At 50.7% G+C, this 41490-nt stretch carries 30 protein-coding genes and 14 pseudogenes; 26 read left to right on the top strand and 18 right to left on the bottom strand.

The window, feature by feature from the left end; genetic code table 11:
• The first annotated feature begins 268 nt into the window (after positions 1–268).
• Positions 269–616, top strand: a complete 348-nt coding sequence (locus tag LH51_RS19310) for a hypothetical protein (RefSeq protein ID WP_052063718.1) — start codon at positions 269–271, stop codon at positions 614–616.
• Positions 617–627: 11 nt separating this feature from the next.
• Here the strand turns inward: LH51_RS19310 and LH51_RS11615 are convergent, their stop codons facing one another.
• Positions 628–1386: a DeoR/GlpR family DNA-binding transcription regulator gene (locus tag LH51_RS11615; RefSeq protein WP_327124875.1), complete on the bottom strand. Its 759-nt coding sequence runs from the start codon at positions 1384–1386 to the stop codon at positions 628–630.
• 142 nt (positions 1387–1528) lie between these two features.
• Here LH51_RS11615 and LH51_RS11610 point away from each other — a divergent pair.
• From LH51_RS11610 to LH51_RS24785, 9 genes and pseudogenes are all read left to right on the top strand, one after another.
• A pseudogene (locus LH51_RS11610) lies at positions 1529–2507 on the top strand (ABC transporter substrate-binding protein).
• A 6-nt stretch (positions 2508–2513) separates the two neighbouring features.
• Positions 2514–4215, top strand: a pseudogene (locus LH51_RS11605) (ABC transporter permease).
• On the top strand, positions 4203–4676 hold the full coding sequence (locus LH51_RS24305; protein WP_327124873.1) for an ABC transporter ATP-binding protein: 474 nt from the start codon (positions 4203–4205) through the stop codon (positions 4674–4676). Before LH51_RS11605 ends, LH51_RS24305 begins: the two are co-directional and overlap by 13 nt.
• A gap of 50 nt (positions 4677–4726) precedes the next feature.
• Positions 4727–5266: a TOBE domain-containing protein gene (locus LH51_RS24300; RefSeq protein WP_327124871.1), complete on the top strand. Its 540-nt coding sequence runs from the start codon at positions 4727–4729 to the stop codon at positions 5264–5266.
• Positions 5263–6018 carry an MBL fold metallo-hydrolase gene (locus LH51_RS11595; RefSeq protein WP_052063717.1) on the top strand — a complete coding sequence of 252 codons (756 nt, stop codon included), beginning with the start codon at positions 5263–5265 and terminating at the stop codon, positions 6016–6018. The genes LH51_RS24300 and LH51_RS11595 overlap by 4 nt, the downstream gene beginning before the upstream one ends.
• The gene (locus tag LH51_RS19305) at positions 6015–6320 is read left to right on the top strand and encodes a hypothetical protein (RefSeq protein ID WP_052063716.1); all 306 of its coding nucleotides are present in this window, start codon (positions 6015–6017) and stop codon (positions 6318–6320) included. The genes LH51_RS11595 and LH51_RS19305 overlap by 4 nt, the downstream gene beginning before the upstream one ends.
• A gap of 19 nt (positions 6321–6339) precedes the next feature.
• Positions 6340–6912 carry a histidine phosphatase family protein gene (locus LH51_RS11590; protein ID WP_052063715.1) on the top strand — a complete coding sequence of 191 codons (573 nt, stop codon included), beginning with the start codon at positions 6340–6342 and terminating at the stop codon, positions 6910–6912.
• A gap of 7 nt (positions 6913–6919) precedes the next feature.
• Positions 6920–7147, top strand: a pseudogene (locus tag LH51_RS24790) (phosphatase domain-containing protein); the annotation flags it as partial.
• A 68-nt stretch (positions 7148–7215) separates the two neighbouring features.
• On the top strand, positions 7216–7356 hold the full coding sequence (locus tag LH51_RS24785) for a phosphatase domain-containing protein (RefSeq protein WP_442934833.1): 141 nt from the start codon (positions 7216–7218) through the stop codon (positions 7354–7356).
• Positions 7357–7367: 11 nt separating this feature from the next.
• Here LH51_RS24785 and LH51_RS11580 read toward each other — a convergent pair whose 3' ends face one another.
• Positions 7368–7754: a thiol-disulfide oxidoreductase DCC family protein gene (locus LH51_RS11580; protein ID WP_052063714.1), complete on the bottom strand. Its 387-nt coding sequence runs from the start codon at positions 7752–7754 to the stop codon at positions 7368–7370.
• A gap of 169 nt (positions 7755–7923) precedes the next feature.
• On the opposite strand from LH51_RS11580, the pseudogene LH51_RS11575 reads away from it, so the two are divergent.
• From LH51_RS11575 to LH51_RS24290, 6 genes and pseudogenes are all read left to right on the top strand, one after another.
• Positions 7924–9112, top strand: a pseudogene (locus LH51_RS11575) (thiamine pyrophosphate-dependent dehydrogenase E1 component subunit alpha).
• On the top strand, positions 9105–10082 hold the full coding sequence (locus LH51_RS11570) for an alpha-ketoacid dehydrogenase subunit beta (protein ID WP_036522318.1): 978 nt from the start codon (positions 9105–9107) through the stop codon (positions 10080–10082). Before LH51_RS11575 ends, LH51_RS11570 begins: the two are co-directional and overlap by 8 nt.
• Positions 10083–10108: 26 nt before the next feature.
• Entirely contained in the window at positions 10109–10336 is a 228-nt protein-coding gene (locus tag LH51_RS20055; RefSeq protein WP_036522316.1) for a biotin/lipoyl-containing protein, read from the top strand.
• A gap of 160 nt (positions 10337–10496) precedes the next feature.
• Positions 10497–11312, top strand: a complete 816-nt coding sequence (locus LH51_RS11560) for a 2-oxo acid dehydrogenase subunit E2 (protein ID WP_081960788.1) — start codon at positions 10497–10499, stop codon at positions 11310–11312.
• Between the two features lies 1 nt (position 11313).
• Positions 11314–11733, top strand: coding sequence for a hypothetical protein (locus LH51_RS24295; protein ID WP_327124864.1), 420 nt, complete (start codon positions 11314–11316; stop codon positions 11731–11733).
• 259 nt (positions 11734–11992) lie between these two features.
• Positions 11993–13141: a hypothetical protein gene (locus LH51_RS24290; protein WP_327124862.1), complete on the top strand. Its 1149-nt coding sequence runs from the start codon at positions 11993–11995 to the stop codon at positions 13139–13141.
• On the opposite strand, the gene LH51_RS11550 is transcribed toward LH51_RS24290, so the two are convergent.
• From LH51_RS11550 to LH51_RS11510, 9 genes and pseudogenes are all read right to left on the bottom strand, one after another.
• Positions 13128–13940 (bottom strand): alpha/beta fold hydrolase, encoded by an 813-nt coding sequence (locus LH51_RS11550; protein WP_235263689.1) that lies wholly within the window; start codon positions 13938–13940, stop codon positions 13128–13130. The two genes, LH51_RS24290 and LH51_RS11550, sit on opposite strands and share 14 nt — an antisense overlap.
• Positions 13940–14539: a phenylacetic acid degradation protein PaaY gene (gene paaY, locus LH51_RS11545; protein WP_036522313.1), complete on the bottom strand. Its 600-nt coding sequence runs from the start codon at positions 14537–14539 to the stop codon at positions 13940–13942. The genes LH51_RS11550 and paaY overlap by 1 nt, the downstream gene beginning before the upstream one ends.
• A gap of 21 nt (positions 14540–14560) precedes the next feature.
• Positions 14561–15322, bottom strand: a complete 762-nt coding sequence (locus tag LH51_RS11540) for an SDR family oxidoreductase (RefSeq protein WP_036522311.1) — start codon at positions 15320–15322, stop codon at positions 14561–14563.
• A 44-nt stretch (positions 15323–15366) separates the two neighbouring features.
• Positions 15367–17223 (bottom strand): annotated as a pseudogene (locus tag LH51_RS11535) (AMP-binding protein); the annotation flags it as partial.
• 128 nt (positions 17224–17351) lie between these two features.
• Positions 17352–18235 (bottom strand): annotated as a pseudogene (gene mmsB / locus LH51_RS11530) (3-hydroxyisobutyrate dehydrogenase).
• Between the two features lie 45 nt (positions 18236–18280).
• Positions 18281–19384 (bottom strand): enoyl-CoA hydratase/isomerase family protein, encoded by a 1104-nt coding sequence (locus tag LH51_RS11525; protein ID WP_036522309.1) that lies wholly within the window; start codon positions 19382–19384, stop codon positions 18281–18283.
• Between the two features lie 24 nt (positions 19385–19408).
• Entirely contained in the window at positions 19409–20185 is a 777-nt protein-coding gene (locus tag LH51_RS11520; RefSeq protein ID WP_036522307.1) for an enoyl-CoA hydratase, read from the bottom strand.
• A 9-nt stretch (positions 20186–20194) separates the two neighbouring features.
• Entirely contained in the window at positions 20195–21349 is a 1155-nt protein-coding gene (locus LH51_RS11515) for an acyl-CoA dehydrogenase family protein (protein ID WP_036522305.1), read from the bottom strand.
• A gap of 43 nt (positions 21350–21392) precedes the next feature.
• Positions 21393–22850: a CoA-acylating methylmalonate-semialdehyde dehydrogenase gene (locus LH51_RS11510; RefSeq protein ID WP_052063713.1), complete on the bottom strand. Its 1458-nt coding sequence runs from the start codon at positions 22848–22850 to the stop codon at positions 21393–21395.
• A gap of 260 nt (positions 22851–23110) precedes the next feature.
• Here LH51_RS11510 and LH51_RS22695 point away from each other — a divergent pair, with 260 nt between their 5' ends.
• Positions 23111–23479 (top strand): AraC family ligand binding domain-containing protein, encoded by a 369-nt coding sequence (locus LH51_RS22695; protein WP_235263688.1) that lies wholly within the window; start codon positions 23111–23113, stop codon positions 23477–23479.
• Between the two features lie 110 nt (positions 23480–23589).
• Complete coding sequence (locus LH51_RS22690) at positions 23590–24009, top strand: helix-turn-helix domain-containing protein (RefSeq protein ID WP_235263687.1); 420 nt, start codon at positions 23590–23592, stop codon at positions 24007–24009.
• Between the two features lie 10 nt (positions 24010–24019).
• On the opposite strand, the pseudogene LH51_RS11500 reads toward LH51_RS22690, so the two are convergent.
• The 7 genes and pseudogenes from LH51_RS11500 to LH51_RS11470 form a co-directional block, all read right to left on the bottom strand.
• A pseudogene (locus LH51_RS11500) lies at positions 24020–25197 on the bottom strand (acetyl-CoA C-acyltransferase).
• Between the two features lie 47 nt (positions 25198–25244).
• Positions 25245–26238, bottom strand: a pseudogene (locus LH51_RS11495) (branched-chain amino acid ABC transporter permease).
• Positions 26239–26240: 2 nt separating this feature from the next.
• Positions 26241–27127 (bottom strand): annotated as a pseudogene (locus LH51_RS11490) (branched-chain amino acid ABC transporter permease).
• An 83-nt stretch (positions 27128–27210) separates the two neighbouring features.
• Complete coding sequence (locus tag LH51_RS11485; RefSeq protein ID WP_036522302.1) at positions 27211–28422, bottom strand: ABC transporter substrate-binding protein; 1212 nt, start codon at positions 28420–28422, stop codon at positions 27211–27213.
• A 110-nt stretch (positions 28423–28532) separates the two neighbouring features.
• A pseudogene (locus tag LH51_RS11480) lies at positions 28533–29254 on the bottom strand (ABC transporter ATP-binding protein).
• Positions 29254–30027 (bottom strand): ABC transporter ATP-binding protein, encoded by a 774-nt coding sequence (locus LH51_RS11475; protein WP_036522301.1) that lies wholly within the window; start codon positions 30025–30027, stop codon positions 29254–29256. The pseudogene LH51_RS11480 and the gene LH51_RS11475 overlap by 1 nt, the downstream one beginning before the upstream one ends.
• 152 nt (positions 30028–30179) lie before the next feature.
• The gene (locus LH51_RS11470) at positions 30180–31832 is read right to left on the bottom strand and encodes an AMP-binding protein (RefSeq protein ID WP_036522299.1); all 1653 of its coding nucleotides are present in this window, start codon (positions 31830–31832) and stop codon (positions 30180–30182) included.
• Between the two features lie 245 nt (positions 31833–32077).
• Between LH51_RS11470 and LH51_RS11465 the strand changes: the two genes are divergently transcribed.
• From LH51_RS11465 to LH51_RS11430, 8 genes and pseudogenes are all read left to right on the top strand, one after another.
• Positions 32078–32539 carry a MerR family transcriptional regulator gene (locus LH51_RS11465; protein WP_052063712.1) on the top strand — a complete coding sequence of 154 codons (462 nt, stop codon included), beginning with the start codon at positions 32078–32080 and terminating at the stop codon, positions 32537–32539.
• Positions 32540–32561: 22 nt separating this feature from the next.
• Positions 32562–33728: an isovaleryl-CoA dehydrogenase gene (locus LH51_RS11460; RefSeq protein ID WP_036522298.1), complete on the top strand. Its 1167-nt coding sequence runs from the start codon at positions 32562–32564 to the stop codon at positions 33726–33728.
• Positions 33729–33753: 25 nt separating this feature from the next.
• Positions 33754–35359, top strand: a pseudogene (locus LH51_RS11455) (carboxyl transferase domain-containing protein).
• Between the two features lie 12 nt (positions 35360–35371).
• A complete protein-coding gene (locus LH51_RS11450) occupies positions 35372–36223 on the top strand; it encodes an enoyl-CoA hydratase-related protein (protein WP_081960787.1) in 852 nt (283 codons plus the stop codon).
• Between the two features lie 5 nt (positions 36224–36228).
• Positions 36229–38228: pseudogene (locus LH51_RS11445) on the top strand (acetyl/propionyl/methylcrotonyl-CoA carboxylase subunit alpha).
• Positions 38225–39136 (top strand): annotated as a pseudogene (locus LH51_RS11440) (hydroxymethylglutaryl-CoA lyase). The pseudogenes LH51_RS11445 and LH51_RS11440 overlap by 4 nt, the downstream one beginning before the upstream one ends.
• A gap of 90 nt (positions 39137–39226) precedes the next feature.
• Positions 39227–39697 (top strand): peroxidase-related enzyme, encoded by a 471-nt coding sequence (locus LH51_RS11435; RefSeq protein ID WP_235263686.1) that lies wholly within the window; start codon positions 39227–39229, stop codon positions 39695–39697.
• A gap of 58 nt (positions 39698–39755) precedes the next feature.
• Positions 39756–41443 (top strand): annotated as a pseudogene (locus LH51_RS11430) (AMP-binding protein).
• The last annotated feature ends 47 nt before the right edge of the window (positions 41444–41490 follow it).

Here is a 41490-nt window from a genome sequence, read left to right as displayed (position 1 = left end):
ATGAAAAACACTTCCATGCCCCGGTCGTCTCAGCGCCAGCAGTTTTGCTGATCTGGTTCACTACGCACTGGAACGTGCGGACAAGGAATCCATCAACAAGGATCACGAATTTTTTGTCTGGCTTCGAGTCGGCTTAACCCATCCGCTGGTTCAACATGCCGCCCAGGCCTTTATTGATAATATCGAAGCGATATACGCAGGGCGTTTAAACCGCGCCCTGCTGGAAGATGACTCTCCCTGTCATGCTATTGTCAGTACCCTGAAAAAAGTGGCGATACGCCATGTTTTTTCAGTCGACGAAGTAAAAACCCTGGAGCTACAGGGCTACCGTATACTCACCGGGCTGCTTGAGCATTACCGCCCACTGTTACGACTGTCCCGTAGCCAGTTTAAACAACTGCTGGAAGGGAAAACTCAAGGATTACTGCTGGAAGGTTTACTGGTACGACGCCTGCCCAACAAGCATATCAAAGCTTATTACCAGCTGTGTCAGGAGTCGGTCGGTGATGTTGATGTATGGGAAAGCTACTGCCGTTGTCGCTTGCTGCAAGACATGATCAGTGGCATGACCGATCAATACGCGCTGGATGAGTTCAAAACCCTGTCGGTGGTTTGATTTTGCAAACTTCAACAAATCAGCCGAACACCCTCGGCCGATAAATGGTTGCGTAACGCGGGAAGCGGTGGCTGATCCATAACGACAATACTGTAATCCGTCAGATGCCCTGCACTACAGCTCGCTTCAGTATCAAATTTAGAACTGTCCAATAGCAAAATGCGTTGGCGTGCATTCTCCAGCAGTGCTTCGCGGGCCATAACCTCTTCGGTATTGTAATCAAAAAGCTGTCCCAGTCGATTCATACTGCCTACTGACACGATACCTATATCCACCCGAAAGCGTGAAAAAAAGCGCAATGCATCGCCACCCACCACATCCTGATCGCGCTTGCGCACCACACCACCGGCAATGATTAGCTCACAATCCGGGTGGTGACACAGGGGGGTTACAGCATGCAAATTATTAGTCATTACTCTTAAACCCCGTCGCTCCCTAAGCAGAATGGCAAGCTGTTCCACCGTGGTGCCAGTCCCCAAAAACAGACTCTGGTAATCACTAATCAAGGTCAGGCAGTGCTCAGCAATCAGCTGCTTGCCACTGCGATTAACGATCTGACGCTGATCAAATTCAACATTTTCACGGCCAGGGAAAGGTGCCGCACTGCCGTGATGGCGCATCAACAACCCCCGATTCGCCAGAATACGGATATCGTTGCGAAGCGTTTGTACTGACACGCCAAAGCGCTGCGCTAAGGACTCCAAAGACTGCCTCCCCATCTGATTGATCAGGGCAACGATCTGCTGTCGACGTTGGGTGGTGTTCATCATGCTAGTGATCCACTTAAGAATTCGAAAATAAAAGCCATGAAAGCGAAAACGTAACGCCTACAAACGAAAGCTTAATGTCACTTTATTGTCATTTGATGACACTAATCTATGCACTTCAACTGAATTTACCGGAGATGCGCAAATGTCTTACCTGAAACTGCACAGCTGGATTCTCGCTACGACCCTGGCACTGCCTGGCGCAGCCTTCGCTCAGCAAACCCTGACACTCTATACCAGTCAACCCAATACCGATGCCCAAATGACTGTCGACGCCTTTACTCAAGCCAACCCTGATATCAAGGTTGACTGGGTAAGAGATGGCACAACACAGCTTATGACCCGACTAAGAGCCGAACTCAGTGCCGGTGTAACCAAGCCGGATTTATTATTGATTGCCGACAGCGTAACGATGGAATCCCTCAAACGTGAAGATCTGCTACAAGCCTATTTGAGCCCTGAGCGTAGTCATTACGATGCTGAGCTTTACGATGCCGAAGGCTATTACTATGGCACTAAAATGATCACTACCGGGATGGCTTATCATACCCGTGCAGCGCAGCAACCCAGGCGCTGGCAGGATCTGGTGAATGAGCAATACCGCAATCAAGTGGCCATGCCCAGTCCGCTCTATTCGGGTGCCGCACTGATACATCTGGCCGCACTGACCGATCACCCGGATCTGGGTTGGGATTACTATGCCGCACTTAACCAGAATGGCGCATCAGCCAGGGTGGCAATGGTGGCGTGTTAACAGCTATCACCTCCGGCACCAAGCCTACGGTGTCATTGTTGATTTCCTGGCCATACGAGAAGCCGCCAAAGGCTCACCTATCCAGTTTATATTCCCGGAGGAAGGTGTAACGGCTGTGACTGAGCCAGTGGCTATCCTCAAAGACGCCGCCAACCCGGAAGCTGCTCAACGCTTTGTCGACTTCGTCTTGTCCGAAACGGGTCAACTATTGGTGCAGCAACAAGGGTACCTGCCAGCACGTGAGGACATTGCCCCACCTGAAGGCTTCCCGGCGCGTAACGCGATTAAGCTGATCCCTCTGGATGCAGCCAAAGCACTGGATGAAGCGGAAAGCAACAAACAACGTTTCAGCGAACTTTTTGGCGGTTGATTACAGATGTTTCAACGTGCACTTGATGCCAGCAACCAGCAACGCTGGTTGCTGATTGTACTTTTGATCCTGACCAGTATGCTGACGCTGATACCGACATTACGTCTGTTGCTTGAAGCACTGCAGGGCTGGCAACTGGGCAGCGCATCACCAATGATGCAAGTGCTGCAGCAGCCTTCCACCTGGCGAGCGCTAGGGCACAGCCTTTATACCTCAACACTGGGTACGTTGATCGCTCTGGTATTGGGTGGACTGTTTGCCTTCACCCTGACACTGACCAATATTCGTGGCAAAGCCCTGCTGGTATTCTGCTTTATGCTGCCGATGATGATTCCGCCCCAGGTCACAGCGCTCAGTTGGTTGCAATTAACCGGTCCCGGAAGTCCCTTGTTGAATACCCTGGGTATTGCCCCACCTCTGGGTTCTCCGCAGCCACTCTACTCTGCTGAAGGTATTGCGTTGCTGCTGGGTATTCAGCATGCGCCACTGGTGTTTCTGGCACTGCGTACCAGCCTGATTCATCTGCCACGCGACCTGATCGAGGCGGCGCGCATCAGTGGTGCTCGTCAATCCCATATCTGGATCGATATGATCCTGCCCCTCTGTCGTAACGGGTTGATTGCCGGAGCCTCTATTGCGTTTGTTTCTGCGTTGGGAAATTTCGGCATTCCGGCCATGCTGGGCATTCCGGCGTCCTACTATGTCCTGCCCACGCTGATCTATCAGAAGATGTCAGGCTTCGGTACCAGCGTACTACCTGAAATTGCCTCGCTGTCGGTCTTAATCGGCATACTGGCACTGATGGGGTGATGTTACAGCAGCGGATGCTGAAGCACAGTCGTTTCACTTTATTAGGTCACAGTGGACCTGCACAGGATTTTACCCTGGGTCGGTGGCGTTTGCCGTTGGAGCTGTTATTGGGCCTGGTGCTGATATTGATTCTGCTAGCCCCCTTGATTGCTCTGGTGACCAGCTCGGTTGTGCCCGCGCTGGGTGTTCCCCTGACGTTTACCAACCTGAGTTTTTCCGCTTATCAGGAAATGCTGGGGCGTCAGGGTGTAACCCTGCGGGCATTCAGTAACAGCTTGATGCTGGCCGGAGGTGCGGCACTGCTACTGATGCTGCTGGCGACACTGCTGGTCTACCTGATGCAAAGCCTGCCACAGCGAACACGCTCAGCGCTCACCAGCATGATTGAGATTCCCTATGCCCTGCCAGGTGTTGTATTGGCAATCGCTGTATTCTGCTGTTTGCAAGACCCATACCCATCTTGAATCTGAGCCTTTACGGTACGCTGGGCATTATTTTTATCGCTTATCTGGCGCGTTTCCTGTCTGTGAGTCTGAAACCGATAGCCGCCAGTTTCAGCGAACTGGATCCCAGCCTTGAAGAAGCCGCCCGCATTGCCGGTGCCGGTGCCCTGCGTCGTCTGGTGGATATTCTGCTGCCACTGGTTGCGCCAGCTGTTTTTGCTGGCGGACTGCTGGTCTTCCTGACCGCTGTGAATGAGTTGACGGTGTCGGCACTGCTGTGGAGTGCCGGTAAGGAAACCCTCGGCGTACTCATCTTCAATCTTGATCAAAGTGGTGACAGCATTCTGGCATCCGCCATTGCTGTGCTAGTAGTGATGATGGTCGCCGTCATTATGTTACTGCTGAGCCTGCTGGCTCGGCATTTACCCAAGGGAGTCATTCCATGGCAGAACTGATTCTGAATCAGGTGTCCAAATATTATGGCCAGTCAGCGGCTGTAAAACAACTCAGCCTCACCCTGCCTGAAGGTGAATTCATTGCGCTGCTGGGCCCAAGCGGCTGTGGCAAGACCACCACCTTGCGCATGCTGGCCGGTTTTGAGAATCTCTCAGAAGGTCAGATACACCTAAACGGCAACTTCCTCGCACGTCCCGGATGGCAAGTACCCACCGAATCTCGCAACATGGGGATGGTGTTTCAGTCCTATGCCCTTTGGCCACACATGTGTGTGGCCGATAATGTCGGCTATCCCCTGCGGCATCGCGGCATTCGTGGTCAGGATTATCAACAGCGTGTTAAAGAGGCCTTACAGATCGTGCAACTGGAAGCATTGGCCGAACGCATGCCTCAGGATCTCAGTGGTGGTCAACGTCAACGTGTAGCACTGGCACGCTGCCTGGTCACCGACCCGAGGTAGTATTACTGGACGAGCCCCTGGCGAACCTGGACCGTCATCTACGCGCGTCTATGGAAGAAAGTTTCCGTGAATTTCATCAGCGTACCGGCGCAACGCTGGTTTATGTCACGCATGATCAATCGGAGGCTATGTCGCTGGCAGATCATATTGCCGTCATGCAAAAAGGTGAACTGGTGCAATGGGCAACACCCGAAACTCTCTATCAGACACCCAGAACCGAGTGGATTGCAGGCTTTATCGGGCAGGGTAGCATTGTGCATTTATCTGGCATCAAACCTGGAGTGAATTTATCCCAGCATGAACTGATCCAGCTCAGCCAAACAGTTAATCCATCACAGACAACACCGGTACTGATCAGACCCGAACACATATGTCTGCATCTGCCACACTCGATTCAGGGTGATAGTCAATGCGAAAGTCGCTTACACGCCAGAGTAGAACGCTGCGTATTTCGGGGTGAGCGTCATGAAATTCAGATGCGGCTACCTACTGGAGAATCACTCACCGGCTATCACCCACAAGGAGTCGCTGAAGGTAGTGCGATTCAGTTAAGCCTGTTGCAGGGCTGGAGTCTGGAGTCAGTTGCATGAATGTGTGCGTACAGATTCTCAGTGGTTTGGACGCCAAAGCACCGGCAGCAATACGTGTCGATGTAAAGGGCCGCACACTACTACTGGATGCCGGCGGTCCACTGCAAGCCGATGAACCCTGTGATTGGTACCTGGATCAAAGCCCGGATGCCATCCTGATCACCCATGATCATGTCGACCACATAGGTGCGGTTCGCTGGCTGCCAGAAACGATTCCACTTTATTGTACTCCGACCGTAGCACGCAGATTGCCTGCGGGTCGTCGCTGGCAACCACTGCCCAGGCAAGGCACTGTGACCATTGAAGATATCAACATTACCTGCGGACTGGCGGGCCACTCTCTCGATGGTATCTGGCTGCACCTGGATGTAGCTGGGGGTATTTTCTACAGCGGTGATTTCAGTTTTGAATCGCTGCTCTACCCTTTCGACCGACCACCCCAGGCCGCGTTGGCACTGTTAGATGCCTCTTACGGTCTCTACACAGTCAATCAGTCATCCTGTCACGATGCCCTGCAAGCAAAACTGAATCGTGCCAGTTTATTGCCCGTGCCACCTTCCGGTCGTGCACTGGAACTGGCCCTCTGGTGCCAGACACTTGGGCTCTCCTGGACGTTCGATCCCGTTTGTCAGAAATATCATGCCGCGTTACAAGGTTTACCCGCCAAGCTGCTGAAACCTGGTATTCATCAGCAATTGGATCAACTCTCTCCGCTACCCTGGGACACCCCAGAAGATCCAGCCTTGCCTTGATACGTCTGGCGGCCGATGCTGAAGGCACCACAGGTGAAGCTGGCCGACTGATCAGTGATCCGGATTATACCGGGCAGGTGATTTATACCGGTTACACCCCCTCCAAAGCACGTGCCGATATCACCTCAGGTCGAGCTGAGTGGTGCCGCTGGAATGTTCACCCTGGTTTGCAGTCTATCCAGTCACTAGCCGAGACCTTGCAAGCCGAACAGGTCGTACCGTTATTCTGCCCTATCGATGCAACAGGTTGGCAACAAGCCTTAGGACAACGCTTGTGCCTTGATCCCGTCATTCACATTTGAATATCAACTGGATATACCCATGCAACTGATTCAAAAACCCTTTGTTTTTCTACGTCATGGAGAAACGGCCATGAACCAGCAACAACGTATTGGCGGGCGCACCGATACACCTCTCAACAGCATCGGACAACAGGAGGCCGATGCTGCCGCTGTACTACTGGCCGATATCCGCTGGAGTTGCATTGCCGCAAGCCCGCTATTACGCGCCTGGGAAACGGCTCAGCGTGCATCCCTGAAGCAAAATATACAGGCTGTGGATGGCCTGCGTGAACGCGACTGGGGACGACTCGAAGGAGCCTCCTGGTCAGAAGTTCCACCTTACACCGAAACCCCTCCTGAAGGTGAAAGCTGGGCAGACTTCACCCAACGGGTGGTACTGGCTATCAACAATCAGCTCAGTCAGCATGACTGGCCATTGATCGTGGCACACTCAGGCGTTTTCAGAGTGATTCGTGCTCAGGTAACCGGCACCCCGGAAGGAGAGCGGATCGGAAATGCACAACCCATATTAGTACTGCCACCTGATGCAGAGCAACCCAACTGGACCTTTATCCCCCTGACAACCGATACCAAGGAGTATTACTTTGATTAAAGACAGCGTGATCGTGGATGTCGACGGTACCCTTGCCGAGTTCAACCCACAAGAAGTGCACCACTGGGTGCTGGGTGATGAAAAGCATTGGGACCCTTTCTTCGCCCATATGGCAGCAGCGCAACCTATTGAACCGGTTTGTCGTTTGGTCAAGCTACTCAAGCAACAAGGGCAGCAAATCATCATCTGTAGTGGTCGTCCGGACAGCCACCGCCAACATACGCTGGATTGGCTCAGCCAGTATGATATTCCGTTTGATGCCGTATTTCTGCGCGCACAGGGGATGATCAGGAAAAGGATGAAGTGGTCAAATCCAGATTACTGGAACAGATACGCGCCTCAGGTTACAACCCCTGGCTGGTACTGGATGATCGTGACAGTGTGGTCAACCAATGGCGCACACTGGGGCTGACTTGCCTGCAATGTGCACCCGGTGATTTTTAAAGGTTGATGAGCTAGATCCGACACTGGCGTTTACGCACACCGCGAAAGCGCCAGTTAGCCCAGAGGGCATACCCGAGCTTTGCACACTGATAAACCCCGGGGAGTGACAACAACCCGGGTAACAGCCGCCAGCCTGCCGCTTTCCAGTAATACAGGCTGGCATCAAGCCCCACTAAAAAACGCTCACCTGTCCATACATGAATTTGGCGCATCATCTGCAGTTTATCCACACCCTGCCATTCGCTGAACGCTGGATCATTAACATCAACCAATTGCATTTTTTCCGACAGCGGCTGACTAAGGTGGGCAATTTCACGCTGGCATAAACGACAGCCACCATCGTAAAACAGGCGGGGTGTAGTCAGTTGGTCTGAGGTATTCACATGGAGTTTATTCATATCAACACATACGTTGTGCAACCGGCTTCGGAGCTAGACAAATTGAATATTTCTTTACATAGCAAGCCTACAGGACTAAATTTTAACACTGTATAGATGGTGATCCCGTCATACGCCATAGCTACTGACACAATCAGTAGATATAACAATAAAAACAAGAAGGTTTATTATGAGTGATAAACGCGAGACCGATGCACTGATCGTGCATAAACCGGTGTTTTTTGACGCAACCTCCCTGCATATTCCCACACTGCGGATATTGCGTGAAGATGGCACCCTCTACCCCGATGCAACCCTCCCCGACCTGAAGCAAGAGCTTGCTTTAAAATCTACGATACATTTTTGTTTATCCGTGCCCTCGATGAGCGCATGCTGGCCTCACAACGCCAGGGGCGAATCAGTTTTTATATGACCGAAACCGGTGAAGAAGCGGCTGATATAGGTAGCACCGCGGCCCTTGCTGATGACGATATGATCATGGCGCAATACCGTGAACAGGGTGCACTGGCCTTTCGGGGCTTTACCCCGGATCAGTTTATGAATCAGATTTTTTCCAACGAACAGGATCTGGGCAAAGGGCGACAGATGCCCATTCATTATGGCTCCCGTGAGTTGCACTATATGACAGTCTCCTCACCTTTGGGCACCCAGCTCCCCCAGGCAACCGGCTATGCGTTTGCTCTGAAAGCGCAGCAAAAAGCCAACTGTGTGATCTGTTATTTCGGCGAAGGCGCGGCCTCTGAAGGTGACTTTCATGCGGCACTGAATATGGCCGGTGTGTTTAAAGTACCGGTGATATTTTTCTGTCGAAACAATGGTTACGCCATCTCCACACCGGCACATGAGCAGTATGCCGGTGATGGTATCGCACCACGAGGCATAGGCTATGGGCTGAAAACAATTCGTGTCGATGGCAATGATGTGCTGGCCGTATTACAGGCCACCCAGGAAGCTCGCAAACTGGCTGTTGAGCAACACCAACCCGTTCTGATTGAAGCCATGACTTATCGCCTGGGTGCGCATTCCAGTTCAGACGACCCCAGTGGTTATCGAAACAAGTCAGAAGAAGATACCTGGCGGGCAAAATGTCCGGTGCTGCGCTTTAAAAACTGGCTGATACAGCAGGCTGGTGGGATGAAGCCCAGGAGACACAACGCAAGCAACTGCATCGGGATGCCATTATGGCGGCGATGAAAAAGGCGGAAAAAATCCCTGCGCCACCACTGAATGATTTGTTTACCGATGTCTATGACACCCTGCCCTGGCACTTACAGGAGCAGCAGGCTGAACTGATTTCACATATTCGTAAATATCCGCAGGCCTATGCCAAAACAGCAGGGAGGCTCGGTGATGAGTAAAATGAACCTGTTACAGGCGATCAATAATGCCTTGGATATCGCCATGACCACGGATGAGTCCGCGCTGTGTTTTGGTGAGGATGTCGGGCATTTTGGCGGTGTGTTCAGAGCTACCAGCCAGCTACAGGAAAAATTTGGCAAGCAACGCTGCTTTAACACACCGCTGACCGAACAAGGCATTCTCGGCTTTGCCAACGGTATAGCGGCTCAGGGCATGACGGCGATTGCTGAAATTCAGTTTGCCGATTACATTTTTCCGGCATTTGATCAGATCGTTAATGAAACTGCCAAATTCCGCTACCGTTCAGGTAATGAATTTAATGTCGGTGGGCTCACCATCCGCACACCTTATGGCGGTGGAATTAATGGTGCACATTACCACTCGCAATCGCCGGAAGCCTATTTCACCCACACCCCTGGTTTGAAAATTATCGTACCCCGCAATCCTGAGCAGGCCAAGGGCTTACTCCTGGCCGCGATACGTGACCCCAATCCGGTGATCTTTTTTGAACCGAAAAAACTCTACCGTGCCTCTGTAGGTGAAGTGCCGGATGAGGATTACCAACTACCTATAGGTCAGGCCGAGGTGGTTCGCCAAGGCCGTGACATCACCCTGCTGGCCTGGGGTGCGCAGATGGAAGCGATTGAAAAGGCCGCTGACCTGGCTGAGAAAGATGGCATCTCCTGTGAGTTGATTGATTTGCGTACCCTGCTGCCCTGGGACAGAGACGCAGTCGCCAACTCGGTACGCAAAACCGGACGACTGATCATCAACCACGAAGCCCCTAAAACTTCGGGGTTTGGTGCTGAAATCGCTGCCAGTATTCAGGAAGCCTGCTTTTTGCACCTGGAGTCACCGGTGCTGCGCGTTACCGGTCTGGACACCCCTTTCCCTCTGGCGCTGGAAAAGGAATATATGCCCGATCACCTGAAAACCTATGAAGCCATTATAGCCAGCGTAAATTACTAATTTACCGATTCGGTTTGGAGTAACCCATGAAAATAGATTTTATCCTGCCTGATATTGGTGAAGGCATCGTAGAGTGTGAACTGGTTGAGTGGCGTATCAGTGAAGGTGAAAACGTCGCAGAAGATCAGCCAGTTGCGGATGTGATGACAGACAAAGCCCTGGTTGAAATTACCTCAATGTATACTGGTGTGATCAGCAAACTGTATTACCAGCAAGGTGATATTGCCAAAGTGCACCAGCCCTGTTTGAAATAGACGTTGAGGCTGAACCAGGCCAGGAAAATGAAACAGCCGCACAGGAACCCCCACAACAGCCTGACGACATTGAAACCAGGTTGAACAGACAAAGGCGGACGTCAGCGATCTGGCCAACAAGCCTGTTGCCAGTCCCGCTGTCAGGCGCCTGGCCCGCGAAATGGAGCTGGATCTCGGTGCGATTGAGGGTAGCGGCAAAAACGGACGCATTTACAAGGAAGACCTGCTGACACCGACGCAGTCTGGAGCCACCGCCAGTGCTACAAATCAAACACCCACCACCGAAGCCATCAAAGGGATTAAAGCGCTGATGGCCAGACAGATGCAGGACTCTGCCAGCAGCATCCCGCATTTTACCTATGTCGACGAACTGGATGTCACCCAACTGGAGGACGCCAGGCAGGCACTCAAGCCGGCTTTTGAAGCTGAAGGGTTACGCCTGAGTCTGATGCCACTGTTTATCAAGGCACTCTCCCTGGCGCTGCTGCAACATCCCCTGCTCAACAGCCGTGTGAATGATGACTGCAGCGAAATCATCTACCAGACGGACCACAATATCGGCTTTGCTGTGGATACGCCAACGGGTTTATTGGTGCCTAACATCAAAGCGGTACAGCGCTTAAATCTGGTTGAGATCACCCAACAGTTAAATCAACTGATCGATGCGGCCAGGCTGGGTAAGCTCACCTCGCAACAGATGAAAGGTGGCACCATTACTCTGTCAAACATAGGGGTTATGGGCGGAACGGTAGCTACCCCCATTATCAATAAGCCGGAGGTCGCCATAGTGGCATTAGGCAAGATACAAAGACTCCCCCGCTTTGATGCAGAGGACCGTGTTACCGCACGAAAAATCATGCAGATCAGTTGGTCAGGGGATCACCGTATCATTGAGGGTGCCAGCATGGCGCGCTTCTGCAACACCTGGAAAGCGTATCTGGAAAACCCGTTGAGTATGCTGACAGAGCTGCGCTAGCGTGACGCGTCCGTTGCTGCAACAGTTTTATATCAACGAAGAGCAGTCGATCTATCTGATGAGCCATGAAGATGCTCAGAAAATTAAAGACTGGGTACAGCTGTGTATGGATCAACTCGGTTTACTGGGCTTTTCTGATATAGAATTTATCGGCAAGGGCGCGTATGGCTTTGTGTTCGCCGGACGCTCTAATGAACTGACCGATTATGTGTTCAAGTTTTCACGCATCAATTTACCTCAGGCCGTTCAGGACCGGCTCGAAGATGAGGCCTGGATGCAAAGTCAGGTGTTACACCCGGGCATTCCTGCCGTGAGTGAATATACCCGCATTTCAAGGCAGTCCGTGTTAATGATGGAACGTGCACCCGGCATGGATCTTGAAGCTATTCAATTCAGCAAGGGCGTCTCTCTCCCCGTTTAATCATCAAAATCGCCGCACAACTGGTGGATGTGCTGACCACTTTGCGGGCGTTTAAAGTCAATGATCAGCTCGCCCCAATTGTTCACGGAGATATAAAACCCTCCAATATTGTCTTCAACCCGCTGATGAAAGTATCAAACTGATCGACTGGGGCTCGAGTGTTTTTGCGCAACTGGATAGTGACGGACAACCGGCCTCAGCGCCAGGGCTGAGCTTTCTCAGTGAAAATTTACACAGTACCAATGCCCGCTTGGGCGATGTGTATTTTATCGGAGAAGATCAGTTAAATGGCGGGCTAAGCTCGCCGCGCTTTGATGAACAGGGCCTGGCTGGAACACTCTATGCTTTGGCATCCGGTCAGTCCTGCCGCTACGGTTATGATGCCATCCCGGTCACCGCATTGGGGCTGCCGAAAGCCTTTGCGATCACCCTGCAGACCTTATTGGCGGGCAGTGACCAGGACAGACTACAGGCGGGTGACTATCTGATCTCGCAGATGCCCTACATGAAAAAATGGATCATTCCAGAGCTGGCGGTTATCCCGGATAAACCCCTGATTCCCATCTGGGTGTTTCAGGATCAGCAGCACATGGAAACTGTGGTGTATACCTCCCGCAAAAGTTTCCTTCGGGAAGCCAATCTGGACCCGGAGCTGCTGGCTGATGTCGATGATGTCGAGTTGGAGAAGTATTACAAAAACTTTATGCACGGCATGGGACGCACAGAGCGCGCATTTCTCTGTGCGGTCAGCCGTCTGGGCAGATACCCGGTTCTGGGTGGACTGGCAATCCGCTGGGAAGATGATGACATTTTTATCGACTCCAGCCTAAACCTGCATGCGCCCGAGCTGAAGCAACCCTTCATTAGTGCAGTCAATACCATGGTCACGCTGGCACGTGCTATCCACCGTGAGGGTGTGTTCAAATGCTGTTTGTTTGATGCCAAAAACACCCTTCACCTTCAACGCGAAGATGATACCCACGCGTTTATTCCACCGGCAGACATGGCAATTCCGTTTGAGGTGACGCAGGCACCGCTGAATGAGGACAGCAGTCGTAATCACTCCTATTTTGAAGATGGTCAGGACCCGGATGAGCTGTTGCTGCTACCTCAAAGCATCATGCAGGAAATAGCCTTTCTGAATGAAATACGCCATACCGGTCTGATTATTTTTGAAGTCCTGCCAACACATTTAAAAATTCATAACTACTATGTGTTACTTGACCCCGGTAGAGAAGCCGACTTTGCTGCCGCACTGGAGCGCATTGTTAAATCACTCCCGGACATAGACGGCCTGGGTGTCTCGGGTTTTATGAAAATGCCCTACAAAAATACCCGTGAATTTAGCCGACAGGCCCGGGTTGCTGAGCATTTTTATCCCAAAAACCCTAAGACTAAGACTGCATAAAATCAGCGATCAAATCCAGCACCTGTGCAGGCTGTTCCGCATGGGGTAGATGACCACAGTGTTGCATAATCACCTGTTTAGACGGGCCCGCTACACCGGCAGCAATATGCTGGGGAAAGGCAACAGAGCCATACTCGTCACTATCTCCATGAATAACCAGTACGGCCGAGTGAATATGTGGCAGACAGGCATCGATGGTCCAGGAACGAAATGCCGGTGACAACCAGGTTCCGGTCCAGGCATCCAGCACCCAGCGTGCTTTGTCACCATGCCATTTCATCAGCTTGTTAAACGCGGCTGGTTGAGCAAACTGCTGCTGAGCAGCGCGAATTCCTTCCAGGGTACGCTCCTCAACAAACGCCTGGGCGGCCAGGGTAATGGTGGCTTCACAGGCCTCTGCTTTAGAGGCGGCAATCGTCAATGCCATCACCCCGCCAACACTATGGCCGAGCAAGCAAAAGCGGGTGATGCCCATCGCCTGACACAATACCGGAAAAATAAGCTCAGCTTCCTCAATAATAAAATCAGCTGATGGCAAGGCCGTTCGGGCACTCGACTGACCAAAGCCCAAGCGGTCATAGGCGATCACTGGACGCTGAAGGCGTTCGGCTAGTTGCAAGGGAAAATCACGCCACTGAGCAACACTGCCAAGCGAGTCATGTAGCAAAACCAACGGCACAACAGAGCTGGTCTCGGCAGGCCGCCATCGGCGCACAAACACAGACCCTCCCGGCACCGCAACAAAGCGATCGTCAATCAGTGTCTCGTTAATGCGCATAGACAAGACTTTACCATCCATTAAGTCACAGGTTTCTGCTTGGGTTTAAGATCACCGGCATCAATCCGTGGACGATTCGCTTCAATCTGACCCAGAGGTTCACAGAGTTCCAGACTTTCCAGGCAGCGCTCAGTCAGGCGTTGATAAGCTCCCGTTCCTTCCTGCTTCCAGGCAATCTCTTCATCTGATAAGCGGCGCAAAACTTTAGCCGGCGCTCCGACTATCAATGAGGCTTCTTCGCAGCTGAAGTTGGCTTTTACAAAAGCGGTCGCCGCCACGATACAGCGTGCACTGATCACAGCACCATCCATCACCACGGCATTCATGCCGATCAGCGCATCCTCACCGACAATACAGCCATGCAACACCGCCCCATGCCCCACATGGCCATTGGTTTCAATCACCGTGTCCGTGCCAGGAAAGCCGTGCATCACACAGGTATCCTGAAGGTTCGACCCTTGTTTAAGGATGATACGACCAAAATCGCCCCGCAAACTGGCATTGGGGCCGACATAACAGCCTGGGCCCACCTGGACATCACCAATCAGTACAGCTGTCGGGTGAACATAGGCGGTTGGATCCACAACCGGTGTAACACCATCAATACGATAACAAGGCATAATAACCCTCCAGGGGTTTACTTAAATCCGCAGGCCACCATCCATTTCGATAATCCTGCCGGTAAAAAAGTCATTTTCAACAATATATTGCAGCGTATGCGCCATTTCACTGACCTCTCCCAAGCGTCGCAAAGGAACAGCGGTCAGCATGCGATCTATAGCTTCCGGCTTCATTTGCGCCGTCATTTCTGTAGCAATCACTCCTGGTGCTATGCCGCCAACACGTATGCCATATCGGGCCAGTTCTTTTGCCCAGCTAACGACTAGTGTCGCCACACCGGATTTGGTTGCCGAGTAGTTGGTTTGACCGGCATTACCAGCCCGGGATACAGAGGAGACATTAACAATCACGCCGCCTTCACCCTGTTCAGCCATAATAGCAGCGGCTTCACGGCCACATAAAAAACTGCCGGTCAGGTTCACATTGATCACATCGTTCCATTGCTGCAGTGACATTTTATCAACCAGCTTGCCGTCTTTTAGCTTAATCAGCATACCGTCACGCATCAGACCGGCGTTATTCACCAAGCCATGCAGCGCCCCGAAATCTTCACGAATACGGGAAAAGGTGTTTTCTACTTGCGACTCGTCAGTAATATCACACACATAGCCCTGGGATTTCACCCCCATTACACAGAGTTGATCAGCGGTTTTTTTAAGCATATCCGCATCCAGATCGATCAAAGCCACATCCGCACCCAATGAAGCCAGATGGCTAGCCATACCCGCACCCAGACCTCTGGCTCCGCCGGTAATCACAAACACTTTTTGTTTAATCTGCATCGTTTATTTCCTCAGTGCAACGGTGCTATCCGCTGCAATATCTAGTTGTGACTCATTGTAGTTTCAATGAACCCTGCCGCAATAAGCGCTTGTTCAACCTCGGGTAAAATGCTGGCATCGTCAATGGTTGAAGGCATGGCATAGTGTTCATTAGCGGCAATTTTACGTAACACCGCACGCAGAATTTTACCTGAACGGGTTTTGGGTAGCCGTGCAACCACGATAGCCCGGTGAAAACAGGCAACAGCCCCCACCTGCTCCCGAATCTGATGCACCAATTGCGCTTGCAGTTCAGCAGCGCTGATATCGGCATCGGCTTTCAGTACAACCAATGCCACAGGCAGTTGACCTTTCAACGCATCGGTCACCCCAATCACAGCACACTCTGCCACCTGCGGATGAGCCGAGACCACCTCCTCCATTTCACCGGTTGATAAGCGGTGGCCTGATACATTAATCACATCATCCGTGCGTCCGGTGATATAGATATAATCCTCATCGTCTTTATAGCCGCCATCACCGGTATGGTAATAACCCGGAAAGGTGGTCAGATACGCCTGTTTGAAGCGCTCATCATTGTTCCAGATACTCCAGGCAAAACCCGGTGGCAGAGGCAGTTTAATACAAATATTACCCGCTTCATTTGCCGGCATTTCACGACCCTCGCCATCCAGTACACGGATGTCATAACCAGGTATCGCCTTATTGGTCGAACCCAAGCGCGCTGGTGCGGGGTGTTGCCAACCCATCATCGGAGCGGTCATCGGCCAGCCGGATTCGGTTTGCCACCAGTGATCCAGCACCGGCACAGATAACAGCTCACTCAACCACTCATAAGTGCTGCTATCCAGTTTTTCACCAGCGACAAAAATCCAGCGCAAGCTGCTCAGGTCATACTGCTTTGCCAATTCACCCTGGGGATCTTCTTTACGCACCGCTCGATAAGCGGTAGGAGCACAAAACATCGAATTAACCCGGTATTCACTGATCAAACGCCAGAAAGCCCCGGCATCCGGGGTGCGTATCGGCTTGCCTTCATAAAAAATAGAGCTGCAGCCCCCATCAGCGGGCCATAGACAATAAATGAGTGTCCGACCACCCAGCCGATATCTGAGGCACCCCACCATACATCTCCAGCTTGCATACCATACACATGCTGCAGTGCATATTTCAGAGCAACCGCGTAACCGCCGGTATCACGCACTATGCCCTTGGGCTGTCCTGTCGTACCCGAGGTATACAGAATGTAAAGCGGGTCAGTACCCTTTACTGGCACGGCCGCGGCTGGTTCTGCACCTTGCTGAAACTCATACCAGTCCAGATCCCGTGACGGGTTCAGATCAGCCTGTAATCTGGGGCGTTGACAGACAATGGTGTATTCAGGCTTATGCGCAGCCAGATCAATGGCCTTATCAACCAATGGCTTGTACGCCAGAGCTTTATCAAATTCTATGCCACAGGAGGCAGTCAGGATCAGCTTGGGTTCGGCATCATCGATACGGATGGCCAGTTCATTGGCGGCAAAGCCACCAAATACCACAGAGTGCACTGCACCTATACGCGCACAGGCCAACATCGCCACGGCGGCTTCCGGGATCATCGGCATGTAGATGACCACCCTGTCACCCTTGATCACCCCCAGCCGTTGCATGGCCCCTGCGAAAAGCTCAACCCGCTGTAGCAGTGTTGTATAGGTGATGGCTTCTTTGGTCTGGGTAACCGGTGAGTCGTAATACAGGGCGACCTGATCACCCCGACCTTCGGCAATCTGCACATCCAAAGCCAGGTAACTGATATTCAGTTCACCATCGGCAAACCAGTTATAGCTGCCCTGCTCAGTCTGATTCAGTAGCTGCTCCGGTGCTTTAAACCAGTTCAGTGCCTCGGCCTGCTCTTTCCAGTAAGTCGCAGGGTCTCTTAAGCTTGCGGCATAGGCCTGCACATAGGACATAATTCACCTCTGTTATTGTTGTTTTGGTATGAGATGCGGCTGACCTATTACTGGGCCAGCCTGTCGGTCATCCCTGAATTATTGGTACAAACGGATCAGGCTGGAAAAATCCAAGCCACCATTGCCCTGGCTCTTATGCAGATTAAATAGCGCCCGAGCCGCTGAACCCATCGGCGTTGCCGAGGCACTCTGTTGACTTAGATCCATTGCCAGGCCCAGGTCCTTGTACATCAGATCCACCTGGAAGCCACCCTGGTAATCACGCGAAGCCGGTACATTGTCCATAACACCGGGAACCGGGTTATACACCTGCAGGGCCCAGTTATTACCAGAACTTTGCTTCATGATGTCCGAGAGTACGGCGGGATCAAGACCGTTCTTAACCCCCATACTCAAAGCTTCACAGGTGCCCGCCATTAAAATAGCCAGCATCATGTTATTGCATGCCTTGGCAATCTGACCGGCTCCATGTTCTCCGGCATGAAAAATGTTTTTTCCCATCGTCTGTAACACGGGTAATGCTGTTGCATACTGCTCAGCCGTACCACCGACAATAAAGGTCAGGGTGCCCGCCTGTGCGCCACCCACCCCGCCGGATACCGGTGCGTCAATAAAGTCGATATGCCGTTGCTGCGCAGCGGTCGCAATTTCACGCGCGGTATTTACATCGATGGTAGAGCAATCGATCACCAGCGCCCCTTCAGCCAGGTGCTCGAATAATGGCGTATCCCCTCAAGCAGCAGACCTTTCACATGTTTACCCGCGGGTAACATGGTGATCACCAGCGCCGCCCCCTGAACCGCATCTTGCGCTGATTCAGCTTGTTGACAGCCAGCCGCTTTTGCCGCTGATAGCGCATCCGCTGACAGATCAAATGCCTGTACAACATGGCCTGCTTTCGCCAGGTTAGCCGCCATCGGCCCACCCATATTACCTAAACCTATAAATCCGATTGTTGCCATAACCTAGTACCTCTTGTTGTTTTTATAAGATGGTTGACTAATTAACTACAAATCCTGCAAGGGATGCGCACCTGACCAGGGGGACTCAAACAAGGCATCAATAAATGCAGGTTCAACGGCTTCAACCGATGCATAGGTCCATTGCGGTTGATTATCCTTGTCGACCAGTAAAGCGCGAACTCCTTCTGGAAATTCGCGATGACGACAACATTGCACCGATAGATTCAACTCTTGCTGAAACACCTCTTTCAGCGACAGGTGTCGGCAGTGCGCCAGTTGACGTGCGATCATATGCACTGAAACGGGGCTACCCTGCTGCAGGGCTTTTTGTGCCCTTAGTACCCATTTATCATCGGTTTCAATAGCCTGTAATGCCGTCTGGATTTCAGCCACTGAATCCTGATCCATCAGCTCACGTATTAAGCTTTGGTGTGCTTTAATCGGCGCCGGCATATCCGCAAAGGTGGCAGCCGATTCGGCTTCCAGTTCACGCAAGATAGCATCGATCACCTGAGTCGCCGGCAACTGCCAAGTGGATGCCTGCAAGCGTTGCATCAGGGTGTCACGCAGATCCTTGCGCAGGGCACGGTCTCCGAGTCCTAAAAACAGGGCGTCAGCGGCATTGATGGGGTTTCCGGTCAGTCCTAAAAACAAACCGGTATGACCTGGCATACGGTTCAGAAACCAGCTGCCACCCACATCCGGGTAGAGACCGATGGTCACTTCAGGCATCGCCAGATAGGAGGTTTCAGTTACCACCCGGTGACTACAGCCACTGAGCAAACCCATACCGCCACCCATAACGATGCCACTGCCCCAGCAAATCACCGGTTTGGGGTAGGTGTGCAGAGCATAATCCAGTTGATACTCACGGGTAAAAAAGTCTTCCGGAAAACGGCTGTTGGTTTCTTCAGTAACGGCGCGGTAGAGTTTGACCACGTCGCCACCGGCACAGAAGGCTTTTTCCCCGGCACTGTCGAGAAACACAGCGCTAATCCGTGGATCATCGCGCCACTTCTGCAACTGCGGTAACATCAGGTCGATCATATCCAGTGTCAGCGCATTGAGACTTTTTTCCGCATTCAAGCGGATTTCAGCAATGCACTGATCGCCTGCCGTAGGGTGTTCAATAAACAGGACACAACTCATGTGCGGCTCCTTGTATACATCATCTCAACGGTTCTTCCACTGAGGTTTGCGCTTTTCCAGGAAGGCGTTGACGCCTTCGCGCTGGTCTTCGGTTTTGAACAGATCTACAAACCACTCACGCTCAAGAATATAGCCCTGTGCGAAAGGTGCCTGGCGATTATTCTGAATCAGTTTTTTACAGGCGGTAACAGCCGACGGACTTTGCTGCCCAACCTGCTCAGCCAAGGCCAGGGCCTGCTCAAAGGCCTGCCCTTGTGGGACCACCTCTTCAACCAGTCCTATCGACAGGGCTTTAGCAGCACTCACCTGCTCACCACAAAGAATCATGCGCTTAGCCCAGCCCTCGCCCACTAACAGAGTCAGGTTCTGAGTACCGCCTGCGCAAGGAAGCAAACCTACTTTGGCTTCGGGTAAGGCCATTTTGGCTTGCTCTTCAGCAATACGCAGATCACAGGCCAGCGCCACTTCCAAACCTCCGCCCATAGCATAGCCATTAATGGCCGCAATAGAGACGCCTCTAAAGTGACTTAAGGTTTCAAAAGCCCGACCAAACAACACTGCCATATCATGTGCCACCTCACGATTGCCATCGGCAAACAGCTTCAGATCAGCACCAGCAGAGAAGAACTTGTCGCTGGCACTGGTTATCACCAGACTCCAGATGGCTTTATCCTCATTCAGTGCTTCTACTGTGTCGATCAGTGCCTGCAAACTCTCGGCAGTCCAGGTATTGGCAGGCAGATTATTCAGCGTCAGAATGGCAATGTGGCCACGCTTTTCCAGTAACAGTGCATCAGTCATGCTGTTCTCCTAAAATTCGCTATCAGTATCCGCCAATAAACGGCGGCCTATAATCACACGCATCACTTCATTGGTGCCCTCAAGAATGCGGTGAACCCGGGTATCGCGAACAAAACGCTCCAGCGGGTACTCTTTGATATAACCGTATCCACCAAATAACTGCAGAGCTTCATCGCAAACCCGGAAGCCCACATCGGTGGCAAAGCGCTTAGCCATAGCACAATAGGTAGTCGCATCCGCATCCTGACGATCCAGCTTGCTTGCCGCTAATCGCACCAGTTGTCGTGCAGCAACCAGCTCGGTGGCCATATCCGCCAAACGGAACTGTAAACCCTGAAATTCGCCGATCTGTTTACCGAACTGCTTACGTTCCAGCAGATAGTTACGTGCCAGGTTCAAGGCTTGTTGCGCTGTACCCACTGAACAGGAAGCGATATTAATGCGCCCACCATCCAGGCCTTTCATAGCCAGCACAAAACCTTCCCCCTCCTCACTAAGCAGATGAGAAGCGGGTACTTTGACATCATCGAAGGTAATCATGCGGGTGGGCTGAGAGTTCCAGCCCATTTTGTGTTCACAACGACCATAGCTGATACCGTCACTGTGCGCATCCACGACAAAGGCTGAAACGCCTCTGGCACCGGGGCCGCCAGTACGTGCCATCACCACCAGTACATCGGTGCTACCGGCGCCTGAGATAAACACCTTACTGCCATTCAATACATAATGATCGCCATCGCGTTGTGCGGTGGTTTTTAATGAGGCAGCATCAGAACCTGCATTAGGTTCAGTCAGGCAATAGGAACCCAGTTTCTCCGCACTGACGAGCGCCGCCGCATAAGTATCCAGTACCTCTGGCGTGCCAAAACTGGTCACCATCCAGGTGACCATGTTGTGGATGGTCAGATACGCCGTTGTCGAGGTGCAACCCATCGACAGACGCTCAAAGATAATGCTGGCATCCAGACGACTTAAGCCAAGCCCTCCCACCGCCTCTGGCGCATAGATGGAGGCAAAGCCCATTTCACCTGCTTTACGTATGACATCCAGTGGAAAAAACGAGCTTTGATCCCATTCGGCCGCATGAGGTTCAAGCTCATTGCGTGCGAAAGCCGTCGCCATATCGGCAAATGCAATCTGATCTTCATTCAGTTCAAAATCCATTCGTACCTCCACAGGCACCGCGTGCCTTTTGTGCAATCCGGGTTTATTTCAATTGAATAGTCATGTTGGGACCCGTTGCCAGATCGTCTTCAAACCAGCGCGCGGTGACGGTTTTAGTCTCTGTATAGAAACGTACCGCTTGCTTGCCATAGGCATGCTGATCGCCATAAAAGGACTTGCGCCAGCCAGTGAAGGAGAAGAATGGCAGCGGTACAGGCACGGGAACGTTAATACCCACCTGACCAACCTGGATTTCATGCTGATACTTGCGCGCAGCCGCCCCGGATGCGGTGAAGATCGATGTACCATTGCCGTAAGGGTTCGCATTGATCAACGTGATAGCCTCTTCAATGCTGTCAACTTCCATGGCTACCAATACAGGTCCAAAGATCTCTTCCCGATAAATGGACATATCGGTGGTTACGCCACTGAAAAAGGTAGGTCCGACCCAGTTACCTTCCGGAAACCCTTCGACGTTGCACTCACTGCCATCCAGCAGGCACTCGGCACCAGCGTCTTTGCCTTCCTGGATATATTGCAGCACCCGCTGTTTAGCCTGAGGGTTTATCAACGGCCCATAACCAGCCTCTGCGTCATCCCAGGCACCCGGGCGAACCTTCGCTAAGGCGTCACGTAGTTCCGGAATCCACTGGCGTGCTTCACCGACGAAAACCGCAACCGAAATCGCCATGCAACGCTGCCCTGCTGCACCGACTGAGGCACCTACGAGATTGTTGATCACGTGGGATTTTTGCGCATCCGGCATAATCACCATATGGTTTTTGGCACCGGCAAAGGCTTGTACCCGCTTCATATGATCTGTGCCGGTTTTATAAATATGCTCACCAACAGCCACCGAACCGACAAAAGAAATAGCCGGAGTATCCGGGTGTACTAACAACTGGTTTACAACGTCTTTGGTTCCATGCACAACCTGCAGCAAGCCTGCTGGCGCACCGGCTTCCTGAAACAGTTCAGCCAAACGCATTGGCGTCAGTGGATCCTGCTCAGATGGTTTCAACACAAAGGTATTACCGCAGGCGATAGCCATCGGGAACATCCACAAGGGGATCATGGCGGGGAAGTTAAACGGCGTGATACCCACACACACACCCAAAGGCTGGGTATAGCTGTAGCAATCCACTTTACGGGCTACATTCTCAACCGTTTCACCCATGCTCAATGATGCAATGTTGCAGGCATGCTCGACCACCTCGATACCACGCCAGACATCCCCCTTGGCGTCTTCAAAGGTTTTACCGGTTTCACCGCTCAAAATAGTGGCCAGTTCATCATGATGCTCTTTCAGCAATGCCTGATAACGCAGCATTAACCTGGCACGATCCGAGACAGGTACCTCCTTCCAGGTTTCAAATGCAGTTTTTGCAGCAGCTACGGCTTGATCTACTTCTTGCGCAGTAGCACAGGGCACCTGTGCTATGACGTTTTGTGTGGCTGGGTCAGTGACGGGAATCCACTGAGATGATTGGCTTTGAATCATTGCACCATTAATGAGCAGGGGACATGTTGTGTCATAGTCTTTCTCTCTGGTTTTATTGTTATTGTCTTAAATGACATTACCTGAAGAATTAAATATTACCTTTACGTTAACGTTAATACCTAATCAGGTAACTTTCAATACAATTATGTTTTATCATGCAACCAGGCCTGGCAAGATTGCATAAATTGCTAAGATGATGGACTATATTGCGACTCTGACATTTATTAACTACAACCCAATCCAATCGGTGCCTAGTCAATATGAGCCAACCATCAGCCTGGCCTATTCCACCCGGAAGTATACGCTTTGTACTCCCAAGGCGTGTTGTGGCTGAACTCACCCAAAATCCACTTAGCAAAGATCTGTACCCCCTGGCTATGGGTTACTATAAACAGGCAAGTGGCCACAGCATGTCCCGTACACGTCATGATGACTTTTTATTCATATATTGTGTTGAGGGACAGGGAACATTACGTATAGGTAAACTTGAACATCCTGTTGAATCGGGCGACCTGCTCATACTGCCCAAAGAGCAAATCCACAGCTATCACGCCCATGACGCTAACCCTTGGAGCATCTACTGGGTGCATTGCGATGGCACACTGGCAGCTGAATTTTTTACCCCCTGATCAAGTCCAGTCAAAGCCCACTGATCAAGCTGGGACTCCACTCACGCCTGGTCGCTGATTTTGAATCCCTGCTGGACCTGCGAAAATCAACACAACTTTTTGAATCCTATTTGCATGTTTGCAGCCTGTTACGACAAATCCTCACACACATGACCTTACTGCAAACCCAGGCCCGACATCATTTCGATCAAAGTCTCAATATGGAAGCGATCCAAACCTTGATGTTGACACGCGTGCATGAATCACTGGATATCGACACGCTGGCGGCGGCAGCCAACCTGTCTAAATACCATTTCATAAAACGCTACAAGAGCCTGACCGGCAGTACGCCGATCAATGACTTTATTCGCATGAAAATTGAACGCGCTTGTCATCTGCTGGATATCACTGACCAGCGCATCAGTGAAGTAGCCTGGGCACTAGGCTATGAAGACGCTTATTACTTCTCCAGAGCCTTTAGCAAGGTAATGGGTATTTCGCCCAGCCAATACCGCGGCATACGGCTTGGCAAGGCAACCTATAAAGAATAATACTCAGCGATTAGAGCAACTCCACAGCAACAGCCGTAGCCTCTCCCCCGCCTATACACAAGGACGCGATACCTCGCTTTAAGCCACGCTGCTGCAACGCATACAAGAGCGTCACCAGGATTCGTGAACCACTGGAGCCAATCGGGTGACCCAAAGCACACGCACCACCCTTTACATTGACCTTGGCGGGATCCAGACCCAACGCCTGTTGTGCCAACAGCGTCACAACAGCAAAGGCTTCATTAATTTCAAACAGATCGACACTGTCCTGATCCCAGCCAGCTTTGTGTAAAACTTTCTGAATAGAGCCAATCGGCGCCAGAGTAAATTCAGCTGGTAGCTGTGCATGGGTTGCATGCGCGACAATCCTCGCCAAGGGCTTAAGCCACGAGCGATGGCATCAGATTCTTTCATCAACAGCAGGGCCGAAGCCCCATCAGAAATAGAGCTGGAGTTGGCCGCGGTAACCGTACCCTCTTTAGCGAAAGCCGGGCGTAAACTGCGGATTTTATCCAGCCGCGCCTTACCCGGCTGCTCATCTATATCCACCACCAGATCGCCAGAACGGCTAGTGACAGTGACCGGAGCGATTTCATCAACGAACGTCCCTGACTCAATAGCAGACAGAGATTTTTCTAACGAACTTATAGCGAAATCATCCATGGCTTCACGCGAAATAGAGGCAGTATCCGCAGAGCGCTGCGCAAAACTCCCCATCAACCCACCTTCGTAGGCATCTTCCAGACCATCCAGAAACATATGATCCAGCACCTTGGCATGTCCCATACGCAAACCTTCACGCACTTTCGGCAACAAATAGGGAGACTGGCTCATATTTTCCATACCACCGGCAATCATCACCTCGGCGCTACCCGCTTTGATCTGATCATGTGCCAGCATCACCGCTTTCATACCTGAGCCGCACATTTTATTGATGGTTGTGCAACCGGTTGAGATAGGCAGACCGGCTTTTAATGCCGCCTGCCGTGCCGGTGCCTGACCCAGGCCTGCGGGTAACACACAACCCATCACCACCTCATCTACCTGCTCGGCACTCAAACCCGATCGTTGCAGTGCGGCCTGTATGGCAACCGCACCTAAATCCGGTGCCCGCACACTACTCAAATCACCCTGTAATCCACCCATTGGCGTTCTGGCAGCTGCCACTATTACGATAGAGTCACTCATATCATCCCCATTACCTGTACCTGATTAATTAGCTAAAAACACAGCACTTATCTGAAGTTCTTTTTAAAGAATTTTTGCAACTCACCGACAATCCCCGCACGGAACATCAACACACAAACTATAAAGATAATGCCCAATATCACATCAACCCAATCACCCAGGAAACTTTGTGATAACTGATGCTCCAGGCTGATCACAAAGGTAGCCCCAACCACCGGTCCTAACAGCGTGCCTACGCCACCCAACAGCGTCATCAGGATTACTTCACCAGACATATGCCAATGCGCGTCATTCAGTGAAGCCAACTGAAATACGATGGTTTTAACCGAACCCGCAAGTCCTGCAAGGCCAGCCGATACAACAAAGGCCACCAATTTGTATTGATCAACGTTATACCCCAACGAGGTTGCTCGCGGTTCATTTTCTTTAATTGCCTTTAACACATGACCATAGGGTGAATGCACCATACGATGCACCAGCGCAAAACCAAAAATGAATACAGCTAAAATGAAGTAATACATGGCAAGGTTATTCTGCAGATCAATAAATCCGAACAGATTTCCCCTCGGTATACCATGTAAACCATCTTCACCTCCGGTAAAAGAGGACTGCACGAAGAAGAAAAAGACTAACTGAGCCAAAGCCAGTGTGATCATGGCAAAATAGATACCCTGACGACGAATAGCCAGCAATCCAAAGGCAAGACCCAGCAAAGTTGATGCTGACGTGGCTATCAAAATTGCCAGCTCAGGACTGAAACCCGAATAAGTACTGAGTAAATACCCGGTTGTATAGCCACCGGTGGCCAAAAATGCGGCATGGCCAAACGACAACAACCCAACATAACCCAGTAGCAGATTGAACGCGACGGCAAATAATGCGAAGCATAGTATTTTCATCAGGAAAACAGTAGATAACCAGGGGCGCTATCAGCGCCAATGCAACCAAACAGGCATAAACGATCAGATTACGACGTTCAGCACGCTGTTTAGCTGCAATATATTTATTACGCGAGTTGCTTGCAGATATTATAGTCGACATGATTATGCCTCCTTACCGAATAAGCCTGCCGGACGCACCAACAAGACTAAAACCATGACGAGAAATATAACAGTACTGGAGGCCTCGGGATAAAACACCTTGGTTAACCCTTCAATAATTCCCATAGCCAAACCGGTAATCACGGCCCCGATAATTGAGCCCATACCACCAATGACGACTACGGCAAAAACAATAATCAGAATATTACCGCCCATCACTGGGGTAACAGAATAAATAGGTGCTGCCAGTACACCGGCAAATGCGGCAAGCATAACCCCAAACCCATAAGTCAGACTGACGAGTAACGGTACATTAATACCAAATGCCTGCATCAACTGTGAATTTTCGGTACCTGCACGCAGGTAAGAGCCTAACTTGGTCTTTTCGATCATAAACCAGGTACCAAAACAAATAACCACGGCTGCTAATATGACCCAGGCCCGGTAGTAAGGCAGGAACATAAACCCAAGGTTAACCCCTCCCTTGAATACATCGGGTATGGCATAGCGTAAGCCGGATACACCATACACATTAGTTAAGACACCCTGGATAACCAATGCCAAACCAAAGGTTAAAAGAAGACTGTATATATGATCTTCATTGGCAATTTTTCGAAGCAGGAAATATTCAATAAAGATACCAAAAACACCGACCAATAGCGGTGCAAGAATCAAGCTACCCAATAATTTATACCGAGACTATTAAACAAAACCACTGTGCACAATGCACCCAGCATATAAAATGCACCGTGTGCAAAGTTAATAATCTTCAGCAGACCAAAGATTACTGCCAGCCCTAAACTTAACAAGGCATAAAAGGCACCATTGATAAGCCCAAGCAATAACTGACCAGAGAGTACAGCTATCGGCACTCCGAATATCATGCTCATAATGAAAATCCTACGTAAATAAATCTCACCAGCCTGATGTCAGACGAGGATCACGCTCCCGGCGGGAGCGTGATGTATACAACTTAGTTATTTACTAATTTGCACTGACTTTCAGAAAGTGGACGATAGGCCTCTGCGGCAGGAATAGTGCGCACAATATTATAAAGGTCCCACTCACCGGTTGACTCAGCGGGTGTTTTCACCTGTGCCAAATACATATCATGGACCATACGACCGTCTTCACGAATCATGCCACCCTTGGCAAACATATCGTTAATCGGTGTATCCATCATCTGCTTACGTACAGTTTGAGTGTCATCGGTACCGCTTTCTTTAACCGCATTCAGATAGTGCATGGTGCTGGAATAAATACCCGCATGAACCATCGTTGGACGAACGCCAGTTTGCTCCATAAAACGATCCGACCAGGCACGCGCATCCTCATCCATATTCCAGTACCAACCAGTGGTTAGCTGGATACCTTGCGCGGCATCGACACCCAGTGCATGCACATCTGTCAGGAACAACAACAATGCAGCCAGAGTCTGCCCAGACTGAGTCAGACCAAACTCACCTGCCGTAGTAATGGCATTGGTGGTATCAGAGCCAGCATTGGCCAATGCAACCACTTTGGCACCTGAACTTTGCGCCTGCAAAATGAAGGATGAAAAATCACCGGTTGGGAAAGGATGACGCACTTTCTGCATCACCGTACCGCCATTTTCAGTCACTACTTTTTCAACATCACCCTCAAGCGCATGGCCAAAGGCATAGTCAGCTGTCAAAATAAACCAGCTATCACCACCTTCCTGAACAACCGCCTGGGCGGTACCATTCGCCAGCGGATAAGTATCGTAAACATAGTGAATATGATTGGGCGTACAATGCTCATTGGTAATACTTGATGCCGCCGAACCCGATACAATACCCAGCTTATCGCTTTGCTCGAGAATTCGGGTTGCTGCAATGGTGACAGACGAAGCCACTAGGCCGGCCACCATATCCACACCGTCAGATTCCACCCACTGGCGCACTGTGCTTGATGCTACATCAGGGCTGTTGCGATCATCTGCGCTGACAACCTTGATAGCCGCCCCATTCACCTGCCCGCCAAAATCCTCAACAGCCATTTCCAAAGCCGTAAGACCGTTAGGTCCAGCCAGATCACGATAGGTACCCGACATATCAGCAAGGTAACCTATACGTATCTCATTATCCGAAACAGCGGCTTGGGCAGAGCCTGCCAGCATGGCCGAAGCAATTGCAGTTGTCAGGATTTTTTTCATTAGTTTCATAGTGTGTCTCCATTGCCTTATTGGCTTTTTATTTTTGTTTGAGCGTTAAAACGCGTGTTGCAATACATCCATCAGAGCCGAAAATCACTCCAACAAATTTGCCATCCTGGTCATACACCAAGATAGGTATTCAGTAACTCCTGTTTTGCGTTCAGTTCGGAGGCCTGGATCTCTTCAACAATCTGACCATGCTCCATCAGATAATGACGATCGGCCAGTGGGGCAGCAAAACGGAAATTCTGTTCGACCAGGATGATCGTAAGCCCCTTATCCTTCAGCTTGATCAGTACTTCAGCCAGCTTTTGTACAATAACAGGGGCCAGACCTTCGGTAATTTCATCCAGCAACAACAGGTTTGCACCGGTTCGGAGAATGCGCGCCATTGCCAGCATCTGTTGCTCACCACCAGATAAGCGCGTCCCTTGACTGAAACGTCGCTCGTAGAGGTTCGGGAACATGTCATAAATCTCTTCCAGGCTCATGCCATCACTGCGAACCGTGGGGGGTAACAACAGATTTTCTTCAACATTCAGACTGGCAAAAATTCCGCGCTCTTCCGGGCAATAACCCACGCCTAAACGGGCGATATGATGTGCTGGGTACCTATTGTTTCACGCCCATTAATCATAATTGAGCCAGTACGGCGTCCCACCATATTCATGATGGACTTAAGCGTAGTGCTTCGCCCTGCACCATTGCGTCCCAACAAGGTTACCAGCTCACCACGCCGAACCAGCAGATCTATGCCATGCAAGATATGTGATTCACCATAAAAAGCATGCAGATCCGTTACCTTGAGTTGTTCATAATTGGGCTTAATAGAATCAGACATTAATGAGCCCCCTCTACAGCAGTTGATTCACTGCCCATATAGGCTTCTTTGACATCCGGATTTTCAGAAACAGATTGGTAATCACCCTCTGTGAGAACGGCACCCCGGGTTAATACGGTAATCTGATCACATAACTTACTCACTACACTAAGATTATGCTCAACCATTAATACTGTACGTCCTTCAGCAGCCTTGCGAATCAGCTCGACGACACGATCAACATCTTCGTGCCCCATACCCTGAGTCGGCTCATCCAACAACACCAGCTCAGGTTCCATCGCCAGGGTAGTCGCCAACTCCAGTGCACGTTTACGGCCATAGGAAAGCTCAACAGTGATCGTATCAGCGAAGGCTTCCAGACCGACCGACTCCAGCAAAGCATAGGCCCTGTCATTTAACTTATTGAGTGTTTTTTCACTCTTCCAGAAATGAAAGCTGCTGCCCTCAAAGCGCTGCAAAGCCACTCTGACATTTTCCAATGCTGTCATATGCGGAAACACAGCTGAAATCTGAAAAGAACGAATAATCCCCATCCGCGCAATGGCGGCAGATTTCATCGAGGTAATGTCCTGGTCATTAAATAGAATATGGCCACGCGTTGGAATCAGAAACTTGGTCAACAGATTAAAAACCGTGGTTTTTCCAGCGCCATTCGGGCCGATCAGGGCGTGAATATGCCCACGCCGGACTTTCAGATTGACATCATCTACGGCTGTAAACCCTTTGAATTCTTTGACAAGATTTCGGGTTTCTAAAACGAATTCAGAACTCATAAAATTGTGCAGCCTCTTTTTTATTGTTGTAGAGTCGCAGCACGCTTACATTTACGTAAGCGTAAACCTAACTTAGCAATTCTCACTACGGGTTTACAAGTAATACTTTAGTATTAATTAACAAACCCTTTCAACCTAAAAGGAATTAGCGCTTAATTTACAGCCACTTGTGAAAGCTCAGCTACCGCTGATTGACGTAAAATAAAGCGTTGAATTTTACCACTGGGTGTTTTGGGCAACTCATCAACAAACTCTATCTCTCGCGGGAAGGCGTGCGTTGATAAACGCTTACGCACCAGGGCTTGCAACTCATCCTTTAGCGAGTCAAGTGGATCATAGCCTGACTTGATAACCACAAAGGCTTTTATGATTGAGCCACGCTCATCATCTGGCTTGCCCACAACCCCCGACTCAGCCACAGCTGGATGCTCAAGCAAGGTGCTTTCAATATCAGCAGGCCCTACCCGATAGCCAGCTGTGGTAATAATGTCATCATCACGACCAGTAAAAGAGTAAGCCCCATCACCATGACAAAAAACCATATCACCTGTGAGGTAGTACTGCCCTTCAAAAGGATGCTTTTCAGCCCAGGTATAGCCATCAAAGAAAAACAGTGGTGATTGCTGCAAATCGACCGCCAACTGACCCGTCTCACCCTCCTGAACCTCATTAAAGGCATCATCCAATGCCACCACTCGGTGACCAGGCATGGAATAACCCATTGAACCAATACGCTCCGGATGCTCAAGAGTATGGAAGTTACAACAGGTCATGCCCGTTTCCGTCTGACCATAGTGATCCATCACCGGACAACCCAGGCGCCGCGACACCCAGTTAATCACCTCAGGATTCAGCGGCTCACCCGCACTGCTGGCAACCCGCAAACCCAAGGACTCCCCCTCTGGCAGCACATGATCATGCGCCATCAACAAACGATAGGCCGTAGGAGCGGCTGCCAGATTGGTAATACCAAACTGACGGATCATCTGATAGGTGGTTTCAGGCGTAAAGCCCTGTTGGTTAAAGTGTGTCGCATGTCCCAGCAGCAAAGGCCCAATAACAGCGTAATATAGACCATAAGCCCACCCGGGATCTGCCACATTCCAGTACTTATCCTCAGGCTGCAAATCGATGGCATACTTCATATACACATAAAAAGACAGCAAGGCTCTGGCTGGTACAGCTACACCTTTGGACTTACCCACTGTGCCGGAGGTAAACATCTGCAAAAAGGGCTCATCACCGGTAATCATCACCGCATCAAACTGTTCGGACTGCTGCGCCAACACCTGGTCAAAATCCGCCACATCTTGCTCACCTGAGGGCTGAGTACAAAGCACAGCCGGGCAAGCATTCACCTCCAACAATTTAGGGAAGTTAGCCGCATCAGTTACGACCAGGCGCGTATTCGCTTGCTGCAGGCGATATTCAATCGCCCCCGGACCAAAAGCGGTAAACAAGGGCTGATACACGGCACCAGCCTTGAGCGACCCCAGTATAACTACCAGCAGCTCAGGACTACGAGGTAACAAACCAGCGACGCGATCACCCTTCCCTATCCCCAAAGATTTAAGATAATTTGCAAAGCGTGAGGCCTGCTGACTCAACTGCAGAAAAGTCATGCTTGAGGCACGCCCCTCCAGATCCTGGTGATACAGTGCAACTCTGTCCGGCTGAGTCGCCCAACGATCACACACTTCAACACAAACATTTAAACCTGATTGCAAATCCCCCTGCAACACAGCGTCCTGCAGAGACTCGGGGCTGAAGCTGGCATAAAAAGATGAATATTCCATTCGACTCATGTTGTTTTGCCTCTATTGTTATATTTTTTCTTGGACAATTGATAACATAGGTTTACCTTTACGTAAAGTATAATTGTAAAAATAATGAACAACCAGGTTACTCTTGCGCACAACCGACTAGCCACCACCGACTGTTAAGGTTAATACTGAAATATATGCACAAAAAATAGTAAAGATGAAAAAATGCACTTTACGTTAACGTTAACTTTGAGTAGTCTTTAGCTACACCAGAGAGGAACACTGTCATGAGCCTAGAGAAAAGAACCTATTCCATCAGTGAGCTTGCCAGCGAGTTTGATGTAACCACACGCAGCATTCGCTTTTACGAAGACCAGGGTCTTCTTAAACCGGAACGCAAAGGCCAGACACGTATTTACAGTTCTAAAGACAGAGTCAGACTCAAGCTTATCCTGCGCGGAAAACGCCTGGGCTTTTCACTGGCCGAGTCTCGTGAACTCTTCGACCTTTGGGATGAAACTGAAAGCGGCAGTGAAAGACAGCTGTTAAAAATGCTGGAAACGCTTGCACAAAAGCAAGCACAACTGGAACAGCAAGTAAAAGATATCCAAATGGCTAAAATTGAACTGGACAGTGCTCATACTCGCTGCCAGGCGGCACTGCAGGAGTTGCGCCAGAACAAGAGCGCTGATGCACAAGACAGCCCAAAACCTGGTCAAGACACCAATCCCAACGCATCGCTTCACTAATAATAACAAACAGGTAATGACTATGATCTCTCAATATTCTGAATTAAATTTTGGCCTTGGCGAAACCATCGACATGCTGCGCCAACAGATCAATAACTTTGCAGCCGCTGAAATTGCCCCTCGGGCTGCTGATATCGATCAGGCCAATCTGTTTCCTGAGGATTTATGGAAAAAATTTGGCGACATGGGCCTGCTCGGTATCACCGTCGGTGAAGAGTATGGTGGATCAGGTATGGGCTATCTGGCTCATGTGATTGCCATGGAGGAGATCAGCCGTGCATCAGCATCAGTCGCCCTCTCCTACGGTGCGCACTCCAATCTCTGTGTCAATCAGATTAATCGTAACGGTACCCAGGAACAAAAAGAGAAGTATCTACCCAAGCTGGTGTCCGGTGAGCATATCGGCGCATTGGCGATGTCTGAACCTAATGCAGGCTCCGATGTGGTATCGATGAAACTCACTGCGCGTGATGCGGGCGATCACTACATTCTTAACGGTACCAAGATGTGGATAACCAACGGTCCGGATGCCCACGTGTTTGTAATCTATGCCAAAACCGACTTACAGGCCGGAGCAAAAGGTATTTCAGCCTTTATTGTAGAAAAAGACAGCGAAGGTTTCACTCAGGCACAAAAACTCGACAAGCTGGGCATGCGTGGCTCCAACACCTGCGAACTGGTGTTCCAGGACTGCAAAGTGCCTAAAGAAAACCTGCTGGGTCAACTCAATGGCGGCGTCAAAGTACTGATGTCAGGCCTGGATTATGAACGTTTAGTGCTGGCAGGCGGCCCTCTGGGTATTATGCAAGCCGCCATGGATGTTGTGGTGCCCTATGTCAGAGACCGCAAGCAGTTTGGTAAAGCCATCGGTGAATTTGAATTGGTTCAGGGCAAACTGGCCGACATGTATACCCGCATGAATGCGGCAAAATCCTATGTCTACATGGTTGCCTTGTCTGCAGATCGTGGCGAAACCACACGTAAAGATGCCGCTGGCGTCATTCTCTATTCCGCTGAAATGGCGACACAACTAGCCCTGGATGCCATACAACTGCTTGGTGGTAACGGCTATATCAACGAATACCCTACCGGACGCCTGCTGCGTGATGCCAAACTCTATGAGATAGGTGCAGGTACCTCGGAAATTCGCCGCATGTTGATAGGTCGCGAATTGTTCCTCAACAACTAATGGCTTTTTCACTGGGAGCAAAACCATGCCGATTCTGCACACAAAAATAAATGCCCGGACTGATGAGTTCAGGGCCAAAGCAGATGCCATGTCAGCTGCTGTCGACGACCTAAAGGCTAAAATCGCCACCATTCAGCAAGGTGGCGGTGCTGACTATCAGACCAGGCACCTTGCCCGAGGTAAACTCCTGCCCCGCGAACGTATCAACCGTTTAATTGATGATGGCTCGCCTTTCCTGGAGTTGTCACAGCTAGCCGCTTATAAGGTTTATGATGAAGACGTGCCTGCGGCAGGCTTGATTGCCGGCGTTGGGCGTGTTTCAGGTATTGAATGCATGATCATTGCCAATGATGCGACTGTTAAGGGGGCACTTACTACCCGCTGACGGTAAAAAAACATCTACGTGCACAGGAGATTGCCGAACAAAACTACCTACCTTGTATTTACCTGGTCGATTCCGGTGGGGCCAACCTGCCACGTCAGGATGAAGTTTTCCCGGATCGGGATCATTTCGGGCGGATTTTTTATAATCAGGCACGCATGTCAGCCAAAGGCATCCCGCAGGTAGCGGTCGTTATGGGACTCTGTACGGCAGGTGGTGCCTATGTTCCAGCCATGGCGGATGAATCCATCATCGTACGTGATCAGGGTACGATTTTTCTTGCCGGGCCACCGCTGGTCAAAGCCGCAACCGGTGAAGTAGTTAGTGCCGAAGATCTGGGCGGTGCGGACGTGCACTGCAGAATTTCAGGTGTTGCCGATCACTATGCTGAAAATGACCAGCATGCCCTGCAAATTGCACGGCGCTGCATTGCCAACCTGAACCGCAAAAAGCAACTCGATATAGCCATTTGCCAGCCGAAACCGCCGCTGTATGACGCCGACGAACTCTACGGCATTGTCGGTACCGATCTGCGTAAGTCTTTTGATGTGCGTGAAGTCATTGCACGCCTCGTCGACGGTTCTGAATTTGATGAGTTCAAACAGCTATACGGAGCCACACTGGTTACTGGGTTTGCCCATATCCACGGCTACCCGGTGGGCATTATTGCCAATAACGGCATTCTGTTTACCGAATCTGCGCAGAAAGGTGCTCACTTTATTGAGTTATGCTGCCAGCGCAATATTCCCCTGCTGTTTTTACAAAATATCACCGGCTTCATGGTGGGCCGCAAATATGAAGCAGAGGGCATTGCCAAGCATGGCGCGAAAATGGTGATGGCGGTTGCCTGTGCCAATGTACCCAAAATCACAGTATTGATTGGTGGTAGCTTTGGCGCAGGTAACTACGGTATGTGTGGGCGCGCCTACAATCCCGATTTTCTGTGGATGTGGCCCAATGCACGTATCTCCGTAATGGGTGGCGAACAAGCCGCTGGCGTAATGGCTACGGTGCGTCGCGAAAGCCTGGAGCGCAATGGCAAGTCCTGGTCCAGCGATGATGAAGCCCAGTTCAAACAACCCATTATTGATACCTATGAGCACCAGGGGCACCCCTACTTTGCCAGCGGTCGTCTCTGGATGATGGCGTCATAGATCCGGCACAGACACGCGAAGTTATCGCACTCAGCCTGTCGGCCACCCTGAACCGTCCTAAAGAAGAAACACGCTTTGGCGTGTTCCGGATGTAACGGAGGCTGATGATGTCCATAACACATTCCACAACTGTATCCGTAACGACAGAAAGCATCAGCCTGCATTATTTGGATGAAGGGGTTGCCGAACTGGTGCTGAATCGCCCGGAAAAGCATAACGCTTTTGATGATGGCATGATTGCCGCCTTGATCGAAAAGCTCGATGAAGCCGAGCAAAACTCCAGCCTGCATATACTACTCCTGAGATCTGAGGGTAAGCATTTTTCAGCAGGTGCTGACCTGGGCTGGATGAAGCGTATGGCTAACAATAGTCATGCCGAAAACCTGACAGATGCAAGTGAGCTGGCACGACTGATGGACAAGCTTAACCACTTCAGCAAACCGGTCATCGGCCTGATTCAGGGTGCGGCCTATGGCGGTGCAGTGGGCCTCACGGCCTGCTGTGACATGGTCATTGCTAGCCGTGATGCACGCTTTTGCCTGAGTGAAGTCAAAATAGGCCTTATGCCGGCGGTTATCAGTCCCTATGTGATCCGTGCAATCGGGGAGCGCCAGGCAAGACGTTATTTTATCAGTGCCGAAGTCTTTGATGCCGAAACCGCACAGCAATTAGGTCTGGTGCATCAGTTGGTAGACAGCGCCACAGATCTGGCTGAAGCAGCCAATAGCTTTATAGCGCAACTGAATCAGAACAGCCCTCAGGCTATGCAAGCGGCCAAATCACTGATTTTTGCCGTCAGTCATCGGCCCATTTCCAAACAGGTCATTGATGAGACGACACAGCGCATCGCTGATATACGCGTCAGTGATGAAGGGCAGGAAGGACTCAGTGCATTCCTGAACAAACGCCGTCCAAACTGGCCATCCAAACTTGCTGTCAAAACTGGAACCGGAGAATAATAACAATGTTCAGTAAAATCCTCATAGCCAATCGTGGCGAGATCGCTTGCCGGGTTATCCAGACAGCCCATCGCCTGGGTATTCGTTGCGTTGCTGTTTACTCTGAAGCTGACTGCGATGCGCGCCATGTCGCGCTGGCAGATGAAGCCTTTCTGCTTGGACCGGCTCCCAGTAATGAAAGCTATTTACGTGCTGACAAAATCATCCAGATAGCCTTACAAAGTGGTGCACAGGCGATCCATCCTGGTTATGGCTTTTTGTCAGAAAATACCGACTTTGCCGAAGCCTGCAGCCAAAATGGGCTGGTATTTATCGGCCCACCCGCCTCAGCCATTGCTGCTATGGGTTCAAAATCCGCTGCCAAATCAATCATGGAAAAAGCCGGGGTGCCTTTGGTTCCCGGCTATCATGGTGCCGCTCAGGATGTGGAAACCCTGCGTGCTGAAGCGCTCAAGTGCGGCTTCCCACTACTACTTAAAGCGGTTGCCGGTGGTGGTGGCAAGGGTATGCGTGTGGTTAACCAGATCGAAGAGTTTGATGAAGCGCTTTCTGCTGCACGTCGTGAAGCCAAGAATGCATTTGGTAACCCCGATATGCTGCTGGAACGTTATTTAACCCAGCCACGCCATGTAGAGATTCAGGTATTTTGTGACTCTCAGGGACAAGGGGTTTATCTGGCAGAGCGTGATTGTTCGGTGCAACGACGCCATCAAAAAGTACTCGAAGAAGCACCAGCCCCGGACTTTCCTGTGAGACCCGCAAAGCCATGGGTGAAGCGGCAGTGAAAGCCGCTCAGGCGATTAATTATGTCGGTGCCGGTACTGTGGAGTTTCTCTATGATGTCGATGGTTCATTTTTCTTTATGGAGATGAATACGCGGTTACAGGTAGAACACCCAGTCACTGAAATGGTTACCGGACAGGATCTGGTGGAATGGCAGCTACGCGTTGCCGAAGGCGCTCCCCTGCCCTTAAAGCAACATGAAATACGTATTCGAGGGCATGCACTGGAAGCGCGTATTTATGCTGAAGACCCTGATAACGACTTTTTGCCTGCCACTGGACGACTGGATTATTTGCGTACTCCGGATGAAAGTGCCCATGTTCGCGTAGATACCGGTGTTGTCGAAGGTGATGAAGTCAGTATCCATTACGATCCCATGATCGCCAAGTTAATTGTCTGGGATGAAAACCGTGATCAAGCGATTAATCGCCTGGTACAAGCACTGGAGCAATACCGGATAAACGGTGTTAAAACCAATATCCGCTTCCTGCATGCACTGGCTGATTCACAACCCTTCCGTGAAGCTGATCTGGATACCGGCTTTATCGACAAGCATCGTGCCTTGTTGTTTCCATCACCTAAGCTGGATCTTCACAGAGCACTGGTTCTTGCGGCAGGCTACTTGCTGGAGCAAACCCGCAGCAACAACCCAAATAATGAGGATCGCTGGTCTCCTTTTGCGCATCAAAATAGCTGGCGGCTAAACTCCGAATACGCCAAGCCCTTGGCACTCAAGGTCGGTGATCAGATCTATGAGCTTAAAGTACTGGAAAAAGATCAACACTATGAAGTGCGTGTCGCAGACAGCCTGTACACCCTGCATGCGGAGCTTAGTGGCGATCAGTTAAGGGCGGTTATTAATGGTCACCGCATCAGTGTGCATGCCACGCTAAATGACAAAGAACTGGTTATTTTTCATGAAGGCGAGTCATTCCATTGCGAAGCCCATGAAGAAACCTATGGTCTTGAAGACATAAGTGCCGCAGGCAGCTTAACCGCTCCAATGAACGGCTCTGTCGTTGCCGTTATGGTACAACCCGGTGATGTTGTCAAAGCCGGACAGACGCTGGTAATTATGGAGGCCATGAAAATGGAGCATGCGATTAAAGCGCCGCTGCCCGGTGTTGTTGATGAAATTTACTTCAACGAAGGCGAGATGGTATCTGAAGGCGCAGAGTTACTGTCAGTCACCAGCGATGCAACCGAAGAGGTCACACCATGAGCCTCCCCTCCCAGGTACGCATCTTTGAGATGAGTCCACGGGACGGGCTGCAAAATGAGCCGGGTGAACTCATCACAACGGCGGTTAAAATTGAGCTGATCAACCGCCTCAGCGCCTGTGGCCTGAGTCATATTGAGGCCGCCAGCTTTGTCTCACCCAAATGGGTGCCGCAGATGGGTGATGCCAGCGAGGTGATGGCCGGTATCAGCCGTAAAGCTGGCGTCACCTATGCCGCATTAACTCCCAATCTTAAAGGGTAGAGTCAGCAATTGCCGCTGAAGTTGATGAAATAGCCGTTTTCAGTGCTGCTTCTGAGGCCTTTACGCAAAAAAACATCAACTGCTCTATCGCTGAAAGCCTGGCACGTTTTGAACCAGTACTGGAAGCCGCACGCAATAAAGGCATCAAGGTACGCGGTTATGTGTCCACGGTGATGGGCTGCCCCTATCAGGGGGACGTCGATCCCAAACAGGTTGCCCAGGTCGCTAACGCGCTCTATGGCATGGGCTGCTACGAATTCGTTGGGTGACACTATCGGCGTGGGTACGCCCTTAAAAGCCAAACGCATGCTCGAAGCCGTTAGTCGGGATATACCGATGAACAACCTGGCCGCACATTTTCATGATACCTATGGCCAGGCCATCGGCAATCTCTATGCCGTTCTGGAAGAAGGTATTGCCGTTATTGACGCCTCCGTCGCCGGGCTGGGTGGTTGTCCTTATGCCCGCGGCGCATCCGGTAATGTTGCCACCGAAGATGTACTGTATTTACTCCAGGGGCTGGGCATAGAAACCGGCATTAACCTGCAGGATCTGATTAATACCGGTGACTGGATTACCCATCAACTCAAAAGAGCTAATGGCTCCAAAGTTGCCCTAGCTCTGGGAGCACAGCATGAACAAGAATAAAATTACCGCTCTGGATCTGCCCATCCCCACCCAGGCACAACTGCCTGAACAGGTGCAGACATATTTTGACAAGTGTCGTGAAAAGCTGGGATGATCCCTAATGTTTTAACGGCTTACAGTCAAAATCTTGAACAGTTTGATGTATTCACGCGCTTTTATAATGAACTCATGTTCGGTGAAAGTGAACTCACGCCACTTGAGCGTGAAATGATTGCTGTAGTGGTCTCGTCTGACAACAAGTGCTTTTACTGCCTCACGGCACATGGTGCTGCCGTACGTAATTACAGTGGTGATCCTCAGCTAGGCGAGCATCTGGTGATGAATTATCGTAGCGCCGATCTGTCCGCACGTCACCGGGCCATGCTCGACTATGCCTCCCGACTGACACGCCAGCCTGCCGAAGTGACCCCTGCTGATGCACAGCCCCTTCGCGACGTGGGTTTTAGCGATCGGGGAGTTTGGGATATCTGTAACCTGGTTGGCTTTTACAACATGACTAACCGTATTGCTCTTGCCGTTGATATGGCACCCAACCAGGAGTATCACGCCCAGTTTCGTTGAATGCTTATCCTTACATGATTCAGCCTCTTTGCATAAAAAAAATAATGGAGCCTGCACTATGCCAACACTTCCGAGCTATACCAGCGGTACCAGCGAAAAGCCCCTTCTGGGTATGACCATTGGGGATATGTTTGATGCCACAGTCAATCGCTACCCTGATAACGATGCCTTAATCGTCCTGCATCAGAATATTCGCTGGACCTATAAAGAATTACACCAACAGGTCAATCTGTGCGCCCGCGCATTCCTGGCCGCTGGAGTTCGCCGTGGTGACCGGGTGGCGATCTGGTCACCGAATCGCTACGAATGGACGCTGACGCAGTTTGCCACGGCAAAAATCGGCGCCATTCTGGTAAATATCAACCCCGCTTACCGCACTCACGAACTTGAATATGCATTAAATCAATCCGAAGCACGTTATCTGGTAACTGCTGACAGTTTCAAAGCCTCCGACTATCGCGGTATGTTGTATGAGCTGGCGCCGGAATTAAAAATGTGTGCCGAAGGACAGCTGAATTCACAGAAGCTTTCAATGCTCAAAGGCGTGATTAATCTGGATGATCACAAACACCCAGGCATGTGGCGCTGGCAGGACTTTATGGCATTAGCCGAGAGTATGCCGCAGGAAATTGTGGATGAAGCTCAGGCTGAATTACAATTTGATGATGCCATTAATATTCAATATACCTCCGGCACGACGGGTTTTCCCAAAGGCGCCACACTCTCACACCACAACATTCTCAATAATGGCTATTTTGTAGCCGAAAGCATGGGCTTCACTGAGAAAGACAGACTGGTGATACCGGTACCGCTCTATCATTGCTTTGGTATGGTGATGGGCAATCTGGGCTGCGTGACACACGGCTCTACCATGATTTACCCGGATGAAGGCTTTGAGCCTGGATCAGTGCTGAAAGCGGTGCATCAGGAACGTGCAACCGCCTTGTATGGTGTGCCAACCATGTTTATTGCCGAACTCGGCCATCCGGAGTTTGAAAGCATGGATTTATCCAGCCTGCGTACCGGTATCATGGCCGGCTCACTCTGTCCGACTGAAGTAATGAAGCAAGTCATCAACAAGATGAACATGAAAGAGGTTCAGATAGCCTACGGCATGACTGAAACCAGTCCGGTCTCCACGCAAACCGGTGCCACTGATTCACTGGAGAAACGCGTTACCACTGTGGGTCGCACTCAACCGCACCTTGAAAGTAAAATCATAGACCCGGGCAATGGATGCATTCTACCCCGAGGTGAAGTGGGTGAGCTATGCACCCGCGGCTACAGCGTGATGCTGAAGTACTGGAATAACGACACAGGTACCACCGAAGCCATAGATGAAGCTGGCTGGATGCATACCGGGGACTTAGCCAGCATGGACGATGAAGCTATATACAAATTGTTGGCCGCATCAAAGATATGGTGATTCGTGGCGGTGAGAACATCTACCCTAAAGAAGTGGAAGAATTTCTCTACACCCACCCATCCATTGCCGAAGTACAGGTAACAGGCATTCCTGACAAGAAATTTGGTGAAGAGTTGATCGCCTGGATCAAGCTGCAACCGGGTGTCGAAGAGATCAGTGATGAAACCCTGCGTGAGTTCTGCAAAGGCAAAATCACCCATTTCAAAATTCCGCGCTACTTCAAGTTTGTCGACAGTTTCCCCATGACGGTCACCGGCAAAATCCAGAAGTTCAAAATGCGGGAAATCTCGGTGAAAGAGCTGGGTCTTGAAGATGTATAAACCTCTCGGGCTGTAACTCGGTGCCTGAGACTGCCAAGGCACCATCG

Origin of the sequence: Nitrincola sp. A-D6, from assembly GCF_000764495.1 — a bacterium.
Lineage (GTDB): Bacteria > Pseudomonadota > Gammaproteobacteria > Pseudomonadales > Balneatricaceae > Nitrincola.
This window is presented reverse-complemented; position numbering and strand designations above follow the sequence as displayed.

Coding starts and splice junctions, on each gene's coding strand:
- LH51_RS11615 (WP_327124875.1), bottom strand. CDS start 1,386: ATGATGAACACCACCCAACGTCGACAGCAGATCGTTGCCCTGATCAAT.
- LH51_RS24305 (WP_327124873.1), top strand. CDS start 4,203: ATGGCAGAACTGATTCTGAATCAGGTGTCCAAATATTATGGCCAGTCA.
- LH51_RS24300 (WP_327124871.1), top strand. CDS start 4,727: ATGGAAGAAAGTTTCCGTGAATTTCATCAGCGTACCGGCGCAACGCTG.
- LH51_RS11595 (WP_052063717.1), top strand. CDS start 5,263: ATGAATGTGTGCGTACAGATTCTCAGTGGTTTGGACGCCAAAGCACCG.
- LH51_RS11590 (WP_052063715.1), top strand. CDS start 6,340: ATGCAACTGATTCAAAAACCCTTTGTTTTTCTACGTCATGGAGAAACG.
- LH51_RS11580 (WP_052063714.1), bottom strand. CDS start 7,754: ATGAATAAACTCCATGTGAATACCTCAGACCAACTGACTACACCCCGC.
- LH51_RS11570 (WP_036522318.1), top strand. CDS start 9,105: ATGAGTAAAATGAACCTGTTACAGGCGATCAATAATGCCTTGGATATC.
- LH51_RS20055 (WP_036522316.1), top strand. CDS start 10,109: ATGAAAATAGATTTTATCCTGCCTGATATTGGTGAAGGCATCGTAGAG.
- LH51_RS11560 (WP_081960788.1), top strand. CDS start 10,497: ATGGAGCTGGATCTCGGTGCGATTGAGGGTAGCGGCAAAAACGGACGC.
- LH51_RS11550 (WP_235263689.1), bottom strand. CDS start 13,940: ATGGATGGTAAAGTCTTGTCTATGCGCATTAACGAGACACTGATTGAC.
- paaY (WP_036522313.1), bottom strand. CDS start 14,539: ATGCCTTGTTATCGTATTGATGGTGTTACACCGGTTGTGGATCCAACC.
- LH51_RS11540 (WP_036522311.1), bottom strand. CDS start 15,322: ATGCAGATTAAACAAAAAGTGTTTGTGATTACCGGCGGAGCCAGAGGT.
- LH51_RS11525 (WP_036522309.1), bottom strand. CDS start 19,384: ATGAGTTGTGTCCTGTTTATTGAACACCCTACGGCAGGCGATCAGTGC.
- LH51_RS11520 (WP_036522307.1), bottom strand. CDS start 20,185: ATGACTGATGCACTGTTACTGGAAAAGCGTGGCCACATTGCCATTCTG.
- LH51_RS11515 (WP_036522305.1), bottom strand. CDS start 21,349: ATGGATTTTGAACTGAATGAAGATCAGATTGCATTTGCCGATATGGCG.
- LH51_RS11510 (WP_052063713.1), bottom strand. CDS start 22,850: ATGATTCAAAGCCAATCATCTCAGTGGATTCCCGTCACTGACCCAGCC.
- LH51_RS22695 (WP_235263688.1), top strand. CDS start 23,111: ATGAGCCAACCATCAGCCTGGCCTATTCCACCCGGAAGTATACGCTTT.
- LH51_RS11485 (WP_036522302.1), bottom strand. CDS start 28,422: ATGAAACTAATGAAAAAAATCCTGACAACTGCAATTGCTTCGGCCATG.
- LH51_RS11475 (WP_036522301.1), bottom strand. CDS start 30,027: ATGAGTTCTGAATTCGTTTTAGAAACCCGAAATCTTGTCAAAGAATTC.
- LH51_RS11470 (WP_036522299.1), bottom strand. CDS start 31,832: ATGAGTCGAATGGAATATTCATCTTTTTATGCCAGCTTCAGCCCCGAG.
- LH51_RS11465 (WP_052063712.1), top strand. CDS start 32,078: ATGAGCCTAGAGAAAAGAACCTATTCCATCAGTGAGCTTGCCAGCGAG.
- LH51_RS11460 (WP_036522298.1), top strand. CDS start 32,562: ATGATCTCTCAATATTCTGAATTAAATTTTGGCCTTGGCGAAACCATC.
- LH51_RS11450 (WP_081960787.1), top strand. CDS start 35,372: ATGTCCATAACACATTCCACAACTGTATCCGTAACGACAGAAAGCATC.
- LH51_RS11435 (WP_235263686.1), top strand. CDS start 39,227: ATGATCCCTAATGTTTTAACGGCTTACAGTCAAAATCTTGAACAGTTT.